Consider the following 54,977-nt stretch of genomic DNA (forward strand, 5'->3'; position numbering starts at 1 on the left):
TGTGGGAGTTCTATCTGGCAGCCTCGGAAGCCGCTTTCCGCTGGCAGGATCTGGTGGTCTTCCAGATCCAGATCGCCAAGAAGAACGACACGCTGCCGATGTCTCGTGACTATATGGCCAAATGCGAGAAGGCGTTGCAGCTGCGCGACATGGGGCATCGTCCAAAAGCCCCTGCCGCCAAGCCCGCCCGGCGCCGCAAGGTGGCGGATATGGAATAGACCGCCGGCGATCACGCCATTGCCGCTTGCCATTGGCGGCCCACACGCTGAAAAAGGTCTCGCCGTCGCCGCGAGACTTTTTTCATGACCTATCTCATCTACATCGTTGCTGCCCTTGCCGAGATCGCCGGCTGCTTTTCGATCTGGGCATGGTGGCGGCTGGAAAAGTCGCCGCTGTGGCTGGCGCCAGGCCTGGTCACGCTCGCTTTGTTCGGCTTCCTGCTCGCGCTGGTAGACATCAGTGCTGCGGGCCGCGCCTATGCCGCCTATGGCGGCATCTACATCGCCGCCTCGCTCGGATGGCTGTGGCTGGTGGAAGGCGTGCGCCCCGACCGCTGGGACCTTGCCGGTTCCGCGCTCTGCATCGTTGGCGCCTCGGTGATCCTGCTCGCACCTCGGGGTGCCTGAGCTATGGAACTGCCTATCCCGCTTCGACAGGGCGTCGAGCGCCTCCTCGAAAAAGTGCCGCTGCCGACGCTGAAGCAAGCGGCAAAAACGCTGTCGGACCGCTATCGCGCCGAACTGCGCGACGGCCGCCTGCATATGGCCGAGGAGATCGCGGTCAAGGCCTATCTGGCGACGCGGCTGCCGGCGACCTATGCCGCTGTCCGTGCCAGTCTCGATGCGGTCAGCGAGGCAAGGCCCGATCATGCACCCAAAACCCTGCTCGACGTCGGCGCCGGCCCCGGCACCGTGCTTTGGGCTGCGCTCGATCTCTGGCCCGACCTCGAGCAGGCGGTGCTGATCGAGGCGAGCGCGGCGGTGCGCCGGGTCGGCGCGGCGCTTGCCGCTGAGGCGATGACGGCCAAGGTCGCCTGGCTGGCCGGCGATGTCAGCCTCGATCTCGCCGATCTCAAGCCGGCCGAGTTGGTCACCTGCGCCTATGTGCTGGACGAGATCGGACCGGTGTCGCTGCCAAAACTGATCGACCGGCTCTGGCAGCTGACCAACGACACGCTGCTCGTCGTCGAGCCGGGCACGCCGGCCGGATGGCAGCGCATTCTTGCCGTGCGCCGGCAGCTGATCGAGGCGGGTGCGCACGTGCTTGCGCCTTGCCCGCATAAGTCACCCTGCCCGCTCGCCCCGCCCGACTGGTGCCATTTTTCGCGCCGTGTCGCGCGTTCGCGCCTGCACCGGCTGGCCAAGGACGCCGACGTGCCATGGGAGGACGAGAAATTCATCTATGTCGCTGCCTCCCGCCACGCTGCTGCCCCGCCGCAGGCGCGTGTGATCGCACCGCCGAAATCGGGCTCGGGCAAGGTCCTGCTGAAACTTTGCGAGAAGGACGGCAGCGCCGACGAGAAACTGTTCACCAAGCGCGACGGCGATGTGTTCAAGGCCGCGCGGCGACTCGACTGGGGCGACGCACTGCCGGAGTGATTGGCAGCTATTTTCCTGTTTTGTTCTCGCCCGAGAACGGCTAGGCTCGCCATCTTGATTCGAGTCAATCAAGATTCTTTCCACCGAAAAAACTTGGCTGTGAATCGCGGGCACCGAAGCTGATTGAATGAAGACTGATGCAGATAAGTCATCACCGACCTATCCCGTTACTGATATCGAGAGACCGGCATCGAAATCGGGGACGTAATGGCAGAGGCAGCACGAAAATTCGGCGTGGCGGAAACACCGCTCTATCGCGAGGCACCGAACAACATCGAAGCCGAGCAGGCGCTGCTCGGCGCCATCCTCGTCAACAACGACGCCTTCTACCGCGTGTCGGATTTCCTGAAATCCGGCCATTTTTACGAGCCGCTGCACAGAAAGATCTTTGAGGTCGCCGCCGAGCTCATTCGTATGGGCAAGATAGCGACGCCGATCACGCTGAAGACCTTTCTGCCGGCCGACGAGAGGGTCGGCGACATGACGGTTGCGCAATATGTGGTACGGCTGGCCGTCGAGGCGGTCACCGTCGTCAATGCCGCCGACTACGGCCGCGCCATCTATGATCTCGCCACGCGACGCGCCCTGATCACCGTCGGCGAAGACATGGTCAACATCGCCTACGACGCGCCGGTCGACATGTCGCCATCCGAGCAGATCGAGGATGCCGAGCGGCGCCTGTTCGAGCTGGCCGAGACCGGCCGCTACGATGGCGGCTTCGAGAGCTTCACCGACGCAGTCAAGACCGCCGTCGACATGGCCAACGCCGCCTATATGCGCGACGGGCACCTGTCGGGCGTCGCCACGGGCCTGCGCGATCTCGACCGCCGCATGGGCGGCCTGCAGCCGTCCGATCTGATCATCATCGCCGGCCGCCCGGGCATGGGCAAGACCTCGCTTGCCACCAACATGGCCTTCAACATCGCCGAAGCCTATGTGCCGGCACAACAGGCCGACGGTTCGTTCAAGGCGGCAAATGGCGGCGTCGTCGGCTTCTTCTCGCTCGAAATGTCGTCGGAACAGCTCGCCACCCGCATCATTTCCGAACAGACCGAAATCCCGTCGTCGAAAATCCGCCGCGGCGAGATCAGCGAGATGGATTTCGAAAAGCTGGTCGCCTGTTCGCAGACCATGCAGAAGATCCCGCTGTTCATCGACCAGACCGGCGGCATCTCGATCGCCCAGCTCTCGGCGCGGGCGCGGCGGCTGAAGCGCCAGCGCGGCCTCGACGTCATCGTCATCGACTATATCCAGCTGATGCAAGGGTCGAGCGCCAAATCCTCGCAGAACCGCGTGCAGGAGATCACCGAGATCACCACCGGCCTGAAGGCGCTGGCCAAGGAGCTTGCCGTGCCGATCATTGCGCTGTCGCAGCTGTCGCGTCAGGTCGAAAGCCGCGACGACAAGCGCCCGCAGCTCTCGGACCTGCGCGAATCGGGTTCGATCGAGCAGGATGCCGACGTGGTGATGTTCGTCTACCGCGAGGAATACTACCTGAAGAACCGCGAGCCGAAGCCGGGCACCGACGAATACATCAAATGGGAACACGAGATGAACGAGATGCGCGGCAAGGCCGAGGTCATCGTCGCCAAGCAGCGCCATGGACCGACCGGCTCGGTCAGCCTCGCCTTCCAGGGCGAGTTCACCCGCTTCTCCGACCTCGCCGAGGAGCATCATATTGCGGAGAGGTTTGAGTAGCTTTTGACTTACCGCCGTGCTCCGTCACACCCCCCTCTGGCCTGCCGGCCATCTCCCCCGCAAGGGGGGAGATCGGCAGCTTCTGCGTTGGCGTCTCTTCTTCGACATTGGAGATTGGCGAAAGCATTCGTGACATCCAATCTCCCCCCTTGCGGGGGAGATGTCCGGCAGGACAGAGGGGGGTGGGCAGGATCGCCCGCCTCCGGCCATTTGCGAGCGACGCAACGCTGATGGCCAAGTCCCGCGTCCAGTTCATCTGCCAGAATTGCGGCTCGGTGCATCAGCGCTGGGCTGGCAAATGTGATGCCTGCGGCGAGTGGAACACGCTGGTCGAGGAGGGAACGTCCGGCGGCATCGGCTCGGGCCCGGCCAATACCCGCAATGCGCGCAAGGGCCGCGCCGTGGTGCTCACGACTTTGTCCGGCGACATCGAGGACGCGCCGCGCATCGTTTCCGGCATCGGCGAGCTCGACCGCGCCACCGGCGGCGGTTTCGTGCGCGGCTCGGCCCTGCTGGTCGGCGGCGATCCCGGTATCGGCAAGTCGACGCTGTTGACCCAGGCCGCCGCAGCACTGGCGTCCAAGGGCCACCGCATCGTCTACGTCTCGGGCGAAGAGGCGGTCGCCCAGATCAGGCTGCGTGCGCAGCGGCTCGGCGTCGCCGATACTCCGGTGGAGCTTGCCGCCGAAACCAATGTCGAGGACATCCTCGCCACCATCGCCGACGGCAAGCGGCCGGACCTGGTGATCCTCGATTCGATCCAGACCTTGTGGACCGACATGGCCGATTCGGCACCCGGCACCGTCACCCAGGTGCGTGCCGCCGCCCAGGCGATGATCCGCTATGCCAAATCCACAGGCGCGGCGATCGTGCTCGTCGGCCACGTTACCAAGGAAGGCCAGATCGCCGGGCCGCGCGTCGTCGAGCATATGGTCGACGCGGTGCTTTATTTCGAGGGCGAAGGTGGCCACCACTACCGCATCCTGCGCACGGTCAAGAACCGCTTCGGACCGACCGACGAGATCGGCGTGTTCGAAATGTCTGATATGGGCCTGCGCGAGGTCGCCAATCCATCCGAGCTTTTTCTCGGCGAACGCCATGCGAAAGCGCCGGGCGCCGCGGTTTTCGCCGGCATGGAAGGTACCAGGCCGGTGCTGGTCGAGATCCAAGCGCTGGTGGCGCCGTCGTCGCTGGGCACGCCGCGTCGCGCCGTCGTCGGCTGGGACGGTGCCCGGCTGTCGATGATCCTCGCCGTTCTCGAAGCCCATTGCGGAGTCCGCTTTGGCACGCATGACGTCTATCTCAACGTCGCCGGCGGCTACCGTATCTCGGAGCCGGCCGCCGATCTGGCGGTGGCGGCCGCACTGGTTTCCTCGCTCACCGGTCTTGCCCTTCCCGCCGATTGCGTCTATTTCGGCGAAATCAGCCTTTCGGGCGCCGTGAGGCCGGTTGCGCACGCGCAGCAGCGCCTGAAGGAAGCCGAAAAGCTGGGTTTTGGAAGCGCGGTTCTGCCCTTGGGCAGCGAGGAACTTGCCGGGGGGATAGGGGCCGGCGCTTTCCAGCCCACCGAGCTTGCCGATCTCGTGGCGCGCATAGCCGGCTCACGGCGCAGCCGCGCCGACGAGCAAGAATGACGCGGCTCATGAAGTGGGGCAAAAGACATGCCGATTACGCTGCTTGACGGAATTCTCGTCGGCTTCACCTTGGTCTCGGCGATGCTCGCCATGGTTCGCGGCTTTTCGCGCGAGGTCCTTTCCGTCATCTCCTGGATAGCGGCGGCCGCGGCAGCGTTCTTTTTCTATCAACCGGTCCTGCCTTACGTTCAGCCCTATGTCGACAATGAGAAGATTGCCATGGTGGTGGCCGCCGGCATCGTCTTCATCGTCGCGCTGATCGTCGTCTCGATCATCACCATGAAGCTCGCCGACTGGATCATCGATTCCAGGGTCGGCGCGCTCGACCGCACGCTTGGTTTCCTCTATGGCGCGGCGCGCGGCATCCTGGTCGTCGCGGTGGCCCTGCTGTTCTTCAACTGGCTGGCCGGCCCCAAGGCTCCGGGCTGGGTCGCCGATGCCAAGTCGCGGCCGCTGCTCGAATCGATCGGCGCCAAGCTCGAAAGCCTGCTGCCCGAGGATCCGGAAAACGCGATCCTCAACAGGCTCAATCCGAATCAGCCGGCACCCGAGACCGGCGCCGAGACACCTCCGGCAGCGGATGCACCCGCGGCGGACGCACCGGCAACTGGCGACGATGCTCCGGCGCCCGACGGCAGCGAAACCGACGCGCCACCGGCCGACAATGCACCAGCCAATCCGGCGCCGGCAAACTGACGATCATGTGAAGGCCGCAAACTCTACGTTGCTCTCGAGCCGTCATCACACTATATAGCGACTTTAGCGGAGCTGAAGATGGCAGACGCAGACGACGTGCTTTCCGCCGAGGCTGACGATCATTTCCATGACGAATGCGGCGTGTTCGGTATTTTTGGCCGGCAGGACGCTGCGGCTATCGTCACGCTTGGCCTGCATGCGTTGCAGCACCGCGGCCAGGAAGCGGCCGGTATCGTTTCCTATGACGGCACCCAGTTCCATGTCGAACATCATGTCGGCCTGATCGGCGATACGTTCACCAAACAGCGCGTCATCGACAGCCTGCAAGGCAACCGCGCCATCGGCCACACGCGCTACGCCACCACCGGCGGCGCCGGCCAGCGCAACATCCAGCCGTTTTTCGCCGAGCTCGCCGATGGCGGCTTCGCCGTCGCCCACAACGGCAACCTCACCAACGCCATGACGGTGCAGCGCGCGCTTCAGAAACAGGGCGCGATCTTCTCGTCGACCTCCGACACCGAGACACTGCTGCATCTGGTCGCCACCAGCAGGGAACGCGATCTCAACTCGCGCTTCATCGATGCGGTGCGCCAGGTCGAAGGTGCCTTCTCGCTGGTGGCGATGACTTCAAAGAAGATGATCGGCTGCCGCGATCCGCTCGGCATCCGGCCGCTGGTGCTCGGCGATCTCGACGGCGCCTGGATCCTGGCTTCCGAAACCTGCGCGCTCGACATCATCGGCGCGCGTTTCGTGCGCGACCTGAAGCCCGGCGAGATGGTCGTCGTCACCGCCAAGGGCATCGAGAGCCTGTTTCCGTTCGAGCCGCAGAAGACCCGCTTCTGCATCTTCGAATATGTTTATTTCGCGCGTCCGGATTCGTCGGTCGAGGGCCGCAACGTCTACGAGGTGCGCAAGCGCATCGGCGCCGAGCTGGCGCTCGAAAGCCCGGTCGAGGCCGACATCGTCGTGCCGGTGCCGGACAGCGGCACTCCGGCGGCGATCGGCTTTTCGCAAGCCGCGGGCATCCCGTTCGAGCTCGGCATTATCCGCAATCACTATGTCGGCCGCACCTTCATCCAGCCCGGCGATTCGATCCGCCACATGGGCGTCAAGCTCAAGCATAACGCCAACCGCCGCATGATCGAAGGCAAGCGCGTGGTGCTGGTCGACGATTCGATCGTGCGCGGCACCACGAGCCAGAAGATCGTGCAGATGGTGCGCGATGCCGGCGCCAAGGAAGTGCACATGCGCATCGCCTCGCCGCCGACGCGCGCTTCCTGTTTCTACGGCGTCGATACGCCGGAGAAGTCGAAGCTGCTGGCGTCGCGCATGTCGGTGGAAGAGATGGCCGAGTTCATCCGCGTCGATTCGCTCGGTTTCCTGTCGATCGACGGGCTCTACCGCGCCGTCGGCGAGGCCGGCCGCGACAATGAGCAGCCGCAATTCTGCGACGCCTGCTTCACCGGGCAATATCCGACCCGGCTTGCCGATTTCGAAAGTTCGGACAATGTGCGCACGCTGTCGCTGCTGGCGGCGGGCGGGGCGTAGGATTGCCGGAACACCAATTGCCTTCCCGAGTTTCACGCCTACTCACGGAGGCCCTCGCATGATCCCCACCCCTGGCCTCGACCTTTCCGGCCGCGTCGCAGTCGTCACCGGCGCCTCGCGCGGCATCGGCTACTTCATCGCCCTGGAACTTGCCGCCGCCGGCGCACACGTCATCGCCGTTGCCCGCACCGTCGGTGGGCTGGAGGAACTCGACGACCAGATCAAGGCGGCGGGCGGACAAGCCACGCTTGTGCCGCTCGACCTCGCCGACATGGCCGGCATCGACCGGCTGGGCGGCGCCATCCATGAGCGATGGGGCAAGCTCGACATCCTGGTCGCCAATGCGGCGGTGCTCGGCGTCATCTCCCCGATCGGCCATGTCGAGGCCAAGACTTTCGAGAAAGTTATGACCATCAACGTTACCTCGACATGGCGGCTGATCCGCTCGGTCGACCCGTTGCTCAGGCTCTCCGATGCAGGCCGTGCCATCGTGCTTTCCTCCAATGCCGCCCATTCGGCGCGGGCCTTCTGGGCGCCCTACGCGGCGTCGAAGGCGGCAGTCGAGACCATGATGCGTTCCTGGGCGCATGAGACGGAAAACCTGGCCCTCAGGGTCAATGCCGCCGATCCCGGCGCCACCCGCACCGCCATGCGTGCGCAGGCGGTGCCCGGTGAGGATCCGGAGACGCTGCCGCATCCCCAGGAGATCGCCAAACGCATCGTGCCGCTGGCCAGCCCGGCGCTTACGGAGACCGGGCTGATCTTCCAGGCCAAGCACAACCGCTTTGTTGCCTACCGGCAGCCGGAGTAGACGCATCGCGCATTTCGACGGACGAATTGCGCCGCTGCCGACGTTATTGGAATGCCAGATTTTCCGAAACGGAGGACCACTATGCGCAGACTGCTTCTCGTCACCGCCGCTGCATCGCTGGCAGCCATCGGCGTCGCATCCTCGCAGGATGCGACGATGAGCTTCTTCGTCACCAGCGTCGGCTCGGGCAAGGGCGCCGATCTCGGCGGCCTCGCAGGCGCCGATGCGCATTGCGCCTCGCTGGCTGAAGCCGCGGGCGTTACGGGCAAGACATGGCACGCCTACCTCTCGACCAGCGACACCGATGCACGCGATCGCATTGGCACGGGACCGTGGTTCAACGCCAAGGGCGTCAAGATCGCCGACGATGTCGCTTCGCTGCATAGCGATGCCAACGCCATCACCAAGCAGACGGCGCTCACCGAAAAGGGCGAAGTGGTCAACGGCCGCGGCGACAAGCCCAACCGCCACGACGTGCTGACCGGGTCCAAGCCCGACGGCACGAAAATTGCCGACCAGACCTGCGGCGACTGGACGCTCAGCGGAGCGGAAGGTGCGGCAATGACGGGCCATCACGACCGCACCGGTCTCGACGATTCGGCCGCCGCCAAATCGTGGAATTCCTCGCACGCTTCACGCGGCGGCTGCAGTCAGGAGGCACTGAGGAGCACCGGCGGCGACGGCCTGTTCTACTGCTTTGCCGTGAACTGAGCCGGCCCAACAAATGCAGAACACGCTGGCGTGGCGACCCACCGCGCCAGGCTGCGCTTTCGCCGATCGCCCAGAATTGATAGGATCACCCGACTCCCACAACAAGCGAGGAAATTTCCATGGCTTCGAGCGTAGCGCTGGTCTGGTATCTGGTGATTGCCGGCCCGCAAGGCGGCATGGTGGTGCTGCCCAGCACGTTCGACACTCGCGAACAGTGCGCCTTCGCCGTCACCGAATATCAGAAGCAGCCAACGCCGGCCGGCTGGTCGGTGCAGTGCGTGCCGAGCGCCTCGCCGTTCACCGACGAGGGCGAAAGCGAGTAGCCGGCGGCGCGCGTTCAGCGCTGAGCGCTGACCGTCAGTTCCGGCCTCGTATTGATGGTCTGAAACACCACGCAATAGCGTTCGGTCAGCTTGAGCAGTGTGTCGACGCGGTCTTGTGGCTCGTCGCTGTCGAGGTTGAAATTCAGCCGGATGGCGCGGAAGCCGACCGGCGCATCTTTTGCCACGCCTAAGGTGCCGCGAAAATCGAGATCGCCTTCGGCCTCCACGGTGGCGGCGCCGAGTTTGAACTCCAGCGCCGTCGCCACTGCCTTCAGCGTTACGCCAGCGCAAGCGACCAGCGCCTCCAGCAGCATGTCGCCCGAGCACAGTTCGAGCCCGGAACCGCCGGTAGCCGGATGCAGACCGGCAACGGCGAGCGCCCTGCCGGTCTCGACCTTGCAGGCGATCGACTGGTCGTCGACCGAGCCCTTGGCCCGAAGCGTGATCAGCGCGCGCGATGCGTCGTCGCGATACGCCTCCTTGAGCGGCGCCTGCATGGCCTTCAGTCCTGTGGTGTCCATGTCCAACCCTTTTCGGCAGTCATTTTCATCGCTCGTCACGATACTCGAAATAGAACCGGTACGGCCTAAACCTTGATTTCACGACATTTGGATCGGAGTGACAAGCTGTCCAGACATTGCTGCGTCGTTAGACTTGATGCCTTTCATGCGGCGTGGGGCCGCCACGCGATGACGCCGTCCGTCCGCGCCCGCACCTCGGGTGAGGCCAGGCAGGTGGCGACGGCCTCGTAGCCGGGAGTGCCGGGGTACCGGGCGACGTACGTTGGCGGGCTGTGGTTGGCGGGGCAGAGGATGATCGCTTCGTCGGTGCCGACAGCCGCCAGGTCGAGTATCGCGCAGGAGCGCGTGAGCAGAAAAAGCGGTCGACCGCCGGGGCCGCGGCGACGCAAATGGGCAATCAGGGCTTCTTGCGAGGCTTGATCCAGCCCCTGTTCGATCATGTCGACGACCAGGATGGCCGGACCTTCGGCTTCCAATCCGACGAGTAGAGCGATCATTGCGTCGGACACCGCGGCACCGTCCTCGACGAGCCAGGCCAGCGTCTGATCGACCCGCGACCTGAGAGCTGGGTCGGCGTCCACACGAGCCAGAGCCGCCGCACAGCCATTCGCCAGTCGATCCAAGCCAAGGAAGGCGGCGTCAGGCAATGTCTCGGCCAGGCGCTGAGCCAGCCGGGTCTTGCCACTGCCCAGCGGGCCGATGATGTAGTTCAGCGGTCGGATCTGTCCCAGTTCGAACCGCTCGCCTCCCCAAGGCCAGGGAAGGTCGAAAGCGACGCTGAGCGTAGCCTCTGGCGCCAGCAGGCGCGCCAGTTCCCCGGCGCTTGGCGCTTCGCCTCGAGCGAGGTCGTCCCGCAGGCTACCGATCTTCTCTATTACGCCGACAAGCTGGCGCAGCCGGCTATCGAGTACTGCCTGGTGTGCGGCCAAGGCCGGCTCCATGCCCCGGGAGTCACCCTCCATCACCCGCGCCACCTGGGCTAGGCTGAAGCCAAGCGCGCGCAGGGCCGCGATCTCGGCGGCGCGGCTCATTTCGACAGGACCGTAGGCGCGCCATCCGGCCGCAGTGCGGATCGGAGCGATCAGGCCGCGCTGCTCATAAAGCCGCAGGGCCTTGGCCGACACCCCGAGCCGGCCGGCGGCTTCGGAAGCGTTCAGGAACTGGGCGGAAGAGTTCATGAATCACCTTGTTGCTGTTGACCGCCTTTCTATCGGGGCTGACCCTGGGGCCGAGTCAACAGGGATGTTCGCGGTCCGCAGGAGCCGTGGGAGAGGCAAGATCACTTCGTGTCGAGCTGACACATCGGCTTTGATGAGATGAATCGACTTGCAAAAGGGCATTTCCGCAGCGGCTGCAGGATACGGCAACCCCTGCTGACAGTACGGTGTCAGGACAAAGCAGCATAGTCTGGTGACATGACCGGATTCCCAACCATGCCTGACACCGCCGCCGAGCGCACCCTTGGCATCATCCTGGTTTCGGCGTCGGCAGCCGTCTTCGGCCTCACCGGCGTGCTAACCAAGTCGATCCATGCCGATCCGCTGACCATCACCTGCTGGCGGGGCTTCGTTGGGTCGATCCTGATCACCCTCTATGTGCTTTGGCGGCGCCGTCAATCCGGCGGGCGTGAAAGCCTGCGCCTCGGCTGGCGCGGCTGGCTGTTGGCGAGCGAGGGCGCGCTAGCCAGCATCGCCTTCATCTCGGCGTTCAAGTTCACCTTCGTCGCCAATGTTGCGATCATCTACGCCACTGCGCCCTTCGTCACCGCGCTGCTTGCCTTCATTCTGGTTCGTGAGCGCTTCCGGCTGCAGACGCTTGCCGCCGCCGCCGTGTCGCTCACCGGCGTGGCGGTCATGGTCTGGTCCGGCTTCGGCACCGGCCATCTGTTCGGCGACGGGCTGGCGCTGCTGATGACAATCGGCAGCGCGCTCTACATGATCATGGTGCGCGCTTTCCGCGACACGCCGGTAGTGTGGGCCGGGGCGGTGTCGGCATTCCTTTTGTTCGTGCTCGGTTGGTTCGTCACCGATCCATTGGCCGTCTCGGCCAGGGACGCAGTGTTGCTCGTCGCCTTCGGCACGTCGTTCGCGCTGGCCTCTATTCTGTGGACGGAGGGCGCGCGGCTCATTCCGGCTGCCGAATCCGGCCTGCTGGGCTCGGCTGAAGTACCGTTCGCGATCCTGTTCGCCTTCCTGTTCCTGGCCGAGGTCCCGCCAGCCGCCAGCATGATCGGCGGCGCCATCGTGCTCTGCGCGGTGTTCGCCCATGGCGGGCGCGACTGGCAAGCGGCCAGGCAGCGCTCTGCCTGAGAAAAAATCTGCCCCCGAAAATAAAACTGCGGGTGCAAATAAATTAGCAAGGTCATGGAACCATCAACAGGTTCAGGCATTGTTGGCTTTGACGGGTCATCCAAGTCCCCCCAAACCCCTCGGCCCGTCTAACCTATAGCCGATCGCAAGGTCGGCTTTTTCTTTTGCGAAATCAGCTCGGTGCGCCTGGCAAGGCAAGGTTGCCGCTGAACAGCGCAGCCAGATCCTGGGCCGGGGGCTCGGCATCCTGGCGCAGCCGGATGGCGAACTCGGCGATGGGAACCTGCGGCAGGCCAAACTCGCGCGGTGCCTCGACGATGCCGGAATGGGCAAACCGCGCCGTCCGCAGCGTCAGAGCAATGCCGGCATGCACCGCTGTGCGCAGCCCGGCCAGGCTGGCACTCCCGGCCGCGATGCGGTAGCGGCGGCCTGCCCTGTCGAGTGCCGCGATCGCCGCTTCGCGAAAGCCGCAATGCGGATCGAGCAGCGCCAGCGGCAGTTCGTCCTGGTGTGTGGCCAAGCCTCTTTGCGAACAGAGCCACATCATCGGCTCGCGGAGCACGCCGATCTCGTCCGGCGCCGGAGCCTGTCGCATGGCGATCATCAGATCGAGGATGCCGGTTTGCAGCGCCTCGGCCAATTCGGCGGAGCGGCCGACGCGCAGTTCGATCCTGACGCGCGGATAGCTCGCGGCAAAGGCCCTGAGCAAATTCGGGAGGCCGCTGTCGGCGAAATCTTGTGTCGTGCCGATGGCCACGCGCCCATCGGCTCGCACGCCCTTGAGGGCCAGCCACGCTTCGCGATGCACAGCAAGGATGCGCCGCGCATGACCGGCCAGATCTTCGCCCGCCGGCGTCAGGACGCGCCCTCTTCCCTGCGGCGCCAGAAGTGGTTCGCCGACAATATCCTCAAGCCGCTGCATCTGCGTGGTCACCGCCGACGCCGAGCGCCCGACAAATGACGCCGCCTGCGCCAGCGAGCCGCGGTCGACGAAGGCGAGAAAGGTTTTGAGGAGGTCGGGGTCGAGCATTGTCATAATTCGACAGTATCAAAGTTTTCCCTGAAAACAATTCGATTTTCATAACGCAGGAGCGATGGCAAAGATTTCTGACGGCGAAGAGACGCCGCGTAAATCCGAGGAGAGAAATTATGCCGATCATCAATGTCAGCGTCACAGGCAAGCCCGATGCCGTTTTGTCCGCCGCTATCGCCAAGCAGGTGACCGAACTGACCGCCACGCATTTGCGCAAGGATGCGACGATCACAGCGGTGGCCATTTCCTACCATGACCCCGAGCACTGGTTCGCCGGCGGCAAGTCGTTGGCCGAGCATGACGCCAACAGTTTCTGGCTCGACATCAAGGTGGTCGACGGCACCAACACCAAGCTTGAGCTGGAGGCCTATCTCAAGGCGCTCTTCCTTGGCTTTGGCAGCCTGCTGGGCAAGGTGCATGAGGAGAGCTATGCCTTCGTGCATGAAGTCCCGGCCGCCGCCTATGGCTATGGCGGCAAGACGCAGGAATTCCGCTTCATCAGCGGGAGATTGAAGGCGGCGTGAGCCGCCCCCATCAATCCAGGCTCATGCCGCAGGCGCTTCCTCTGCCGCAAGGAAACATAGACACCGCACTTTTCATGGCCGGCCAGGCCAGTAATGCGAAGGTACCGCACCTCCGCATTGACGTTGAGCCCACTTCGTCTAGGTTCTCATCGAAGCGGTCACGAAGAGCCGCGAGGTCAAAATCTGTTGGGAGAGACGCGGCATGATCCTGACACTGGCGCTGCTTGCGGGTCTCGTCGCGGCCTGGCTGCTGATCGGGGTGGTGGAAAAATTCCGCCTCGGCCTGCGCTTCACGCAGGCGCTGCTCTATGTGCCGTTCAAGCTCGCCTACCGGATTGCCGATGATCGTATCAAGATCGCCCGCAGAACAGCCGCCCCGGTCATTTACGTCATTTCGCACCAGTCGCGTCTCGAACCGGCGCTGATGCTGTCGCTGCTGCCGGAAGACACGCTGCACATCCTCGACGAGGTCTCAGCGCGATCGCCTTGGCTCGAACCATGGCGCGAGCTTGGCCGCACCATCGCTTTCAACGCCGAGCATGTCTTCGTCAGCCGCCGGCTGGTGCGGGTGCTGAAGGGCAAGGGCCGCCTTGCCGTCTATCTGCCGGATGCGGTCGAGCCTGATATCAAGACATTTCGCCTGTTTCGCGCCGTCACCCGCATCGCCATGCAGGCCGATGCCCGCATCGTACCGATCTTCATCTCCGGCGCGCGCACTCTGCCGGTATCGCTGACGCCGGCGGACAAGGCGCCGCGGCGCTGGTTTCCCCTTCTGTCGATCAGCGTGCTAGAGCCAATGACCATCGCCGAGCTGGTAGCGCGAAACCCTGATCAATCCTCGAACACCAATGCGCTGTTCGACCGTTTCGCCGAAGCCCGGCTTTTCGGCAGCGATCTTGACCGCGGCCTGTTCCTCGCCATACGCGACGCCGCCGACCGAGTCGGCGCCTCGCATCCTATCGTCGAAGACGTGGTCAGCGGCACGCTGAATTACAGAAAGCTGTTCATCGGCGCGCGGGTGCTGGGCCGCCGCTTCGAGGCGGTGACGGCGCCGAATGAAGCGGTTGGAGTGCTGCTGCCCAACGCCAACGGTGTCGTGCTGTCGCTCGTTGGCCTGTTGTCAGCGAGCCGGGTGGCGGCGATGATCAACTACACCGCAGGCCCGGCCAGCGTCACCGCCGCCGTGCGCACGGCGGAGATCCGCACCGTGGTCTCGTCGCGCGCCTTTGTTGACAAGGCCAGCCTCGCTGACATCGTCGCGGCGGTAGAAGAAGGCGGCGCCAGGCTGTTGTGGCTGGAGGATGTGCGGGCCAGCGTAACCGTACTGGACAAGCTCGCCGCCGCCTTGCTGTGGCGCTGGCCGCTGCAGCCGCAGAATGCGGCCAAACCAGCGGTGATCCTGTTCACCTCAGGCTCGGAAGGCACGCCGAAGGCGGTGGTCCTGTCGCACAGAAATCTTCTCGCCAACGCCATGCAGGCTGAGGCCCGCATCACCATCTCGCCGGCCGACATCCTGCTCAACGTGCTGCCGGTGTTCCACTCATTCGGGCTCACCGGCGGCACCATCCTGCCGCTGGTCACCGGCGTGAAACTGTTCCTCTACCCCTCGCCGCTGCACTACAAGCTGATCCCCGAGGTCGCACGCAAGGCAAGGCCGACAGTCATGTTCGGCACCGACACGTTCCTCGCCAACTATGCGCGCACCGCCAAGGACGGCGATTTCTCCAGCCTGCGCTTCATCGTCGCCGGCGCCGAAGCGGTGAAACCGGAGACGCGCCGCGTCTACCGGGAGCGCTTCCAGGCCGAGATCATCGAAGGTTTCGGGCTGACCGAGGCAGCGCCCGTCGTTGCCGTCAACACCGCCATCCACGGCCGCGACGGCACGGTCGGGCGACTGTTGCCGGGCATGCGCATGAAGCTCGAGCCGGTCGAGGGCATCAGCGGCGCCGGACGGTTATTGCTCAAGGGGCCGAATTTGATGATGGGCTACATGACCTCAGATCGGCCCGGGGAATTGCAGCCGCTCGACGGCTGGCACGATACCGGCGACATCGTTTCTGTTGACCGCGAGGGCTTCATTACCATTCGCGGCCGGGCCAAGCGCTTCGCCAAGATCGCCGGCGAGATGGTGTCGCTGGGCGCGGTCGAGATGCTGGTGCAGTCGCTGTGGCCGGAAGAGCACCACGCTGTGGTGGCGGTGCCGGACAAGCGCCGCGGCGAGCGTATCGTGCTGGTCACCACCGCCGATGACGCCGACCCCGATGAATTGCGCAAATTCGGCAGACAAGCCGGCGCCGCCGATCTGATGGTGCCGAACGACATCGTCAAGGTCGAGGAAATCCCGGTGCTGGGCTCTGGCAAGACCGACTACGTCTCGACCCGCAAACTGGCGATTGAGCGACTGGGGCTCAGCGCGGCGGCCTAGCGCCTAAAGCGCGTCGCGTCTGGAGGGATTAATGCGACGCGCTTTAAGTTCTTGCTTGAATGCATCTCGTTGTCCCAAAACCGCTGCGCACCTTCGGGTCAGGCCCGAGGGCATGCTTTTGGGCGACATGCATTAGAGGACCACCACCGACAACAGCAGGATGAACCCGACCGCCATCATCAGCAGGCCCGGCCAGTTCTGCGACAGGCCGAGGAAACCGAGGCCGCGCCGCCGCGGCTCAAGGGTCGGGCCTGGCGTTGCAAGATTTGGCGTCGAGGGGGGGCGCCCGCCCCCCCCCCCCCCCCCCGGCGGGCCCCCCCCCCCCCCCCCGCCGGGGGCCGGCCCAAAAACCAACCCCCCCCCCCACAAGCACACCCCCCCAGCGGCCCCCACCCCCCCCCCCCCCCCCCCCCCCCCCCCCCCCCCGGGGGGGCCGGCCCCCCCGCCCCCCCCCCCCCCCCCCCCCCCCCCCTGAGCCGCCCACGCCAAAGGGCTGCGCCGGCCATATACACAACGCCAGCGACAATGAGCAACGCGCCAATGAGGACGACAGCCAATTTCTCCTCACTCTTCTTTAAGCTCCTGCGCCTGGGACAGCAGCTTTAAGGGTGATAGCGAGGCGTTCGCGACGTCGCTCGCCTCGCCCGCTGAGACAGAACGGTCAAGACGCCGGCAGGTTCCCGCTAGAGCGGGATGCGTGCGACTTGAACTAATTGAACCATCAGCGAATTGGCGACAGATCTGTCAGCCGAAGTCCGAAGGCGGCACCTTCTCGCCTTCGCGCTTGGCGCGCCTGGAATAGGCGCGGATGCTGAGCGGCAGGAAGAGCAGATAGCCGGCAACCGACGCGGTCAGCGTGTACCAGGGATAGGTCATCAACAGCAGGATGTAGAGGACGACTCCGAGGATGATCGGCAGCACCTTGTCGCCCGGGACTTTCAGGCTTTTTCCGGAATAGACCGGCAGCCGGCTGACCAGCAGGAAGGCTATCAGAACGGTGAAACCGGCGGCGATGAAGGCGGCAGGGCGTGACGGCTCCACACCAAGCCGCAGGAAGTACAGGTAAAGCGGCAGCATCACCAGCACGGCGCCTGCCGGCGCCGGCACGCCGACGAAATACTCGGTCTGCCACTGCGGGCGATCAGTATCTTCGTCGAGCACGTTGTAGCGAGCGAGTCTCAGGCCGCAGGCGATGGTGAACAGGAGCGCGGCAATCCAGCCCGGCGAGCCGGCCTGGTCGAGCAGGAAGGCATAGAGCACCAGCGCGGGCGCTACGCCGAAATTGACGATGTCGGCCAGCGAATCCATCTGCGCGCCGAATTTGGACGTCGCCTTCAGCATGCGTGCCAGGCGGCCGTCGATGCCGTCGAGGAAGGCGGCCAGCAGCACCATCACCACTGCCGGCTCGAAACGGCCTTCGAAGCCGAAGCGGATGCCCGAGAGGCCGGCGCAGATGGCGAGCACTGTGACGAGATTGGGCAGCACCATGCGCATCGGAATTTCACGGATGCGCGGGCCGCCGCTGCCATGCGCCTCGAATTTTTTGAACGGCGCGCCCACGGTTCAGGACACCCGCACGAGCGGCGTTGCGGCAACGCCGCCGAATTCGGCCAGTATGGTTTCACCACCGACCGCGGTCTGGCCGACGGCGACACGCGGTGTTGCGGTCGACGGCAGGAACACATCGACGCGCGAGCCGAAGCGGATCAGCCCGAAGCGCTCGCCGATGCCGATCGTGCCGCCGGTCTCGGCCCAGCAGACGATGCGCCGCGCCACCAGACCGGCGATCTGCACCGCGGCCACCGTGCCGTTAGGGCTGTCGATGACCAGGCCGTTGCGCTCGTTGTCGGCACTCGCCTTGTCAAGTGCGGCGTTGAGGAACTGGCCGGGCCGATGCTCTATCCTTGTGATGCGGCCGCGCACCGGAGCCCGGTTCACGTGGCAGGAGAAGACGTCCATGAACACCGAGATGCGGGTCATCTCGCCGCCCCCGAGGCCAAGTTCGCGCGGTGGCACGGCCGGACCGACCGCCGTGATGATGCCGTCGGCCGGGCTCACCACCAGCCGGTCGTCGACCGGCGTGACGCGCTCGGGATCGCGGAAGAAATAGACGCACCATGCCGTCGCGATGAGGCAGACCCAGAACAGGATCGAAGAGAAATAGCCGAGGAAAAGCGTCACCGCTGCGAAGGCGGCGATAAACGGATAGCCTTCGCGATGGATCGGAACCAAGGTTTTCTTGATCGTGTCGACGAGGTCCATGGAATGGAAACAGCCTAGTTTCAGGTCCGGCCTCAATAGCGGAAACACCCTGTGGCCGCAACGCGACAATGAGGGAACGCCGGATCCGGCGTTCTCGTCCGCATTAGCCGATCGCGGGCGTTGCAAGGGGTCCAATGCGCCTGTCCAAAAAAGGCATGACTGGTGTCGGGGCGAACCGGCCTCATGCGTCCTTGGAGATACGGGCCCTGTCAAAGCGCCCGCCGAACGAAAGCTGGAGGCAACAAATGCTGTCACGGAAATCAGCAGCAAAGGAAGCGCGGGTCGTGATGAACGGTCTGGCGTTCGGCGAATCGCCGCGCTGGCATGATGGCAGGCTTTGGTTCTGCAACTGGGGAACCGGCCAGATCATCGCCGTCGATGCCGACGGCAACAGTGAGGTCATGCTCACCGTGCCGGCCACCCTGCCCTATTCGATCGACTGGCTGCCGGACGGTCGCCTGGTCGTCGTCTGCGGGCGTGAGGGGTTGGTGCTGCGGCAGGAAGCAGACGGGACGCTGGTCACCCACGCCGATCTGCGACACCTCTCAGGGAACGCTTGGAACGAGATCGTCGTCGACGGGCGCGGCAACATCTACGTCAATGGCGGTGGGCCAGCGCCGGTTCCGGGCCAGCATTTCGGCCCCGGCACCATCGTGCTGATTGCACCGGACGGGTCGGTGCGGCAGGTGGCGGACAGGATCGCCTTCGCCAATGGGATGGCGGTGTCGCCTGACAACAAGACGTTGATCGTCGCCGAGTCCCACGCCAACAGGCTGACTGCCTTCGACATCGCCGCCGATGGCAGCCTCGACAACCGGCGGCGATGGGCCGACCTCGGCAACGGCTTTCCCGACGGCATCTGCCTCGATGCCGAAGGCGCCATCTGGTATGCCGACGTCCCCAACCGGCACTGCGTGCGGGTGCGCGAGGGCGGGGCGTTGCTCGACAGCGTCGATGCCGATCGCGGCTGCTTTGCCTGCATGCTCGGCGGCGCCAACGGCAAGACGCTGTTCATCGTCGCCGCCGAATGGCGCGGCTTCGAGCACATGATCAGTGATGCGCGCACCGGCCAGGTGCTCAGCATCGAGGCTTCCGCGCCGGGCGCTGGCTGGCCGTAAGGGCTACGACACCTCGGAGGGGCGGCGGCGGACGACAACGCCGAACTCGTCGCGCTCGCGAGCAATGCGCAACCGCTCCTCGGCCTCGGTTGCCTCACGCTGGCGGTCCCACATCGACGCGTACAGGCCGGCCTTGCGCATCAAGGCGGCATGCCTGCCGCGCTCGGCGATCTGGCCGTCCTGCAGCACGATGATCTCGTCGGCCGAAATCACCGTCGACAGCCGGTGGGCGATGACGATAGTGGTGCGACCCTTGCTGACGAGGTCGAGCGCCGCCTGGATCTCCTGTTCGGTATGGCTGTCGAGAGCCGAGGTCGCCTCGTCGAGCATCAGGATCGGCGGCGCCTTCAAAATGGTGCGGGCGATTGCCACGCGCTGCTTCTCACCGCCGGACAGTTTCAGTCCGCGCTCTCCGACCATCGAACGGTAGCCGTCGGGCAGCCGCTCGATGAACGGCCCGATCTGGGCGAGTTCTGCCGCCTTGCGCACATCCTCCTCGCTGGCATCGACGCGGCCGTAGCGGATGTTGTAGGCGATGGTGTCGTTGAACAGCACGGTGTCCTGCGGCACCATACCGATCGCCGCGCGCAAGCTCTGCTGAGTCACGTCGCGAATGTCCTGGCCGTCGATCAGAATCTTGCCGCCCTGGATGTCGTAAAAGCGGAACAGCAGCCGCGAAATGGTCGACTTGCCGGCGCCCGATGGCCCGACAATGGCAACCGTCTTGCCGGCCGGCACTTCGAAGCTGATGCCTTTCAGGATCTTGCGGTTGGGATCGTAGGAAAACTGCACGTCGCGGAACTCGACCTTGCCGGAGCCGACGACCAGCGGCTTGGCCCCCGGCTTGTCGACGATCTCCTGCGGCACATCGAGCAGATCGAACATCTGCTCGATGTCGGTCAGGCCCTGGCGGATTTCGCGATAGATGAAGCCGATGAAGTTTAGTGGCACCGAAAGCTGGATCAGCATGGCGTTGATGAAGACGAAGTCGCCAACCGTCTGCGTGCCGGCCTGCACCTCCAGCGCCGAAAGGCACATGACGATAACCGTGCCGAGACCGAAGATGACGCCCTGGCCGAAGTTCAGCCAGCCGAGCGAGGTCCATATCCGGGTGGCGGCGGTTTCGTAGCGCGCCATCGAACGGTCGAAGCGCTCGGCTTCCATGCCCTCGTTGTTGAAATACTTGACCGTTTCGAAATTGAGCAGCGAGTCGATCGCCTTGGTGCTGGCATCGGTGTCGCTGTCGTTCATGTCGCGGCGAATGACGATGCGCCAGTCGCTCGCCCTGATGGTGAACCAGATATAGAGGCAGACCGTCACCGCCACCACAGCCACGTACTTCCAGCCGTAGGTGACCGCGAAGATGCCGGCTGTCAGCGCGAATTCGAGGATGGTCGGCAAGGTGTTGAGCACGGTGAAGCGGACGATCGTCTCGATGCCCTTGGTGCCGCGCTCGATGATGCGCGACAGGCCGCCGGTGCGGCGCTCGAGATGGAAGCGCAGCGACAATTGATGCATGTGGATGAAAGTGCGGAAGGCGAGCTGGCGCACCGCATATTGTCCGACGCGGGCAAACAGCGCGTCGCGCAGCTGGTTGAAACCGAGCTGCACCAGCCGCACGACATTGTAGGCGATGACCAGCATGACTGGCGCCAGCAGGAAGGCCGGCAGCGGCGGCGCCGACTTGGCGTCACCAGCCAGCGCATCGGTCGCCCATTTGAAGAAGTAGGGACCGGCAACCAGTGTCAGCTTGGCGACGACCAGAAGCACGGTCGCCCACACCACCCGCGCCCGCAGGTCGGCACGGTCGGCCGGCCACATATAGGGCCAAAGATTGCGCAATGTCTTGAAAGTCGAGCCAGAATCGGCGGAGACGGTTTTTTCGGCCATTTTATCGCCTTTTCGTATTTCTTATTAGCTTGACCATGATCTCTTTTCCGAGAACCGGCTTCCGCTTTTCGCTGACGCGGTTCTTCGGTTCGGGATGATGGTCTAGCGGCCGGAGCAGCACGAACTGACCAGCGCGGCCAGCGATGCGCAAACATCTTCGAGCGCATCGCTGTCGACTTCATAGCGCGAGCGTTGCCGATCCGGCTGGTAGCGGACGAGCCCGGCATCGACCAATATCTTCAGGTGCTGCGAAACGGTGGACTGCGCCAGGTCGAGATGGTCGACGACCTCGCGGCAGCAGCAGGAGTGGCTGGCCGAAAGGTGCCGGAGAATTTCGATCCGGGCCGGATGCGAAAGCGCGGCGAGCTTTGCGGCGACGGCCTGGCTGTCGGCGAAGCCGCAGGTCTTCTCGGTCAAGGAAGCGTTCATCGTCTATCGGCGATAGACGATGAATGAACTTTCCGCAAGAGCCCGCTAGAGAAGAAAGGATTTCTAGTTGGCCTTTGTCGGGGCTGTCGTCATCTGGTCGCCCATCGCCTTGAGGTTGGCGGCTTCGCCTTCCTGCGATTTTCCGGGGACCTTGAACACCTGCCCCGGCCAGATACGGTCGGGATTCCTGATCTGATCCTGATTGGCGAGGTAGATGGTCGAGTAGCGAACGCCTTGGCCGTAGACGCGCCGCGAAATCCGCCACAGCGTATCGCGGCGGCGGATGATAACGGCGCTGTCGGCGTGTTCGAGTTTCGGCGCCGCGGTCTCGGGCACTCCAGCCGGAGGCGTCGCAGCCGCCACATCGGCTGGCGCCTCGGTCGCGGGCGCCGCAGGCGTGGTTGCCGGCGCGGCCGGCCTTGCCTCGGCAGGCGCCACGGCGGCGATCGACTCGCCCGGCTCGCGCTCGAACGGCACGGCGGCACGGGCCACCACCTTGACCCCGTCGGCATCGAGCGCATCGACGTGGATCGTATAGGTGCCGACCGGAATGTTGCGCGTCGCCTCGACCAGGAAATGACCGTCGGGCGAAGTCTTCGCGTCGCCGAGCAAGATATCGTTGGCATAGGCGCGCACCTTGCGGCCGGGGTCGGCGAGCCCGGCGACGAAGATCTTGTTGCCGTCGATCTCGATCGCTTCGACGACGACCTTTGGCCCTGCAGCTAGTGTCGCCGGTGCGGCCGGCCCGCCCGGAGCGGGCGCGGGGACGGCGTCGACGGTGGCCGGCGCCGTGGCAGCCGGTGCGGCTGGTGCTGCGGCAGCGGGGTCCCCGGCAGCGGAGTCCTCGGAAGCCGGGGCGGCCGCCTTGTCGCCGGCAGGCAGCGATTCAGGCTTTGTCTCGGGTGAAGGAACGGTGAGCAATTCGGAGGCCTTGCCCGGCTCCTCGATCATCGCCAGCACCTGGCCAGCAGGACTCTTGGGAATCGAGACGATAGCCGTCTGCGCCGAGGGGGTCACGACATTGCCGGTCATCGAGCGCAGCGCGATCGTGTAATCGCCGGGTTTCAGCGCATCGTCGAGAACGATGGCAAAAGCGCCATCGGCACCGGCGACCGTCGAGCCGAGAACCGTCGAACCGTTGAGAATCTCGACCTTGGCGTTGGGTGCGGCTTTGCCGGCGACGACAATAGAGCCCTTGATCTCGACCCGAACGATGTCGAAAGTCGGCGCAATCGCATCGGCCGCCGCCGGCGCTGCCGGTGCCATCGCACCAGCGGCAGGCGCTGGCGGCGGCGGTGCATCGGTCACTGGTTCGGCCGGCGTCTCCACCGGCGGCGTCAGCGATGCCACTTCCGCCGGCGGCGTGCGAGTGAGATACGGATCGAGCGCGCCCGACACATAGGCGGTTCCCGCCGCGGCGACGGAGCCGCCGACGACGAACAAAAACGCCTTCAAAGGATTAATTGCCATATTTCCCTGCCCTTAGCCACCTAATGCGGTCTAGCCTGTTTTGCCCAAGGCGACAAGAACAAGGGGGACCGACAAGAAAAAGGGCCGACAAGAAAAAACCCGCCCGGGCTTGACCGCGAATAAAGACCCAATCACCAATCATCTCATGAACACGATTCGATCCATCTGCGTCTATTGCGGCTCGTCTCCGGGCCGCGATGTAACCTATGCCAAGGCCGGACACCTGCTTGGGCGTTCGATCGCCAAGTCCGGCCTGCGTCTGATCTATGGCGGCGGCACCAGGGGCATCATGGGAGCCGTCGCCGAGGGCGCAATGCGGGCCGGCGGCAAGGTGACGGGGATCATTCCGCGCTTCCTGATCAACAGGGAGGCCACCGAAACCGCGCTTGACCGACTTGACGAGCTCGTCATCACCGAAAACATGCACGAGCGCAAACATACGATGTTCGAGAAATCCGACGCGTTTGTGGCGCTTCCGGGCGGCATCGGCACGGTCGAGGAAATCATCGAGATCATGACCTGGGGCCAGCTCGGCCATCATCGCAAGCCGATCGTCTTCGGCAACGTTGGAGGATTCTGGGACCCGATGCTGGCGCTGCTCGACCATATGATGGCCGAAGGCTTCATCCACACCGCGCAGCGGGTCAGGCCGCTGGTGGTCGACGATCCGGAAGCGATCGTCGCTGCCATCATGGTCGCGGGATCGTCGGTCGACGCACCGACCGAAGGCGTGCAGTCGGTGATCGACAAGCTTTAGGGTATAGGGGAGTATGTAGTGCATGCCGCGCTCATGAGGCGCTGCCCTACTGCCCTACTGCCCTACTGCCCTACTGCCCTACTGCCCTACTGCCCTACTGACCCGCCAGATGACATTGCCGACATCGTCGGCGACGAGCAGTGCGCCGCTCTGATCGATAGCAACGCCGACCGGACGGCCCATCGCCCTGCCGTCACGCCCGACGAAGCCAGCGAGCACATCTTTCGGGGGACCGCTCGGTTTACCACCGCGGAACGGCACGAAGATCACCTTGTAACCGCTGAGCACACTTCTGTTCCACGAGCCGTGCTGACCAACGAACGCGCCGTTGCCGTAGGCTGGGCCGAGCGACGCCCCTTTGGAGAAGGTCAGTCCCAGCGAGGCGGTATGGGAACCCAGCGCGTAGTCGGGCTTGACCGCCCTAGCCACGAGACCGGGGCGCTGCGGCTTGACGCGTTCGTCGACGTTCTGTCCGAAATAGCTGTAGGGCCAGCCGTAAAAAGCGCCGTCACGAACCGAGGTCATATAGTCCGGCACAAGATCATCGCCGATCTCGTCACGCTCGTTCACGGCGACCCAAAGCTTGCCGGTTTCAGGGTTCCAGGAGAGCCCGTTCGGGTTGCGCAGCCCTGACGCGAAGACCCGGGTACGGCGGGTCGACCGGTCCACTTCAAGGACGGCGGCGCGGTTCTTCTCCGCGGCCATGCCGTTTTCTCCAACGTTACTGTTGGAGCCGACGGTGACATAGAGCTTGCGTCCATCCGGACTTGCGATCACATCCTTGGTCCAATGATGGTTGAGATCTCCGGCCGGTAAGTCGACGATCTTTTCCGGCGGCGTTGTGGCTCGGGTCTGGCCATTGGAGTAGGGGAAAGCGACAAGCGCGTCGGTGTTCGCTACATAGAGAATGCCTTTGGACAGCGTCATACCAAAGGGAGAATTGAGGCCTTCTGCGAACGTCCTGCGCACATCCGCAATGCCGTCGCCATTGGTGTCGCGCAGGAGCGTGATGCGGTTGGCGCTTTTGGTCGCGGCCCCGGCGCGCTTCATAGCCAGGTCCATAAAGACCTTTCTAAGGCTGAAGCCTTCGTCATGCTTGGCAGGGGCATTGGTTTCGGCAACCAGCACGTCCCCGTTCGGAAGCACGTGCAGCCAGCGCGGATGGTCGAGGCCGGTGGCGTAGGGGTTCACCGTCAGCCCGTTCGCCGGGGTCGGCATATCACCTTTCTGCCAGCCTTTCGCCTCGGCGATGTTGACGGTCGGGATCAGCGTCGGTCTTGGTTTCGGTAAGGTTGGGTTGGGGCCATAGCCGGTTATTGCCCCCGTTTTCTGCGCCGAAAAGCCAGCGCAGCCCGCAATGACGGCTCCCAATACCGCTATGAGTAGGCTTCGTGGGAAGCCGGCATGCATCGGACGTCCTCCGCATGGATTGCGTCGTGCCCTTTACGCAAACGCGAGTCAACGACGTATTATTCCAAACTGGCTGCAAACAACGGCGTTGGTACGCCGCCTCGGATGACCGTCAAAACAGTCACACGAAAACGGTTCGCCCGTGCTAATAATCACAGTCTAGGTCGCCACCACGCGGCGTATTCGAGAGACTGGCGACGCGATCATGAACATCCCTCTCAATCCAGACGGCAGCGATCTGTCGCCTTACCTGCCGGACGAGCACGGGCTGTTCTTCGTCTATCACTTCACCGCCGAAGGCACGAGAACCAAAGACGCGACCACCACACACTGGATATGGCGCAGCTACCAGGTTTCCGACATGCGCGCCCGCCACGAGATCGCCACCGAGCCGGCTTTGCCGCCGCCGGTGCGCGATGCCTTCCTGTCGGCCGGCCATGGCTGCCATATCGACCTCGAGGGCGACTGGCTCTACGGCGATTTGCCGGACCTGCGCCACGACTATTCGGCGGAGGCGCGCGGGCTTGGCCATTTCCGCTTCGCCTTCAACGACACGATGCTGATCGGCGGCCGCAAGCAACCGCTGCAATCGGTCGACAAGATCCGCAAGGCGATCGACAACGGATCGCGAAAGTTCCGCTCTCCGGCCGAACTGATCGAGGCTGTCATGGGCCAGTCGCTCGACGGCATGACGACGGAACTCGCTGGCCTTGGCGACACGCTCGATGGCATCGAGGACCGCATCGTCTGCGATGCATGGCACAATGAGCGGCAGGCGCTGGTCGATGCGCGCCGGCAACTGGTGGTGATCCATCGGCAGATGGCGACGCTGACCAGCCTGTTCCGCCATCTCGACCATTCGCATCGCAATGACCTGCCGGACGCGATCAACGACATGGCGGCACGGCTTTCGCATCGCGCCCATACCTTGCATCATGACGGCGAGCAATTGCAGGCCCGCGCCCGGCTCTTGCAGGACGAGCTGATGGCCAAGCTGACGACGCAGTCGAACCAGTTGCTTTACATGCTGTCGGTGATGACCGCGGTGCTGTTGCCGATGACGATCGTCTCAGGCCTGTTCGGCATGAATGTCGGCGGGCTGCCGCTGGTCGACACGCCGGTGGGCTTTTGGGTGGCGTCGGCGATATCGCTCGCCGTCGCGGTGGTCGTCTATCTGTTCGTCAGGCGGCTGGGGCGCGGGATGTAGCGGCAACCGTTACAAGGTCGCGCGAAAATCCTCGATGACAGTGCCGGCAGCGCGCGCCTCCGCTTCGTGGTTCGGCTCGCGCCACTCCTCTGCAAGGGCTGCCGTGTACCATTCGCGCATCGCCGGCAGAGCCAGCAATCGCGCCGGATAGGTGGCAGCTGCGCCCTCGAAGGACAGTCCGTAGGACTGAACCCTAAACGCCACCGGGGCAAAGAAGGCGTCAGCGGCAGTGAAGCGATCGCCAGCCAGGAACGGTCCGCCGAAGCGGCGAAGCCCATCGCCCCAGAGATCGCCGAGACGAAAGAGGTCGTGCTTCAGCGCATCCGACATCGGCACCGGCGCGACGCGGACACCGCAGTTCATCGGACAGGAGCCGCGCAAGGCGGTGAAGCTCGAATGCATTTCGGCCGCTGCCGACCGCGCCCAGGCTCGCGCCTTCGCGTCGGCGGGCCAGACGCCAGCGTGGCGCTCGGCCAGATATTCGGTGATGGCGAGCGAATCCCAAACTGCCCAGCCGTCGTCAATCAGGCACGGTACGAGGCCGCTGGGCGAGAACGGCCGGTAGAGGCTCCAGCTCGATCCGGTCGGAAACGGTGTCAGCCGCTCCTCAAAGGAGACGCCCAATGTCCGCATCAGCACCCATGGCCGCAGCGACCACGAGGAATAATTCTTGTTTGCTATGTGCAGCACGTACATCGAAAATCCTCGCTCTAACGCATTGCCGGCCGGATCTCGCGGCCGCGGAACATCGACCAGGAATAGATCGCCAGCGCCGCCCAGATCAGGCCGAAGGCGATGGCCTGGGTGCTGCCGAAGGGTTCGCCGAAAATCAGCACGGCGATCAGGAACACAATGGTCGGCGCGATATACTGCATGATGCCGATGGTGGAGAGACGCAGCAGCTTGGCCCCGAAGCCAAACAGCAGCAGCGGTATGGCGGTGACCGGGCCGCAGCCGATCAGCAGTGCGGTATCGTTCAGGGAACTGGAGACGAAATGGTCCTGCCCGGTGACGATGAGGAAGATGATGTAGCCGAGCGCCGGCACCGACAGCAAAAGCACTTCAAGCAAGAAACCCTGGCTGGGACCGATCGGCAGCGTCTTGCGGAAGAAGGCGTAGGCGGCGAAGGAAAACGCCAGCACCAGCGACACCCAGGGCAGCTTGCCGGCGTCGATCGTCAGCACCGCGACCGCGATGGCCGCCAGCACCACCGCCGCGATTTGCAGCCGGTCGAGCCGCTCGCTGAGCAGCAGCGCGCCGACGACGACGCTGACAAGCGGGTTGATGTAGTAGCCAAGCGCGGTCTCGATGGTACGGTCGACCGCGATGGCCCAGACATAGATGCCCCAGTTGACCGAAATCAGCGCCGCCGTCAGCGCCGCCATGGAAATGATGCGCGGCGAACGCAACGCCGCTTTGAAATCCGCCGTGCGGCCCGCCCAGATCAAAACGGCCGCCGCGATCGGCACCGACCAGACGATGCGGTGCGCGATGACTTCGGCCAGCGGCAGATGTGCGACCGCCTTCATATAGAAGGGCAGCAACCCCCACAGGAGATAGGCGCCCAGCGCCAGCAGGAATCCACGCCGGGCCTTTGAGTCTGCTTCGAGCTGAATTGCGTCCGTGGCCATGGCCCAACGCTATGCGCCAGCCGCCGGGCCAAGACCATCGCAAAGTTCTGATGGATCAATGGACTTTCGCTGATGGTTCAATCCTACTCCGCCGCGACCAGCCCGGCCATCTCGCGGTTCTTCATCAGCTTGTAGACGATCGAATCCATCAGCGCCTGGAATGAAGCGTCGATGATGTTTTCTGAGACGCCGACCGTCCACCAGCGGGCGCCGGTTGCATCGTGCGATTCGATCAGCACGCGAGTGATCGCCTCGGTACCGCCATTGAGGATACGCACCTTGAAGTCGGCGAGCTCGAGGTCGGCGATCTCGTTCTGAAATTTTCCAAGATCCTTGCGCAGCGCGATGTCGAGCGCGTTGACCGGGCCGTGCCCTTCCGCCACCGACATCTTCTCCTCGCCATCGACCAGCACCTTGACGATCGCCTCTGAGACCGTCTTCAGCTGGCCATTGGCGTCGAAGCGGCGCTCGACCATGCAGCGGAACGAGGTGACGCTGAAGAATTCCGGCAGGCCATGCAGCATCTTGCGCGCCAGCAGCTCGAAGCTGGCATCGGCGCCTTCATAGGCATAGCCCTCGGCCTCGCGCTCCTTGACCACTGATATCAGCGCGTCCAGCCGGTGGTCGTCTTTCGGCATTTCGATGCCGCGCCGTTTCAACTCGGCGAGGAAATTGGCCTTGCCGCCTTGGTCCGAGACCATGACCCGGCGGCGGTTGCCGACCGCTTCCGGCGGCACATGCTCGTAAGTGGCCGGCTCCTTGGCCAGCGCCGAGGCATGGATGCCGGCCTTGGTGGCGAAGGCGGAAGCGCCGACATAGGGCGCCTGCGCTTCCGGCGCGCGGTTCAGCAATTCGTCGAAGGCGCGGGACAGGCGCGATATGCCGGCCAACGCTTCGGCCGAGATGCCTGTCTCGAAGCGGCTGGAAAAGGCCGGCTTCAGCGCCAGCGTCGGCACGATCGAGATCAGATTGGCGTTGCCGCAGCGCTCGCCGATGCCGTTCAGCGTGCCCTGGACCTGGCGCGCGCCGGCCTCGACGGCGGCCAGCGAATTTGCCACCGCCTGGCCGGTGTCGTCATGGGCATGGATGCCGAGATGGTCCCCCGGTATGCCTGCCTCGATGATCTTTTCGACGATGGCGCGCACTTCCGACGGCTGCGTGCCGCCATTGGTGTCGCACAGCACCACCCAGCGCGCGCCGGCGTCGTAAGCGGTCCTGGCGCAAGCCAGCGCATAATCGGGATTGGCCTTGAAGCCGTCGAAGAAATGCTCGCAGTCGACCAATGCTTCCTTGGCCGAGCCAATCGCCGCTTCGACTGACGCCTTGATCGCCTCGAGGTTTTCCTCGTGGGTGCAGCCCAGCGCAAGGCGGACATGGTAGTCCCAGCTCTTGGCGACAAAGCAGATGGCGTCCGACTTCGACTGGACCAATGCGGCAAGGCCTGGATCGTTCGAAGCCGACACCCCTGCCCGCTTGGTCATGCCGAAGGCGACGAATTTGGCGGTTGCCGTGCGGTGCTTGGCAAAGAAGGCGGTGTCGGTCGGGTTGGCACCGGGATAGCCGCCTTCGATATAGTCGACGCCGAACGCGTCAAGCAGCCCGGCGATGGCGATCTTGTCCTCGACCGAAAAGTCGATGCCCGGCGTCTGCTGGCCATCGCGCAGTGTGGTGTCGAAGAGATAGAGGCGCTTGCGGCCCATGATCATTTCCCCGCAAACTTATCCGTCGCCCGGATCAGCCGGTCGAGGATGCCCGGCTCCGAATAGGCATGGCCGGCGCCCTCGACCAGATGGAAGTCCGCCTTCGGCCACGCCTTGTGCAGCGCCCAGGCATAGCGCGCCGGGCACGGCATGTCGTAGCGGCCATGGACGATGGTGCCGGGGATGTCCTTCAACTTGAAGGCATCACGCAGCAGCTGCCCTTCCTCAAGCCAGCCAGCATGGACGAAATAATGGTTCTCGATGCGGGCGAAGGCCACGGCGTAATCGTCTTCGCCAAACCGGCTGCTGGTTTCCGGATCGGGCAACAGCGTGATCGTCTCGCCTTCCCACAGGCTCCAGGCGCGGGCGGCCTCGACCTGCGCCTTGCGGTCGCTGCCGACCAGCCGCTTGCGATAGGCGGCCATCATGTCGCCGCGCTCGCCCTCGGGGATCGGCGCCAGGAAGCGCTCCCATTTGTCGGGGAACATTTCCGAGACGCCGAACTGGTAATACCAGTCGAGCTCCGCGCGCGTCAGCGTGTAGATGCCGCGCACGACCAGTTCGCTGACCCGCTCGGGGTGCGTCTCGGCATAGGCCAGCGCCAGCGTCGACCCCCACGAGCCGCCGAACACCAGCCATTTGTCGAAGCCGCACATGTCGCGCAGGCGCTCGATGTCGGCGATCAGATGCCAGGTGGTGTTGGCCTCGAGCGAGGCGTTGGGCGTCGACTTCCCGCAGCCGCGCTGGTCGAACAGGATGACATCGTAAAGCTTCGGATCGAACAGCCGTCGGTGCTTTGGCGAAATGGTGCCGCCCGGTCCGCCATGCAGGAACACGGCCGGCTTGGCGCCCCTGGTGCCGGAACGCTCCCAATAGACCTGATGGCCATCGCCGACATCGAGCATGCCTGAGTCGAAGGCCTCGATCTCCGGATAGAGGGTGTGCAGGTCATTGCTCATAATTTCAGGCCCTGTTGCGGCCAATTGGCCGTCTCGTGATCCGGATGCTGGAAGGAGATGATCGATTCCTGCCTTGTGTAGTAGTCAGGATCGTCATGGACCGGCGCGTCGAAGATCTTCTCCACCCAAGGCAGCCGGGCGGCATAGTTGATCTGGATCTGCGGTGCGAGGTCGGAGCGATCGTCAAAGGCGCCGATGGCGATCTCAAGCCCGCCAGGCTGCCTGTAGGTCAACGGCGTGCCGCAGCGGCTGCAAAAGCCGCGATCGATGTTGACCGACGACTGGAAATAGCTCGGCTCCTCGCGCACCCATTCGACACCGTCCTTCGGCACAGTCACCAGCGCGCCGAAGAAGGAACCGAACTGTTTCTGGCACATGCGGCAATGGCAGATGGAAGGGCGTCCAAGCGCCCCACGAATGCGGAAACGCACGGCGCCGCACTGGCAGCCGCCGGTTCGAACGGTTTCGGTCATGATCTTTCCTCCGGCGGCCATTGTTCGGTGTCGTGGTCGGGGTGCTGGTAAGAAACGAGATCGGCGAGATAGGAGGACGACGAAACATCGGCCATCGTCTCCTCGCCAGGCAATTCGTGGATGTGATCGACATAGGGGAGTTTTGCTTCGGTGCCCCACTGGATGGTCGGCGCGATCTCCTCCGCATGGTCGAAGGCCGCGATGGCGAGTGCGATGCCGTCGGGCGCCTCGAAAGTCAGCGGCGTGCCGCAATCGGCGCAAAAACCGCGCCAGGCGGCGTTGGAGGAACGAAAGCGCTTGGGCGCGCCGCGCGTCCAGTCGAGTTTTGCGCCACGCACCGACACCAGCGGCAGGTAGAAATTGCCGCTTGCTTTCTGGCACATGCGACAATGACAGACGGAGGCGTCGCCCAGCGCGCCTTCGACACGGAAACGCACGGCGCCGCACTGGCAGCCGCCTGTGTAGACCGGTCTGTTATCCAGGCTCATCACTTCACTCCGGGGCATGGCAGACGGCTTCGACATTGTTGCCGTCGGGGTCGAAGACAAAGGCGCCATAGTAGTTCGCGTGATAGTGCGGACGAAGCCCCGGCCCACCATTATCCTTGCCGCCGGCGGCGATGGCGGCGGCGTGGAAGGCATCGACTTCAGCGCGGCTGCGCGCGGTGAAGGCGACATGCTGGCGGTCCTTCGGCTTGTCCTTGCCTTGATGCAGCCAGAACACCGGCCGGTCGCGGCCATAGCCGCCGACCATGGCGCCACCGGTGTATTCCTGCGGCACCATGTAGAGCAGCGAGGCACCGAGCGGCGCCATCGCCCTGTCGTAGAAAGCTTTCGACACGTCGAAATCGGAAACGGTGATGCCAAGATGGTCGATCATGGAACTACCTCCCTCGCTGCTTCGCCGGCCGGCATTTCGGCAGCGGCCAGGCCGGCTTCGATGACAATGTGCTGGCAGACGTTGTCGATGTCGCGAATGACGTCGTCGTTCCAGAAACGCAGGATGGTCCAGCCCAGCGCCTCTAGCTTCGCGCTTCTTGCCAGATCGGATGCCGAAGGTTCAGACCGGGCATGCTGGGAGCCGTCCAGTTCGACAATCAGCTTTTTGGCGGGGCAGGCGAAATCGACGATATAGTGGGCGATAGGCATCTGCCGCCTGAAGGCTAGTCCCATCAGCCTGTGCGCTCTAATCTCATTCCAAAGCTTCAGCTCGGGTTCGGTCATAGCGCTGCGCATCTTGCGCGCATTGCTGCGGTTGTTGGCGGGTACTGGGAAATGCGTCATCGCGGTTCGTCCCCCTCTGTCCTGCCGGACATCTCCCCCTCAAGGGGGGAGATTGGACGGCACTTCGGCTTTCGCCAATCGCCGTCGTTGGTGATTGGGCGCTTCCGGCGAAGCTGCCAATCTCCCCCCTTGAGGGGGAGATGTCCGGCAGGACAGAGGGGGGTGCCTCGCGCCACCTTCACCGCTTTACCTCCCAGTTGGTGATGCGGGTGCCGGTGGCGGGGTCCTTGCCGTCCTTCAGTTGCACGCCTTGCGCCAGAAGCTCGTCGCGAATGCGGTCGGCCTGGGCCCAGTTCTTGGCGGCGATCAGTTCCAGGCGCCTGGCGATGGCCCTGGCGGTGGCATCTTCATCAACCTTGGCCGGCGCAACGTCGAAGCCGAGGAACGACAGTGCCGCCTTCAGCGAAGCGGCAGCATGGTTGCCCGCGGCGGCAGCGTTGCCGCCGCCAGCAGCATTGGAATCCACAGCCTCGCCGGCCAGTTGCGTCAGCACCTGGAACGCAGGATAGGTTGCGAGATCGTCCGACAAGGCTTCCACCACTTCGACCGGCAATTGCTTGGCCGCCGCCGGTGCCAGGTCCGCCGCCCGCTTCCATTTGCGCAGCGTATTTTCCGCCTCTTCCAGCTTGCGCACGGAAAAGTCGATCGGCTCGCGATAATGCGTCATCAGCATCGCCAGCCTGAGCACCTCGCCCGGCCACTTGCGGCCACCAAAGGTCTCCGTCTCCAGCAACTCGTTGATCGAGTGGAAGTTGCCCAGGCTCTTGGACATTTTCTGCCCCTCGACCTGCAGAAAGCCGTTGTGCATCCACACCTTGGCCATCACCTCGGTGCCATGGGCGCAGCGCGACTGTGCAATTTCATTCTCGTGGTGCGGGAAGATCAGGTCGAGCCCGCCGCCATGAATGTCGAAGACCTCGCCGAGATAGGCGGCCGACATCGCCGAGCACTCGATGTGCCAGCCCGGCCGGCCCCTGCCCCACGGGCTGTCCCAGCCCGGCTCTTCCGGCGAGGACAGCTTCCACAGCACGAAATCGCCAGGGTTCTTCTTATGCGGATCGACGGCGACGCGAGCGCCGGCCTGCTGCTCGTCGAGATTGCGTTTCGACAATTGGCCGTAGTCCGGCATCGAGGCCGTGTCGAACAGAACTTCGCCTGCCGCAACATAGGCATGGCCGCGTTCGATCAAGCGTTGAATCAAGGAGATCATGTCGACTTTGCCATCTGCGCGCGGCTCGACGAATTCAGTGGCCCGCGGCTCGACCGTAGGTTGCAGGCAGCCGAGCGTCGCCACATCCTTGTGGAACTGGTCAGCGGTCTTTTCGGTGACCCGCCGGATCGCCTCGTTCAGCGACAGCTTTCCCGAGGCAATCTCGGTGCCGAAATCGCGCAGCGCGCGGTCGTTGATCTTGTCGTCGACATCCGTGATGTTGCGCACATAGGTGACGTGCGCTTGCCCGTAGAGATGGCGCAGCAGACGAAACAGCACGTCGAAGACGATCACCGGTCGCGCATTGCCGATATGGGCAAAGTCGTAGACCGTCGGGCCGCAGACATACATGCGCACATTGCGCGGATCGATCGGGAAGAAATCCTCCTTGGTCCGCGTCAGCGTGTTGTAGAGGCGCAGGCCCTTCGATGTGTCAGACATTCGTGCCTTCCCGGTGCGTTACTTTTTGGTTGGGGCCACTTGCGCCGAGACGCAAATCAGCCACCAGCCTGCTGGCCGGGGCGTTTGTCCACTCTAGAAGGAAGATAGGCGAAAACGTCCGGACCAGCGCGAAGCTAGCCAATAATGCAGATGCCACAAATGGCGAAAGACGTTCTCATGAGCGGCTTTATCGCCTCAGCCAGTGTTGCCGTCAAGTCGCAACTTTCGGCAAAAGAGCCGCTGGATCACAGGTAATGACGCGGTGAAACATTTTATTAAACATCTCGGCACAGTCATGAAACATTCACCGGCTAGATCAGCAGATGTCACGATTTGGTCGGATTCGACCAGCAAACGCGGACACGAAGACGTTACCAGGGAAGAGAAAGATGCCTCGAGCCAAGCAGGACTCCAGCAGCGCCAAGCAACCGGCGCTCGCCAGCCAATACCGGGCGATCGGCCCGGCCGCGATCGTCGCCGCCCTTCTCCACACAGCGAAGAAGAAGAAGCCGGTGCAGAAGATCACCTCGCCCCGCGCTGCCTGATGTGACGTGCGGCCGGCCGTTCGCCAGGAAATGGCAGCGCCGGCAATGAAGGCGCTGAGGCGCCCCAGAAAATAGCAGCTACTGCTGAAACAAGCTCATCTGACTGTCGTCGGCGCCCGGCTTCCGGCGCCTGGCCTTCTCGGGCTCCGGCCCCCTTTCCTGAATCTCCGGCCCGGTGTTGGCGACCTTGTTGACGAGGTCGGAAACCCGGACGGCCTCAAAGAAATCGAGTTGTGCCGGTCTGAGCAGGTCGGCCACGTCGCGCGGCTCGCGCGTGCGGCAATCCAGCCAGCGGGCGAAATCCTGCGGATCTATCACCACCGGCATGCGGTCGTGGATATGGGCAATGTCGGCATTGGCGTTGACGGTCAGGATGGCGCCGGTGTCCATCTCCGAGCCGCCCGGCTCGGCATAGGTCTCGATCAGACCGGCGAAGGCGACAGGCCCGCCATGCTTCGGCCCACCCAATAGGGCTGTCCCCGCTTGCCGCCTGACCGACGCCATTCGTAGAAGCCGGAAGCCGGCACCAAAGCGCGGCGGTGGCGCATGGCGGCGCGAAACGAGGCCTTTTGCGCGGCTCCCTCCGAGCGCGCGTTGAACAGCAAAGGAAACTCACGCGTGTCCTTCACCCACGCTGGGATCAGCCCCCAGCGCACCAGCATCGGCTGCCGGTCTTGCAGGTTCGAGTCTGGCAGGTTCGAGCCTGGCGCTCGCGGCAAGCCTGCAATCGCCATCAGCACCGGCTGCGTCGGTGCGATGTTGTAGCGGGGCGGGAAATCCTCCAGTTCTGGCAGACCGAGAAAAGCGGCGGCCCGGTCCGGCGTGGCGGTCAAGGCGAAGCGTCCGCACATAAGCTGAAACTCGTTGGATTGGTCGGATGTGAAGGTGGCGATGGAACCGGCGTTGCGCAACCGCTAATGCTTGTTCTCGCCGACCGGTCCACAACCGGCTGCGGCAAATGGCGATCGGGGATCATGGACGAGATGCGCAAAATACTCCCGGCTGTATCGGTCGCCATTGTCCGCGGCGACACGGTGCTGCTGGTCAAGCGGGCGCGGCAGCCTTCGCAAGGATTCTACGCGTTTCCAGGCGGCAAGGTGGAGGCCGGCGAAACGCTGGAACAAGCCGCGCAGCGCGAATTGCTGGAGGAAACCGGGTTGCATGCGCACAACTACCGCCGCCTTCGGGAAATCCACATCGACGGCGGCAGCGACGGGCATCCGGTCGACTATCTGCTGACGGTATTCGGCGCCACCTATGCCGGCGGCGAGCCCGTGGCCAGCGACGACGCCGAGACCGCCGCCTTCTATACACTCAGCGAAATGACGGCGCTGCCGCTTGCCGCTTCGGTATTTGCCGTTGCCGACGAATTGCTCAGGAATACAGGCGCGTAACCTCCAAAATCGCCTTGCAGGCGACAAATTGTTTGGCCACATAGATTTATGATCCGCGCATCGGTTTTCCTTGCAGCTTGCCTCGCCGCCAGTACGGCAATCGGGACGCGGCCGGCCATGGCCGCCGAGTCGCCGTTCGAGCCGGGGCTGATGCGGCTGGCCGAGGTGCTTGGCTCGCTGCATTTCCTGCGTAATCTGTGCGGCGAGAAGGGCGACCAATGGCGGGTCGAGATGGAGAAGCTGATTGCTTCGGAAAACCCGAACCCGGAGCGGCGCGCCCGCTTCATCGCCAGCTTCAACCGCGGCTACCGCTCCTTTGACGGCACCTACACACAGTGTACCGCATCGGCGACCGAAGCCATCAGCCGCTACATGAAGGAAGGCGAGACGCTGTCGCGCGACATCGCCTCGCGCTACGGCAACTGAGCCTGGCCTGGCTCCCCCTGCTTGTGTCCCGGCCCGCTTGTGTCTGGTGGCGTCTTGGTGCAATTGTTGTGTTGCACTTCTGCAACGGTGTTAACAAAACGTTATGGCGCGGATGTGGAATTAACTCAAACTGAAGGTTTTCATCCCGCTCGCCGGCCTAATCGGCTAAGTTTTGAATCGGATCGAACGCAGGTTTGCAAAACGTGACGAACCCTTGTCGAAACGACCCCAGAAATGTCGTATTTACAAGTACTTACTTAACCTGCGAGTAAAAGGGACAGCCCAAGCCTGATCCGCATCCGCCGGATCGCCGCTTGAAAAGGGTGGACATCGCAATGGAACATGGCGTCAACGACATCGACGCGCTGGTCAGGGAAGAAAAGCGCCTGACTGCAGTGGAAAGCCACAGCGAGGCCTGGGCGGAAGGGCTTTCGGCCGGAATCGAGACGGAAATCATCGCCGAGGCGGCCCTCGAAACCGCGTTCGGCGAGATGCTGCGCGCCAATGGCGAGACCTCAGCCCTTGCCTTGCTCGACCGCATGCGTGAAAAGGTGATAGCTGGGGCCTTCGAGCCGGGACGGCTGCGGCACTGATTGGCATCAGGCTCTTCGATGACGGCGTGCCGCTTGGGCGTCATGCCCCGGGCACCTGGGCGGGCCTGGGCAGCTGGACGGAATCATGGAGAGGCAGGCGGTGAATTTTTCGACGTCAGGCCAGCCGCGTGGCTTGGCCCTCAGCATCCGGCTTGCCGCTTTTTGCGCCGCGTTTCCGCTGGCGCTTTGCCTCGCAATCAGCCCCGCCTATGCTTTGAGTGAAATCAAGCGCGAGGACCTGCCCTCGCCAGTCACGCCGCCCGCCGACGACGACATGTCGCCGCCCGGAACCGCGGTGCCGACGCCCGGCCCGCTCGGCGCGACGCCGCCTGCGGCGAGCCAACCGACGCCACCCGACGAACGGGAACAGGTCGAACCGGGCGGGCCAACAGACGATGGTGGCATAGCCAATCCGCAAGTCGACCCGGATGAACCCTTGCCCGAGGTCGTCTACCATCTCGGCAAGCTGCCGGAGCCGGTCAGGCGCATGCACAATTTGATTATCGGGGCCTGCAAGAGCGGCGACATCGAAAAACTCCGGCCGCTGATCGGCCAGGGCGATGCGATGACCCAATTGTCGCTGGCCGATATCGAAGGCGATCCGATCACCTTCCTGAAAGGGCTTTCGGGCGACGCGGAAGGCCAGGAAATCCTCGCCATCCTGGAAGAGGTGCTCAGTGCCGGCTATGTCCATGTCGATGTCGGCACGCCGCAGGAGCTCTATGTCTGGCCATATTTCTTCGCGCTGCCGCTGGACAAGCTCAACGCCAGGCAGCGGGTCGAGCTGTTCAAGATCGTCACCGCCGGCGACTATGACAGCATGAAGCAGTTCGGCGCCTACATCTTTTACCGCGTCGGCATCACCCCGGATGGACAGTGGACGTTCTTCGTCGCCGGAGACTGAGCGGCATAGCCTCTCCTATCCTCAAGCCCGCGCAGAGCATCGGAGTGGATACCGGTTTTGGGAAAATCCGATGCTCAAACAGAAGATAAGCGGCGGGACGATGCGATTTGAAAGTCCGCCGCTCTATACCGCCAGCGCCTCGGAAAACTCTACCGCACTGCCCTGTCCGGGTGTGACGATCTCGCCTTCCCACATCACGCGCCGGCCGCGCACGATCGTGCCGACCGGCCAGCCGGTGACTTGCCGGCCGTCGTAGGGCGTCCAGCCGGCCTTCGAGCCTGCCTGCGCATTGGTGATGGTCTCGCGGCGCTTCAGATCGACGATCGTGAAATCGGCGTCGTAGCCGGCGGCGATGCGGCCTTTCCTGGCCATGCCGAAGATACGCTGCGGGCCGTGGCTGGACAGGTCGACGAAACGCTGCAACGTCAGCCGGCCGGCATTGACGTGATCGAGCATGATCGGCACCAGCGTCTGCACGCCGGTCATGCCCGACGGCGAGGCCGGGTAGGGTTTCGCCTTCTCGGCCAGCGTGTGCGGGGCGTGGTCGGAACCCAGCACATCGACAATGCCTTGCGCAATGCCGCGCCAGATGCCGTCGCGGTGGCGCGATGCGCGCACCGGCGGGTTCATCTGGATCAGCGTGCCAAGCTGCGCATAATCGTCCGCGCTCAGCGTCAGATGATGCGGCGTCGCCTCGCAGGTCGCGACGTCCTTGTGCAGTTCGAGGAAAACAATCTCCTCGGCGGTCGAGATGTGCAGCACGTGGATGCGGGCGCGAACCTGGCGCGCAATGCGCACCAGGCGCTCGGTGCAGCGTAAGGCGGCGATCTCGTCGCGCCACACAGGATGCGAGGCCGGGTCGCCCTCGATGCGTTCGCCGAGCCGCTGGCGCAGCCGGAATTCGTCCTCGGAATGGAAGGCCGCACGGCGGCGCGTATTCCTCAGGATCGAGGCAACGCTTTCATCGTCCTCGACCAAAAGGTCACCGGTCGACGAGCCCATGAACACTTTTATGCCGGCAGCACCGGGTAGCCGCTCAAGGTCGCCGGCGTCCTTTGCGTTCTCGCGGGTGCCACCGACCCAGAAGGCAAAGTCGCAATGCATGCGGCCGGTGGCACGCCGAACCTTGTCGGCAAGCGCTGCTTCGCTGGTGGTCAGCGGGTTGGTGTTGGGCATCTCGAAGACGGCGGTGACGCCGCCCAGCGCCGCTGCCCGCGAACCTGTCTCCAGATCTTCCTTGTGCTCCAGCCCCGGCTCGCGGAAATGCACCTGGCTGTCGACGACGCCCGGCAGGATGTGCAGGCCGCGACAGTCGACCGTTTCGCCAGCGGAAGCCTGGCCGAGATCGCCGATAGCGGCGATGCGCCCGCCGTTGATGCCGATGTCGCGCCGGCCTTCGCCGTCGTGGTTGACCACCGTGCCGCCTGTCAGGATGAGGTCGTAGGTCGTGGCCATGCTGATCCGGTCTCTTGCGGGGGGAGTGCCAGCGGCTTACGTAATGGCCGACCGTTTTGCAAGATCAGGTTCTTTTCCGCCCATGCCCTTTGCCCAGTTGAAAGACCGCGCGCTCGTTTCCGTGTCAGGACCGGATGCCGAGAGCTTTTTGCAGAACATTCTGACCACCGACCTCGACGCGCTGGCTGCCGGCGAGGCAAAGCCGGGCGCTTTGCTGACGCCGCAAGGCAAGATTCTGTTCGACTTCCTGATCTCCCGCGCTGGCGAGAATTTGTTCCGCCTCGAATGCCGATCCGATATATCAGACGATTTCATACGCCGGCTGATGCTCTACAAATTGCGCGCCAAGGTCGAGATCGCCAAGGCAGATCAGGGACTTGTCGCTGTTGTTTGGGAGGATGATTCAACAGCTTCGCAGTTTGATTCAACGCCGGTTGCCGATGCACGGTTCCGCGACGCAGTCGTCAATCGCTTTTATGGCGCCGCTGCCGCCGGCGGCGACCCGGCCGCACGCTTTTATGGCGCCGCTGCCGCTGGCGGCGACCCGGCCGCATGGCAAGCTCTGCGCATCGCCCATGGGATTGCCGAAAGTGGCAGCGACTATCAGCTCGGCGACGCCTTCCCGCATGATGTGCTGCTCGACGAGACCGGCGGCGTCGGCTTCAGGAAGGGTTGCTATGTCGGCCAGGAGGTGGTTTCGCGGATGCAGCATCGCGGCACCGCCAGACGGCGGGTGCTGATCGTTTCGGCCGAACGGCCCCTGCCCGCTCCTGGCACAGAGTTGACAGTTGCAGGGCGACCGGTCGGCACGCTTGGCACGGCCGCCGGCACGGCGGGCCTCGCCATAGCCCGCATCGACCGCGTCAAGGCAGCGCTCGACTCCGGCCAGCCGATCATGGCGGATGACGTCCCTGTGTCGCTCACCATCCCGGCCTGGGCGAAATTCATCTTCCCGCAGGAACCCGTCGGCGCGGAGGAGGCCTGATGGCGGCTGACCGTCCCGGCGCGCCGCCGCGCGCCTGGCAGCGCATGCTGTCGGGCCGGCGGCTCGATCTGCTCGACCCCTCGCCGCTCGACATCGAGATTTCGGACATCGCCCATGGGCTTGCCCGCGTCGCCCGCTGGAATGGCCAGACCATCGGCGATCACGCCTTTTCCGTCGCCCAGCATTCGCTGCTGGTCGAGGCGCTTTTCGGCGAGCTGGTGCCGGACGCCCCAGCCGATGCGCGGCTGGCGGCTTTGCTGCACGACGCGCCGGAATATGTCATCGGCGACATGATCTCACCGTTCAAATCGGTCATGGGCGGCAGCTACAAGGAGTGCGAGCTGAGGCTGCAGCGTGCCATCCATCTGCGCTTTTTGCTGCCGGTCGAACCGGTTGCGGGCCTGCGCAAGGAGATCAAGCGCGCCGACCAGATCGCCGCCTATTTCGAGGCGACGCTGCTTGCCGGTTTTTCGACCGCCGAGGCGACCGAATTCTTCGGCCGGCCGCGCGGCTTCAATGCCGACCGCTTCGATTTCACCCCGCGTTCGGTGACCTGGGCGCAAAACGCGTTTCTCAAACGGTATGCGGCAATCGAGAAATCGCGGCGCCAAACAGTGCAGCCGGCCGACTGAAAAACGCTGAGGGGATACAGCGCCGTGTTCGGGCGGGGAGCCGAAGGTGTGAGCCTGCCGCGACGGATAGAAGGCTGGGGCGTCGATCGGATAGAACCCCTGCTACCGTCCCTGTCGGTCGAGCCGCTCCAGGAACCACTGCGTCAGCCGCACCCAGACCTCATCTTTTTCGCCAGAGTCCTCCCAGCCATGGTCGAGGTTGGGATTGTCGTTGACCTCTATGACGAAGACACCGTCCTTGGTCTCTTTGAGGTCGACGCCGTAGAGGCCATCGCCGATGCAGCGCGCCGCCCTCACCGCCGTCTCGACGACATGGGCCGGCGCCTCCTTCAAGGTGAAGGTCTTGATGCCGCCCTGGTCAGGCTTGCCGTTGGCCTTGTGGTTGACGATCTGCCAGTGCTTCTTGGCCATCAGGTAGTGCACGGCAAACAGCGGCTGGCCGCCGAGCACGCCGACGCGCCAGTCATATTGGGTCGGAATGAATTTCTGTGCGATCAGGAGATCGGAATCCTCCAGCCATTCGGTGGCAAGCGTCTTCAACTCCTCAAAGGTAGCGCATTTCTTGACTCCGCGTGAAAACGACGAGTCCGGGATTTTCAGCACCAGCGGAAAGCCCAGCGTCTGCGCCGCCACTTCAAGGTCCGAGATGCCGGCGATCATCACCGTCGGCGGCACCGGCACCTTGTTGTAGGTCATCAGCTCGTTGAGATAGACCTTGTTGGTGCAGCGGATCATCGACAGCGGATCATCGATGACCGGCATGCCTTCCTGCTGGGCGCGGCGCGCGAAGCGGTAGGTGTGATTGGAGATCGAAGTCGTCTCGCGGATGAACAGCGCGTCGTAGTTGGCGAGCTTGGCCAGATCCTTTTTGGTGATCGGCTCGATTTCGACGCCCATCTTCTCGGCGATCTTGGCCCAATAGCGCAGCGACGAGATCTCCGATGGCGGCAACTCCTCATGCGGATCGACCAGCGTGGCGAAGGTGTAGCGCGCCGGCGTGCGGCCCTTGGTGTCACGCCACTCGCGGCTGGTGTAGGTCTCGAGGCACTGAAGAAAGCGCTTTTCTTCGTCCTCGGTCATCCTGGCCAGCGGATGGAAGCCGATCTTGCGGATCGACGCCCATTCGGCGTTGTCCGTGATATGGACTTCCAGCGCCGGCGCCCGGAACCAGTCGAACAAAAGCTTGGCGAAGCGATCCCAAATCTTCGACGAGCCGATGCCGAAAAAGATGCAGACTTTTTGCGGAAAGGCTCCGCCCAGATCCTTGCGGCATTTGTTGAGCGCGAGTTCCAGTTCCGGCAGCGCATGCTCGTAGAGCTTGCGCTCGGACAGGTCGATCATCGTCTCGACCGTCGGAATGACCTTGTGACCGCGCGAACCGGCGAGCAGCGAGGCATAGTAGCCGCGGCTTTGGTAGCCGTAATTGTTCGACAGGTTGATGACTTTCGGCCGTTGGCCGCGAAACAGCGCCGGATGCGCAAGATAGTCGCGATTGGTGATGATCTTGTGCGGTGTCGCCACCTGATCGAGATCGTTCTGCCGGCCGGTAAGGATGACCCAGGTCATTGTCTTCAGCGCTTTCCGAGGATTATGGCGGCACGCAATCCATCGCGGCCGAATTGCGCCATGTTCATGAAGATGCCGTAAGGCACCGGAATGTTGGCGGCATCAAGGATGGTCTCCTGTCTCTCGTCTTCGACCCAGGGATCGTGGATCAGGATATGGTCGCCATCGTCGCCGATGGCCAGCACCCAGTGCGGAACCTTCTTGCCGAACATAAGGAAGCCGCTGATCAGGACCAACACCAGTTTTCCTTCTGCGATTGCGGTGCGGATATCGTCTATGGCGAATGGACGGTAATTCACCGGGATGCCGTAACGTTCCGCGCGCCGGCGAAAGTCGACCTGCGCCAGTTCCATCACCCGGCGCTTGTCTTGGCTGCGCACCGACTGCAGGAACAGCGCACCATGAAAGGAGACATATATCTCGGCAGACAGCCCGCTTTCGTGGCCGGCAACGGCGAGGCCGAACGGCTCGCAGCCGCCCGGCCCCGACATCATGAAAACGGTGGTCGACTCGCGCCACAAACGGATTTCCATCACCGGGTCGGGCACGAAGCCGGCATCGAAATTGGCCATCGCCATCATCAGGCAGCACGGGCCGCAAGTGAAATCGCAGGTCTGCTGGTAGAACGGCACCCTGGTGGCGACCGGAATGTCGCCGCGCAGGGTCTTTTCGTAGCGCAGCGCCGTGGCGCCGTCCTCGTAATAGCCCGGTTCGCGGCCGATCTTGCGGTAGCCGCTCTGCTCGTAAATGCGGATGGCTCGGCTGTTGTCCTCGCGCACCTCGAGACGCAGCATCATGCGGTTGTGCTCGAAGGCGGCTTCCTCGGCCCGTTCCAGCAGCATGCGGCCAATGCCGAGCCCGCCGGAAAACGGACCGGTGGCAATGGAATAGAGCCGCGCGACTCCGCTGCCCTTGCGAAACAGCACGACCGCATAGCCGGCGATGCGGCCGTCGTTTTCGGCAACCAGCATCTCGGCGGTCTCGCGTTCGATCAACTGACGAAAGGAGCGGCGGGAAATGCGGTCGCCAGAGAAAACAGCTTTTTCGATCGCCGCGAGGTCATCGACGTCGGACGCGCGGGCCGTGCGAATCTCGGCAGGCATGCGGGCTTGGAAAACCTCGATTGGATTCTTGGAAAGGCCTGGTCAGAAGTGTCGACAACACAGCCGAAGCGCCAGCATCCGTCAAGCGCTATCGCACCTCGATTCGGGCTGAATTGTGACAGTTTCGGCGGCGCATGACCCCCAAAAAAATCGAAATCGATTTTCGGAAAGTATCATGCGCAAAAATTAAGTGCCGCAGCCTTTGCGTGTCCAAAGACGCGGCGCTGTAGACGCAAGCTTTGAAAAACAGCGCAGCTCAGCTGGCAAGCCCGGCGACAAGCTGGCTGTAGGCGCTCTTCGCCACTGCAGTCAGCTGCGCGCGCGGCAGCGAGCCGACGACGGCGCAGCCATAGCCCTTGTCCAACCAGTAGATCGCCTCGGGGCCGTCTTCTTCCGATCCATAAGTGCCCTTGGTCTTCTCGGCCGATTCCGCTGTGACGAACAGCGAGATGCGCTCGCCCTTGGCGTCCTCATAAAGCAACATCGCGGCCTTGCTCTCGCCAGCGGGCAGCAGCCGACCGCCGATGAGCTGGAATCCTTGCGCCGCCAGATCCGGTGCGACCAGCTTCAGGCCGAGCCTATTGGACAGCCAGGTCTGCAGATGATCCTTGTCGCTGGCCGGCACTTCCACCGCATGCCGCTGCTCGGCGGCATAGAGGACATGGGCTGCGATCGCCTGTTCGGCGAGTTGGTCCTCGGCCGGATCTTCCAGACCGAGATGGTCAATGCCGGCGACATAGCCGCCAACACCGCCGATGGCCAGCATCGCCGCTGCGGCGGCCGCCCGCCACCAGCGCGAGCTCGATGCCGCCGTCTTGACCGGCCCCTCGCCGAACACGATATTTTGCAACCGCGCCGGCACCGGCTCGTCGAGCACGCCGGCGAAGGCGGCACGAAGTGCTGCGCGGTCGGCGACATAGCGGACGCTCCTCGCCTTCATTTCAGGATTGGCCTCGAGCCAGGCGTCATAAGCCACGCGCTCGTCAACCGGCAGCTCGTCATCGAGGGCCATATGGATGTCGCGTTCGGAAAAGTCGCGCCGGGTCATTTCTCGACGATCCTTATCGCCCGGCGACGCGCGGCATCATCCAGCAACCCGCGCAACTCGTCACGCCCGCGCGCGATGCGCGACATCAGCGTGCCGGCCGGGACGCCGAGGATATTGGCGGCCTCGGCATAGGAAAAGCCTTCGATGGCGACCATGACCAGTGCTGCGCGCCGATCGGGGCTGATCGCCTGCAACGCGTCGATGATCTCGCGCGAGGCGATGCTCTCCACCTGCTCAGCGGGCGCTGCCTGCGCCTCGCGCGCTTCCAGCGGCAGGATCGCTGCTTCGCCGCGCCGGTTCACCTTGCGCATCTGGTCGATGAACAAATGATGCATGATCGTAAACAGCCACCTCCTGGGGCTTTCTCCAGTCTGCCAATTGTCGAGCCGCACAAGCGCCCGTTCGAGACAGTCCTGAACGAGATCGTCGGCGGAATCGCGATCGCGCAGCAGCGAGCGCGCGTAACGGCGCAGGCGTGGTATCTCGCCAAGGATTGCTGCCTTCTTTTCGTCCATGACCGCTGGTTCTGAGGTCGCCCTTGTTCATCCGATTGAACGCGCCTTCACGGCGCGGCGCAAGCGGCCAGCGCGAAGCGGTCCGCCGCCCGGCCACCCAAGCAATGCAATAACGCTGGCGCGGACCGGTTTATTCCCGGTGGGATTGAGAGGCAACGCAGAGTCCTCTCATCGCGGGCCCCGATAACCCGCCGTGGCATGTGCGGAAGGCGCAGCGAGCCGCCGAGTTCCTTCGCACCCCTCCAGCGCTGCGAAATATCCCACGCCGTATTGGGACTCACAGTTGAACCGCCCAGACCGGGCTCGCCAGCGTCAGTCTTCCCATGCCTCGTCAGTAAATGCCTTCATGTCGAAGTTGGGATCGGATGGCCCCAACGCGGCACACTTCTCCTGCCACACCGCAATCCTGTCACGTAAAGGCTTGCAGGCGTGGTTACGCTCAAGTTCATGCAAAAGCGCAATCCGCACGGCTTCCGTTTTGCTGGCGGCGTTGATCTCTCGCTGCAGTTTCGTGGCCAACGCATCCACTTCGTCATCGCGAATATAGAGCGGCACTTGAAAGTCTCCTTCGGGATATTCAAATATTTCATTTTGAATATCCAAACAACAGACCTTTAGGTTCCTCTCGCTGCTCTTGTCAGCAGCCGCTGATAGAACAGGCCGATGCCGATCAGCACCGCGCCGAGGCCGATGAAGGACAGCGCCCTCAGAACGCCTTCCAGTTCCGACATGTCGAAGAGGAACACCTTCAACACCGCGACCGAGATCAGGGCGGCCGACGCAACGCGCAGCACCTGCGACTTCAGCCAGACGCCGGCGGTGAGCAGCGCCACGCCGATGATCAGCCACAGCGCGGAATAGGTGTAGGTCTCGAGCTGGCCGAGGCCGCTCCACAGGCCGATGAACTCGCCCTTGAACAGCCGCCGCACCGATAGCGTCGCATAGACGAAGGCGAGCAGCGCCGCCATCAGCGCCAGCATCGCGGCATACCATTTCGGCCGCTTGTCACGGGCGTAGAGCGCGAGCCCGCCGGCAGCGATGGCCGGCAAGAGATAGGCGAGGAACAGCAGGTTGAACACCGGGATCCGGCCGGTTGATTCGTCGGTAAACAGCGGGTTCAGCGCCACAAAATGCTGGATGACGATGAAGGCGACCGAGACGACGCCCGCGGCAAGCGAACCATAGCGCAGCACCAAGCTTGGCGAGCGCATGTCGATGGCGACCAGGATGGCGCCGGCGCCGATGGCGATCAGCGTGTAGATCGCCTGCTCGGCGAGCGTCGCAGCACCCGTGTCGATGACGCCGCCATGCATGGCATGGCGCACCAATATGGCAACCGTGAGCACTGCAAACAGTGCTGCGCCCGCTTCCATGGCGAGGCGTGGCCGGCCATTTGTGGTGCGGGCGAGTTGCCAGGCGGCAAAGCCGAAGGCAAGCGCCGGCACGCCATAGCCCAGCAGCAGCCAGTTGAACACCGGCGTCCTCGACAGGAATTCAGCGCCGACGATTGTCGGATCGAAGGCGATGCGGCCGAGCACCGCGATGACCGCAGCGACCGAAATCCAGCCGAGCACCGGGTAGGCGCGCCAGCGGGTGGCCAGCGCCGGCACGATGGCCGCGGCACCCAGAAGCATGGTCGTCCAGCCGGACCCAAAGGCCATATAGAGCATCAGCAAGGCAGCGACTGCTGCCCCGCCAAGCGCGAACGAGATGGCCGCACCGCCCTGCAGCGGCGGCTGTTCACCGCGCGCAATCCACTCGCCGCCGGTGGCGAAGACCACCACCAGAAGGGCTGCAACCGCCGCGTAGACAAGATCGCGGTCGAGATTGCCGAAGGTGAACCAGAGCGCCAACAGAATGACCAGCGGTGCGACAACGCCCCATGCCGCCCATGAGGCGGCACGGATGTGAGCCGATGAAGCAAATTTGCGCGCTGCCCAGAAGCCGGCTGCGATGAACACAAGTCCGAGAAAGATGCCGATCCTGAGCACCAGCGTATCGGCAACTGCCGCCGGCAGGCCATCGACGCCGAGAGCGCCACCTGAAAAGTCTGAAACGACGGAGGTTGGCGGAATGATGCCGAGATAGACCAGAACCGTCGCCAGCCCTGCGGCGTGCAGAAGCGCCAGCGCGAGCGGTCGGTAGAGCGCTACCGCGACCAGGGCTGCGATAAGGGCTGCTCCCGGCAGAGCATCGCCGGCAGCGTATGCGGGGTCGACGAACAGCGCCATCGCCGAAAGGCCGACGAAGAAGCCAGGCGCGACCGATGGCCAGTCGAAGCCACTGGCGGGTCCTGCTTCGCCACCGCGACGGCCGAGCCAGACGAGGGCGAGCACGGCCAGGGTCACCGCGCTGATAAAGAGGACGACAGGCAGGTTGGTGCCCGACGCGTCGGTCATGTAAAGAATGGTCCACAGGCCGGTGCCGACGAACGCTGCCGCCATCAGCAATTTCCAGTCGCGCAGGCGGGCGATCACGCCGGTAGCGGCGAGCACAATCGCCAAATAGCCGAACAGCGCCCAAGGACTCGGCGCCTGCGAGGCGACCAGCATGGGCGTCACCACTGCGCCGAGCAGGCCGACGCCGGCCAGTGCCTGGCCATGGACGAGGGCTGCTGCGATCGTCGCCACACCGATGGCGCCGAGCAGCGTGAAGGCGAGCGCCGGCCCGATGAAGCCGTAGACGCCATGCGCGGCATAAACCGTGCCGAACAGGATGAAAGCACCGGCCGCCGTCAGGATCGCCGGAATATAGGCGCCGGCCACTCCCTGCACCGGCACCTTGAAGCCGGTACGGCGGATGAACTCGCCGACGGCGACCAGCACCAGCCCGAGCATTGCTGCCATGCTCAGCCGCACGCCGGGACCGAAAATGCCGGCCTCGATGGTGTAGCGGATCAGAAACAGCCCGCCCAGCGCCAGCGCGATGCCGCCGACCCAGACCGCCCAGCGGGTGCCGAGCGCCGTTTCGATATCGGGTTTTTGGGCCGGTTTCGCCGTCGCGGCCACCGGTTGCGCAGGTGCAGGCCCAGCCGGCGCCGCTTCACCCGCAGTCCACGGTCCGGATGCAGCCTCCCCGGCTTCAACCTGCGTGGGCGGCTTTTCCTCAGCAGCAGCTTCGCCCGCCGATGGCGGGGCAATGTCGGTCACGGCCGCAATTGCCGCGTCTGCCGGCATGCTGTCGTTTGCGGCCTGTTCTACCGGCTTGGCCTGCGGCGGGGCCACATGGACGCCCGAAAGCACGAGGCTGCGCAGCGCACCGAGTTCGCGCTCGATCAGGCCGATGCGGCTCTGCTGGCGCGAGATAACGACGAACAGCGCGATGATCGCGACGAGGCCGATCAGGCTTTCGAACATGGCGGTTCCCCCAAACCAAGCCAGTAGTGACCGACAAATACGGCGGCCAGACGGCCAGCCGAGTCAGCCCTCCGCCAGATTGGCGGCCGGAAAGATCGAGCACGTTTCGGTGCCGAAAGCCAGCGGCGGCGCCTTGTATTTGCTGTCGATAATGCGCTGGAGCAATTCCAGGCCGGTATATTCAGCCGATGTCGGCGTGTGGAATGGTGCCGAGGCCGGGCGGCGAAACCCGGCCTGGATAGAGTTCCACGTCGCTCATGTAATGATTTCTCCGGCGGCGGTCTCGGCGCCAATCTCCTTGCCCGCCGCGTGGTGCTTGCGCAAGGCGGCGAGGAAGCCGGCGCGGGCACCGGGCGCCTCGATACCGCGCGGCTCGTAGACATGGCGGGTAAAAAAGAAGCTGGTCAGCCGGAAGGCGTCCTCGATCGCCGCCGGATCGGCGCGCAGCCCGGAGCCGCGCTGCAGGAATGCGGGGAGCACCAGCATCTTGTCGCGCCATGGCGCGCCGGCCTGGCGCGACACGGCGCGCCCGGACTTCGGCGAGACATAGGCAAGGTCCTGCCTGGCGCCGGTCGCGGCACACTGGCTGAGATCGAGGCCAAAGCCGAGTTCGTCGAGAATCAGCAATTCGAAGCGCGCCACCAGCTCGCCGGCGGCGTCCGCATCGTCGAGATGGGCGATCATCACGGCCAGCGTCTCGTAGAGGCCGTCATGCGCGTCGCGCTCGGGCAGCAGGCGCAGATGCGCCGCCATGGTCTGCAGCCCATAGATGGCGACGGCGCTGTCCATCAGCCGGGCGGCGTTCATCTCGATCGCCTCGGCCTGGAAGATGCCAAGATGTTCGTCGAGCCGCGCCCGCCACAACAGGTCGACGCGGTTGCCGGGCTGCAGAACCGGCTGCTGCTTGCGCGAGCGGCCGCCGCGCACAAGGCCGAGGTGGCGGCCATGCGCACGCGTCATGACCTCAAGAATGGCGCTGGTTTCGCCATGCTTGCGGGTGCCGAGAATAATTCCCTCGTCGCGCCATTCCATGAACGTAGCTTGTCATCGCTTCGGTGGCGAAATCAAGTTTTTCAGGCGCTGTGTGGGTGCCCTCCGCGGCGATCCGCGCGGAGGTGATCGGCAAGCACTTCATCGATCACGCGTCGCGACTTTTCAACCTCAATTGGATTGATGTCTATATGGCCGGCGACCGTAATCAGCGCTTTCCATAGCGTCCAGCCACGGCCTCGCGCCCAGGTTGCCTCATCGGCCTGAAGCCCGGCGCGAAACACCTCTCGGCTTTTCCCTTCCAAGAGCGTCCACGCAATCGCCAAGTCGCACGAAGGATCGCCCACGCCTGAAGTTCCGAAGTCGATCACGGCGCTCAAAGCACCTTGCCTGACCAACAGGTTTCCCCAACTGACGTCGCCGTGGAACCAGACGGGCGCGCCGTGCCATGTCGCGGCAAGCGCCGCTTCCCACACCGCGCTCGCGGCGACCGTGTCGATCTTGCCGTCGAGGGTTGCAATTGCTTGCCGGGTCTCACCGTCATAGACGCTCAGTGGTCCGCCGCGAAAAAAATTGTGCTGCCCTGGCGCCGGTCCACCGGCGGGATCGATCCGTTGCAGGGCGACCAGGAACTGGGCCAGGCCGGCCGCGAATTGCGGCAGGCTGGCAATACGCTCCAGCGTCGCCGTCTCGCCTTCGATCCAGCGGTAGACGGACCAATGCCAGGGATAGTCATCGACCGGGGCTCCCATCGCCAGCGGGACAGGGACAGGCAGCGGCAGCAGAGGCGCAAGCCTTGGCAGCCAGCGATGTTCCTTTTCGACCTGCAAGGCATAGGCCGCCGCACTCGGCAGCCTCACCAGCATATGGTCTCCGAGATGAAAGGTCCTGTTGTCGCATCCGCCTGATGCAACCGGCCGGACAGCAAGATCCTTCCATCGGGGAAATTGCGTGGCGACCAACCGGCTCACGAGGGCTGTGTCGATAGTGACTTCTGGTTCGAGCATGATCTTTTCCGAAAACCGGCTCCCATTTTCGGGAACATGCTCTAATGCGGAAACTCCAGCCCCATCTCGCGATAGCGCTCGGGGTCGTCGCCCCAGTTCTCGCGCACCTTGACGAACAGGAAAAGATGCACCTTCTGTTCGAGGATACCGGATATCTCCATGCGCGCCGCCTGGCCGATGGCACGGATCGTCTCGCCCTTGTGGCCGAGCACGATCTTCTTCTGGCTGTCACGCTCGACATAGATGGTCTGGTCGATGCGCACCGAGCCGTCCTTCTTCTCTTCCCATTTCTCGGTCTCGATATGGGAGGAATAGGGCAGTTCCTGATGCAGCCTGAGATAGAGCTTTTCGCGAGTGATCTCGGCCGCCAGCTGACGCATCGGCAGGTCGGAGATCTGGTCTTCCGGGTAATACCAGGGGCCGGCAGGCAGGGTTTCCGAGAGATAGTCGAGCAGGTCCTTGCAGCCCGACCCGGTCAGCGCCGAGACCATGAAGGTGCGCTTGAAGGGCACTCTTTCATTCGCTGCCGCGGACAGGGCCAGCAGCGCCTCGGGCTTGACCCGGTCGACCTTGTTGAGGATCAGCACCATCGGCTGGCGGACATCCTTCAGCCGTTCGAGGATCGCGTCGGCGTCGCCCCTGATGCCGCGCTCGGCGTCGATCAGCAGCAGCACGATGTCGGCGTCCTTGGCGCCACCCCAGGCGGTCGTCACCATCGCCGTGTCCAACCGCCGCTTCGGCTTGAAGATGCCCGGCGTGTCGACGAAGACGATCTGTGCGTTGTTGTGGATGGCGATGCCGCGCACGATGGCGCGCGTCGTCTGCACCTTGTGGGTGACGATCGACACCTTGGCGCCGACCAGTTGGTTGACCAGCGTCGATTTCCCCGCATTGGGCGCGCCGATCAGCGCGACGAAGCCGGAATGCGTGGTGGCGGCTTCTGTTGCCGGCGGGACGTCTTCGGTGGCGGTCATGCCGCGCTCCCCTTATTCAGCCAGACGCCTTCGCGCAACAGCAGTGCAGTCGCGGCGGTTTGCTCGGCCTCGCGCTTGGAGCGCCCGCTGCCGCTCGCCGGCGGATAGGCGCCGACCTTGACGCTGACAGTGAACAGCGGATCGTGGTCCGGTCCCTCGCGGCTGTCAATTATGTAGACCGGCACGGCGCCTGCCGCCTGATGCGCCCATTCCTGCAGTTCGGTCTTGGCATCGCGGCGGGCGGCACCGATGGCCTGCGAGCGCGGCCGCCAGTATTTGTGGATGAAGGCGCGGGCCGCCTCCAGCCCGCCGTCGAGATAGAGCACGGCGATCAGCGATTCCAGCGCATCAGCCCGCAGATTGACGCGTTTGCGCCCGTCCAGGCCGCGTACGTCCGAGCCGGCACGGATCAGCTCCGGCAGGCCGATCTCCTCGGCGATCTCCGCCAGCACCTCGGCATTGACCAGCGCGTTGAGCCGGAGCGACAGCTCACCTTCGGCAGCATCAGGATACGCCGCGAGCAGCATGTCGGCGACGACCAGGCCGAGGACGCGGTCGCCCAGGAATTCGAAACGCTCATAGTCGATGCCGGCATGGCTGCTGCGGGCACTGGCATGGGTCAGCGCGCGCTGCAAGCGCTGTCGATCGGCAAAGGCGTGGCCGGTGCGCTGCATGAGCGCTTCGGCGAGCGCGTCGACGGTCAGCCGTTTTGTCGCCACCATGACCTATTTGACGAAATGGAGCAGGCGCGACGCGCGCATCTGCGACGGCCATTTCCAGATTTCGAGCGGGCTGGCGCTGCCACCGATCGAGAAGAAGATGAGGTTGGCGCGACCGACCAGGTTCTCGTCGGGCACGAAACCGACGGTGAAGCGGCTGTCCGAGGAATTGTCTCTGTTGTCGCCCATCATGAAGTAGTGGCCGGGCGGCACGTCGAATTCCTGGGTGTTGTCACCGATCGAGTTGGGTATCAGGTCGAGCGTGTCATAGCTGACGCCATTCGGCAACGTCTCGCGATAGACGTCGACCGGCCCGCTCTCCTCGGTGATGTCGCGATTGTCGATCTGCCCGACCTTCTGGCGCTGCACGCCGGCGCCATTGATGAAGAGCTGGCCATCCTTGACCTGAATCTTGTCGCCCGGCAGGCCGACGACGCGCTTGATGTAGTCGACGGAGGGGTCCGGCGGGAACTTGAACACCGCCACGTCGCCGCGCTTCGGCTCGGCGCCCCAGATGCGGCCCGAAAACAGATCCGGCCCGAACGGCAGCGAATAGCGCGAGAAGCCATAGGACCATTTGGTGACGAAGAGATAGTCGCCTTCGAGCAAGGTCGGCCGCATCGACCCGGACGGTATAGAAAATGGCTGGAAAAGAAGCGTGCGGATGACCAGAGCGAGCAACAGCGCCTGGACGATGACGCTGACGGTTTCGCCAAGCCCGCCGGATTTCTTCTGGGATTTTTCAGCCACGCTCATGTCGTCCTCGATTATGCGTTGGTTGGTATAGAGTCTCGGCGCGCGCTGGGCAACGTCATGCCGGTGGTCAGATGCGATCAATATGGCGCTTATTCGACGGGCACCGCCTCGATTATCACAAAGGCTTGAGCAAGCGGAAAATCATCGGTGATGGTGAGGTGGATCGCGGCCCTGTGCCCTTCAGGCAGGATCTTGTCCAGTTGCGCCGCCGCCCCGCCGGTCAACGCCATGGTCGGCTTGCCGCTGGCCAGATTGACGACGCCCATGTCGCGCCAGAACACCCCTTGCGCCATACCGGTGCCCAGCGCCTTGGCGCAGGCCTCCTTGGCAGCAAAACGCTTGGCATAAGAGGCGGCGCGGGCGCCGCGGTTTTCGGAGCGGGCCTGTTCGACCTCGGTGTAGATACGCTGGATGAAGCGCTGGCCATGGCGCTCCAACGATTTTTCGATGCGTCTGATATCGATCAGGTCGCTGCCGATGCCAATGATCATTGAGCGGGAACTTCCCGTCCGGCCGTTCCAGCTCTGTTCGTCAGGCGCATGGAGCGCGAGAAAGAGCGGCGTGGCCATACGTAGGTGCGCACCCGCTCGAGAAGACCATCAGGCTTGCGGCGTCGAAAAAGCACTCTGTCCCCGTCCTGATCCAATACGCCGGCCCCGGCCACCCGGTAGCGGGTCTTCAAGCACGCCGGAAGGCAATCATGGCTTCGATATAGCGACACCCAAGTCCCAAGACAACGAATCGCTGCCGCGATGGTCTGCCACAGGAGGTAACCAAATGCGACGGGTTCGCCTTGCCCCGAAGCAGCAAGTTGCATGGATGTCAGCTTGCGAGCGCCAAGCTTCAGCCGCAATCCTATACTGCGCGGCCGGCGTTGCCGGTCTCGAAAACCCAGCCGTCGGGGTAATCTTGAGCAAAGCCAGCCTCGGGAATGAGCAGCGTAGCACGGTATGGCACTGTGGGAGCCTCGTAGATGTACTCGGTCTCACTCACACGATGGTAGGTTTGCGGCAGAACAACCAAACTCGAGACGCCAGCCACCAGCCAGGCCACCGGAAAATCCGCCTTGTCGCCGACCTTCAGGTTCATTCTGCGAATTTGTTGTAGGTTCGTCGCCGGCGTAAAGCTGTAGTCCAGATCCACCATCGACTGAACCGCCGGCTGCCGCTGCCCATTGACAGTCCAGCCGGTCTCGTTGCGGATTATTGTGAGATCAACTGACTGGGAACCGATGAACCCGCGAACGCTGCCGGATTTGGTCGTCCAATCTTCGGCCAGTTGCACAGCGTAGTCCAAACGTGCCGGGCCCGCATCCGACAGGTATACAGCGGCTCCATTCAAGTGCCAGCCGAGGTCTGTCTGCTTTAGCTGCACGACATCGTGCCCTGGTTCGTCCGTCCTGCGCCAGATAGCGAGTAGAGACATCTCTCACCTCTCGATGCGTTGTTCATCACCACGATCAATTTTTCGGCCGAGGTCGGATACGAGTTGCTGAAGGCTGCTCCCCAATATGACCAGGCTCACTCCGAGCAAGGCGACATCCTTGATCAGAAAGGCACCTAACCCGTTGAGGAAGGGAAACCCTCCGGAGCCCGTTTCCCAGATCGGCAGGGTGAGCATTGTCGAGGATGTCAGCGCGAAGATGACTGAGCCGATGGCACCCCCCACGAGGCCGGCCCAAACGCTGCGGACAGATGCTATCAGCAGAAGCGCTGTGACCAGTTCGACCACGCCCAGGAAGTAGGAGGCTCCCGCAAATCCGAATGCGGGATAGAGCCATGCCAGCCAAGGCGTATTCTCGACGAATGGCCTAAGCGCCTCGATCTCGATTGCAGTAAATTTCAAAATGCCGATCAACAGCAGAGGAAGCACCACCCCCAAAAGGGTTACCGCGCGACCGACGGCAGCAAGGTGGTAGCCAGCTTGATTGATGCGCGC

Annotated in this window: 57 protein-coding genes and 1 pseudogene (2 of these 58 running past the window's edge); 24 read left to right on the forward strand and 34 right to left on the reverse strand. The window is 63.9% G+C overall.

Features of this window, described 5'->3' with window-relative positions; translation table 11 throughout:
- From AC0L3D_RS14225 to AC0L3D_RS14270, 10 genes are all read left to right on the forward strand, one after another.
- Positions 1-218, forward strand: partial view of a class I SAM-dependent methyltransferase gene (locus tag AC0L3D_RS14225; protein WP_473627693.1) — the 3' portion only. The gene continues 1,072 nt to the left of window position 1, outside the view; only the last 218 of its 1,290 coding nucleotides appear in the window; its start codon lies off the left edge, out of view; its stop codon occupies positions 216-218.
- 84 nt (positions 219-302) lie between these two features.
- On the forward strand, positions 303-626 hold the full coding sequence (locus AC0L3D_RS14230; RefSeq protein ID WP_473627694.1) for a YnfA family protein: 324 nt from the start codon (positions 303-305) through the stop codon (positions 624-626).
- 3 nt (positions 627-629) lie between these two features.
- Positions 630-1,598: a small ribosomal subunit Rsm22 family protein gene (locus tag AC0L3D_RS14235; RefSeq protein ID WP_473627696.1), complete on the forward strand. Its 969-nt coding sequence runs from the start codon at positions 630-632 to the stop codon at positions 1,596-1,598.
- A 207-nt stretch (positions 1,599-1,805) separates the two neighbouring features.
- Positions 1,806-3,296, forward strand: a complete 1,491-nt coding sequence (locus AC0L3D_RS14240) for a replicative DNA helicase (RefSeq protein WP_023800713.1) — start codon at positions 1,806-1,808, stop codon at positions 3,294-3,296.
- A gap of 230 nt (positions 3,297-3,526) precedes the next feature.
- Positions 3,527-4,930, forward strand: a complete 1,404-nt coding sequence (radA, locus tag AC0L3D_RS14245; RefSeq protein WP_023800715.1) for a DNA repair protein RadA — start codon at positions 3,527-3,529, stop codon at positions 4,928-4,930.
- Positions 4,931-4,957: 27 nt separating this feature from the next.
- Entirely contained in the window at positions 4,958-5,626 is a 669-nt protein-coding gene (locus AC0L3D_RS14250; RefSeq protein WP_023800716.1) for a CvpA family protein, read from the forward strand.
- A gap of 78 nt (positions 5,627-5,704) precedes the next feature.
- Positions 5,705-7,174, forward strand: coding sequence for an amidophosphoribosyltransferase (purF, locus tag AC0L3D_RS14255; RefSeq protein WP_473644710.1), 1,470 nt, complete (start codon positions 5,705-5,707; stop codon positions 7,172-7,174).
- Positions 7,175-7,232: 58 nt separating this feature from the next.
- Positions 7,233-7,985 (forward strand): SDR family NAD(P)-dependent oxidoreductase, encoded by a 753-nt coding sequence (locus AC0L3D_RS14260; RefSeq protein WP_287216715.1) that lies wholly within the window; start codon positions 7,233-7,235, stop codon positions 7,983-7,985.
- An 81-nt stretch (positions 7,986-8,066) separates the two neighbouring features.
- The gene (locus AC0L3D_RS14265) at positions 8,067-8,696 is read left to right on the forward strand and encodes a hypothetical protein (RefSeq protein ID WP_287216716.1); all 630 of its coding nucleotides are present in this window, start codon (positions 8,067-8,069) and stop codon (positions 8,694-8,696) included.
- A 119-nt stretch (positions 8,697-8,815) separates the two neighbouring features.
- Positions 8,816-9,019, forward strand: a complete 204-nt coding sequence (locus AC0L3D_RS14270; RefSeq protein WP_473627697.1) for a hypothetical protein — start codon at positions 8,816-8,818, stop codon at positions 9,017-9,019.
- Positions 9,020-9,033: 14 nt separating this feature from the next.
- On the opposite strand, the gene AC0L3D_RS14275 is transcribed toward AC0L3D_RS14270, so the two are convergent.
- The gene (locus AC0L3D_RS14275; RefSeq protein WP_023800720.1) at positions 9,034-9,540 is read right to left on the reverse strand and encodes an OsmC family protein; all 507 of its coding nucleotides are present in this window, start codon (positions 9,538-9,540) and stop codon (positions 9,034-9,036) included.
- A 143-nt stretch (positions 9,541-9,683) separates the two neighbouring features.
- The gene (locus tag AC0L3D_RS14280) at positions 9,684-10,718 is read right to left on the reverse strand and encodes a MerR family transcriptional regulator (RefSeq protein ID WP_287216719.1); all 1,035 of its coding nucleotides are present in this window, start codon (positions 10,716-10,718) and stop codon (positions 9,684-9,686) included.
- 255 nt (positions 10,719-10,973) lie between these two features.
- On the opposite strand from AC0L3D_RS14280, the gene AC0L3D_RS14285 reads away from it, so the two are divergent.
- Entirely contained in the window at positions 10,974-11,849 is an 876-nt protein-coding gene (locus AC0L3D_RS14285; RefSeq protein WP_287241060.1) for a DMT family transporter, read from the forward strand.
- 172 nt (positions 11,850-12,021) lie between these two features.
- Here AC0L3D_RS14285 and AC0L3D_RS14290 read toward each other — a convergent pair whose 3' ends face one another.
- A complete protein-coding gene (locus AC0L3D_RS14290; protein WP_287241059.1) occupies positions 12,022-12,885 on the reverse strand; it encodes a LysR substrate-binding domain-containing protein in 864 nt (287 codons plus the stop codon).
- Between the two features lie 113 nt (positions 12,886-12,998).
- Here AC0L3D_RS14290 and AC0L3D_RS14295 point away from each other — a divergent pair, with 113 nt between their 5' ends.
- The 3 genes from AC0L3D_RS14295 to AC0L3D_RS14305 all read left to right on the forward strand — a co-directional run bounded on the left by AC0L3D_RS14295 (position 12,999) and on the right by AC0L3D_RS14305 (position 16,409).
- Positions 12,999-13,406 (forward strand): tautomerase family protein, encoded by a 408-nt coding sequence (locus AC0L3D_RS14295; protein ID WP_473644712.1) that lies wholly within the window; start codon positions 12,999-13,001, stop codon positions 13,404-13,406.
- Positions 13,407-13,608: 202 nt separating this feature from the next.
- Complete coding sequence (locus AC0L3D_RS14300) at positions 13,609-15,831, forward strand: AMP-binding protein (protein WP_473627701.1); 2,223 nt, start codon at positions 13,609-13,611, stop codon at positions 15,829-15,831.
- Positions 15,832-16,088: 257 nt separating this feature from the next.
- The gene (locus tag AC0L3D_RS14305) at positions 16,089-16,409 is read left to right on the forward strand and encodes a hypothetical protein (protein WP_473644714.1); all 321 of its coding nucleotides are present in this window, start codon (positions 16,089-16,091) and stop codon (positions 16,407-16,409) included.
- 166 nt (positions 16,410-16,575) lie between these two features.
- On the opposite strand, the gene AC0L3D_RS14310 is transcribed toward AC0L3D_RS14305, so the two are convergent.
- The gene (locus tag AC0L3D_RS14310; protein WP_128188130.1) at positions 16,576-17,391 is read right to left on the reverse strand and encodes a CDP-alcohol phosphatidyltransferase family protein; all 816 of its coding nucleotides are present in this window, start codon (positions 17,389-17,391) and stop codon (positions 16,576-16,578) included.
- Between the two features lie 3 nt (positions 17,392-17,394).
- On the reverse strand, positions 17,395-18,093 hold the full coding sequence (locus AC0L3D_RS14315) for a phosphatidylserine decarboxylase (RefSeq protein WP_236371635.1): 699 nt from the start codon (positions 18,091-18,093) through the stop codon (positions 17,395-17,397).
- A gap of 245 nt (positions 18,094-18,338) precedes the next feature.
- Here AC0L3D_RS14315 and AC0L3D_RS14320 point away from each other — a divergent pair, with 245 nt between their 5' ends.
- Complete coding sequence (locus AC0L3D_RS14320) at positions 18,339-19,211, forward strand: SMP-30/gluconolactonase/LRE family protein (RefSeq protein ID WP_473627702.1); 873 nt, start codon at positions 18,339-18,341, stop codon at positions 19,209-19,211.
- Positions 19,212-19,214: 3 nt separating this feature from the next.
- On the opposite strand, the gene AC0L3D_RS14325 is transcribed toward AC0L3D_RS14320, so the two are convergent.
- From AC0L3D_RS14325 to AC0L3D_RS14335, 3 genes are all read right to left on the reverse strand, one after another.
- On the reverse strand, positions 19,215-21,101 hold the full coding sequence (locus AC0L3D_RS14325) for an ABCB family ABC transporter ATP-binding protein/permease (RefSeq protein ID WP_473644715.1): 1,887 nt from the start codon (positions 21,099-21,101) through the stop codon (positions 19,215-19,217).
- A 102-nt stretch (positions 21,102-21,203) separates the two neighbouring features.
- Complete coding sequence (locus AC0L3D_RS14330; RefSeq protein ID WP_473627704.1) at positions 21,204-21,530, reverse strand: ArsR/SmtB family transcription factor; 327 nt, start codon at positions 21,528-21,530, stop codon at positions 21,204-21,206.
- A gap of 63 nt (positions 21,531-21,593) precedes the next feature.
- Complete coding sequence (locus tag AC0L3D_RS14335) at positions 21,594-23,000, reverse strand: Ig-like domain-containing protein (protein ID WP_473627705.1); 1,407 nt, start codon at positions 22,998-23,000, stop codon at positions 21,594-21,596.
- Positions 23,001-23,145: 145 nt separating this feature from the next.
- On the opposite strand from AC0L3D_RS14335, the gene AC0L3D_RS14340 reads away from it, so the two are divergent.
- On the forward strand, positions 23,146-23,757 hold the full coding sequence (locus AC0L3D_RS14340; RefSeq protein WP_027152697.1) for an LOG family protein: 612 nt from the start codon (positions 23,146-23,148) through the stop codon (positions 23,755-23,757).
- A gap of 78 nt (positions 23,758-23,835) precedes the next feature.
- On the opposite strand, the gene AC0L3D_RS14345 is transcribed toward AC0L3D_RS14340, so the two are convergent.
- Positions 23,836-25,167, reverse strand: a complete 1,332-nt coding sequence (locus AC0L3D_RS14345; RefSeq protein ID WP_287316982.1) for a PQQ-dependent sugar dehydrogenase — start codon at positions 25,165-25,167, stop codon at positions 23,836-23,838.
- A 205-nt stretch (positions 25,168-25,372) separates the two neighbouring features.
- On the opposite strand from AC0L3D_RS14345, the gene AC0L3D_RS14350 reads away from it, so the two are divergent.
- Positions 25,373-26,374 (forward strand): transporter, encoded by a 1,002-nt coding sequence (locus tag AC0L3D_RS14350; RefSeq protein ID WP_473627707.1) that lies wholly within the window; start codon positions 25,373-25,375, stop codon positions 26,372-26,374.
- A gap of 9 nt (positions 26,375-26,383) precedes the next feature.
- On the opposite strand, the gene AC0L3D_RS14355 is transcribed toward AC0L3D_RS14350, so the two are convergent.
- From AC0L3D_RS14355 to cysS, 9 genes are all read right to left on the reverse strand, one after another.
- Entirely contained in the window at positions 26,384-27,070 is a 687-nt protein-coding gene (locus tag AC0L3D_RS14355; protein ID WP_473627708.1) for a glutathione S-transferase family protein, read from the reverse strand.
- 14 nt (positions 27,071-27,084) lie between these two features.
- On the reverse strand, positions 27,085-28,005 hold the full coding sequence (gene rarD, locus AC0L3D_RS14360; RefSeq protein ID WP_128170805.1) for an EamA family transporter RarD: 921 nt from the start codon (positions 28,003-28,005) through the stop codon (positions 27,085-27,087).
- Positions 28,006-28,088: 83 nt separating this feature from the next.
- The gene (gene cimA, locus AC0L3D_RS14365; RefSeq protein ID WP_473644717.1) at positions 28,089-29,705 is read right to left on the reverse strand and encodes a citramalate synthase; all 1,617 of its coding nucleotides are present in this window, start codon (positions 29,703-29,705) and stop codon (positions 28,089-28,091) included.
- Between the two features lie 2 nt (positions 29,706-29,707).
- Positions 29,708-30,664, reverse strand: a complete 957-nt coding sequence (gene pip / locus AC0L3D_RS14370; RefSeq protein ID WP_473644719.1) for a prolyl aminopeptidase — start codon at positions 30,662-30,664, stop codon at positions 29,708-29,710.
- The gene (locus AC0L3D_RS14375) at positions 30,661-31,137 is read right to left on the reverse strand and encodes a GFA family protein (RefSeq protein ID WP_023800738.1); all 477 of its coding nucleotides are present in this window, start codon (positions 31,135-31,137) and stop codon (positions 30,661-30,663) included. Before AC0L3D_RS14375 ends, pip begins: the two co-directional genes overlap by 4 nt.
- A complete protein-coding gene (locus tag AC0L3D_RS14380) occupies positions 31,134-31,625 on the reverse strand; it encodes a GFA family protein (protein ID WP_128170808.1) in 492 nt (163 codons plus the stop codon). The genes AC0L3D_RS14375 and AC0L3D_RS14380 overlap by 4 nt, the downstream gene beginning before the upstream one ends.
- A gap of 4 nt (positions 31,626-31,629) precedes the next feature.
- Entirely contained in the window at positions 31,630-32,016 is a 387-nt protein-coding gene (locus tag AC0L3D_RS14385) for a VOC family protein (RefSeq protein ID WP_023800740.1), read from the reverse strand.
- Entirely contained in the window at positions 32,013-32,420 is a 408-nt protein-coding gene (locus AC0L3D_RS14390; RefSeq protein ID WP_419696593.1) for an endonuclease domain-containing protein, read from the reverse strand. Before AC0L3D_RS14390 ends, AC0L3D_RS14385 begins: the two co-directional genes overlap by 4 nt.
- A 178-nt stretch (positions 32,421-32,598) precedes the next feature.
- The gene (cysS, locus tag AC0L3D_RS14395) at positions 32,599-34,071 is read right to left on the reverse strand and encodes a cysteine--tRNA ligase (RefSeq protein WP_473644721.1); all 1,473 of its coding nucleotides are present in this window, start codon (positions 34,069-34,071) and stop codon (positions 32,599-32,601) included.
- Between the two features lie 389 nt (positions 34,072-34,460).
- Here cysS and AC0L3D_RS14400 point away from each other — a divergent pair, with 389 nt between their 5' ends.
- The gene (locus AC0L3D_RS14400) at positions 34,461-34,616 is read left to right on the forward strand and encodes a hypothetical protein (RefSeq protein WP_023800743.1); all 156 of its coding nucleotides are present in this window, start codon (positions 34,461-34,463) and stop codon (positions 34,614-34,616) included.
- Positions 34,617-34,694: 78 nt separating this feature from the next.
- On the opposite strand, the pseudogene AC0L3D_RS14405 reads toward AC0L3D_RS14400, so the two are convergent.
- A pseudogene (locus AC0L3D_RS14405) lies at positions 34,695-35,467 on the reverse strand (SOS response-associated peptidase).
- A gap of 123 nt (positions 35,468-35,590) precedes the next feature.
- Between AC0L3D_RS14405 and AC0L3D_RS14410 the strand changes: the two are divergent.
- The 4 genes from AC0L3D_RS14410 to AC0L3D_RS14425 all read left to right on the forward strand — a co-directional run bounded on the left by AC0L3D_RS14410 (position 35,591) and on the right by AC0L3D_RS14425 (position 37,933).
- Positions 35,591-36,010 carry an NUDIX hydrolase gene (locus AC0L3D_RS14410; protein ID WP_128187865.1) on the forward strand — a complete coding sequence of 140 codons (420 nt, stop codon included), beginning with the start codon at positions 35,591-35,593 and terminating at the stop codon, positions 36,008-36,010.
- 48 nt (positions 36,011-36,058) lie between these two features.
- Positions 36,059-36,436, forward strand: coding sequence for a TIGR02301 family protein (locus AC0L3D_RS14415; RefSeq protein ID WP_473644723.1), 378 nt, complete (start codon positions 36,059-36,061; stop codon positions 36,434-36,436).
- A gap of 335 nt (positions 36,437-36,771) precedes the next feature.
- Entirely contained in the window at positions 36,772-37,029 is a 258-nt protein-coding gene (locus AC0L3D_RS14420) for a hypothetical protein (protein WP_023800747.1), read from the forward strand.
- Positions 37,030-37,129: 100 nt separating this feature from the next.
- The gene (locus AC0L3D_RS14425; RefSeq protein ID WP_473644738.1) at positions 37,130-37,933 is read left to right on the forward strand and encodes a hypothetical protein; all 804 of its coding nucleotides are present in this window, start codon (positions 37,130-37,132) and stop codon (positions 37,931-37,933) included.
- 123 nt (positions 37,934-38,056) lie between these two features.
- Here AC0L3D_RS14425 and AC0L3D_RS14430 read toward each other — a convergent pair whose 3' ends face one another.
- Complete coding sequence (locus tag AC0L3D_RS14430; RefSeq protein WP_473644725.1) at positions 38,057-39,388, reverse strand: dihydroorotase; 1,332 nt, start codon at positions 39,386-39,388, stop codon at positions 38,057-38,059.
- An 82-nt stretch (positions 39,389-39,470) separates the two neighbouring features.
- Here AC0L3D_RS14430 and ygfZ point away from each other — a divergent pair, with 82 nt between their 5' ends.
- Together ygfZ and AC0L3D_RS14440 are read left to right on the forward strand one after the other, a co-directional pair.
- Positions 39,471-40,373, forward strand: coding sequence for a CAF17-like 4Fe-4S cluster assembly/insertion protein YgfZ (gene ygfZ, locus AC0L3D_RS14435; RefSeq protein WP_287341821.1), 903 nt, complete (start codon positions 39,471-39,473; stop codon positions 40,371-40,373).
- Positions 40,373-41,005 carry an HD domain-containing protein gene (locus tag AC0L3D_RS14440; protein ID WP_128170814.1) on the forward strand — a complete coding sequence of 211 codons (633 nt, stop codon included), beginning with the start codon at positions 40,373-40,375 and terminating at the stop codon, positions 41,003-41,005. Before ygfZ ends, AC0L3D_RS14440 begins: the two co-directional genes overlap by 1 nt.
- 102 nt (positions 41,006-41,107) lie before the next feature.
- Here the strand turns inward: AC0L3D_RS14440 and AC0L3D_RS14445 are convergent, their stop codons facing one another.
- The 14 genes from AC0L3D_RS14445 to AC0L3D_RS14510 form a co-directional block, all read right to left on the reverse strand.
- Positions 41,108-42,571 carry a RimK family protein gene (locus tag AC0L3D_RS14445; protein ID WP_023800752.1) on the reverse strand — a complete coding sequence of 488 codons (1,464 nt, stop codon included), beginning with the start codon at positions 42,569-42,571 and terminating at the stop codon, positions 41,108-41,110.
- A 5-nt stretch (positions 42,572-42,576) separates the two neighbouring features.
- Positions 42,577-43,674: a peptidase C39 family protein gene (locus AC0L3D_RS14450; protein ID WP_031255527.1), complete on the reverse strand. Its 1,098-nt coding sequence runs from the start codon at positions 43,672-43,674 to the stop codon at positions 42,577-42,579.
- A gap of 256 nt (positions 43,675-43,930) precedes the next feature.
- A complete protein-coding gene (locus AC0L3D_RS14455; protein ID WP_023800755.1) occupies positions 43,931-44,722 on the reverse strand; it encodes an anti-sigma factor family protein in 792 nt (263 codons plus the stop codon).
- Positions 44,719-45,237, reverse strand: coding sequence for a sigma-70 family RNA polymerase sigma factor (locus tag AC0L3D_RS14460; protein WP_023800756.1), 519 nt, complete (start codon positions 45,235-45,237; stop codon positions 44,719-44,721). Before AC0L3D_RS14460 ends, AC0L3D_RS14455 begins: the two co-directional genes overlap by 4 nt.
- 312 nt (positions 45,238-45,549) lie before the next feature.
- Entirely contained in the window at positions 45,550-45,792 is a 243-nt protein-coding gene (locus tag AC0L3D_RS14465) for a type II toxin-antitoxin system VapB family antitoxin (RefSeq protein WP_023800757.1), read from the reverse strand.
- 59 nt (positions 45,793-45,851) lie between these two features.
- Entirely contained in the window at positions 45,852-48,593 is a 2,742-nt protein-coding gene (locus AC0L3D_RS14470; protein ID WP_473644727.1) for a DUF2339 domain-containing protein, read from the reverse strand.
- A 255-nt stretch (positions 48,594-48,848) separates the two neighbouring features.
- Positions 48,849-49,625: a DNA repair protein RecO gene (gene recO / locus AC0L3D_RS14475; protein WP_473644729.1), complete on the reverse strand. Its 777-nt coding sequence runs from the start codon at positions 49,623-49,625 to the stop codon at positions 48,849-48,851.
- A 41-nt stretch (positions 49,626-49,666) separates the two neighbouring features.
- Positions 49,667-50,590, reverse strand: coding sequence for an aminoglycoside phosphotransferase family protein (locus tag AC0L3D_RS14480; RefSeq protein WP_473644730.1), 924 nt, complete (start codon positions 50,588-50,590; stop codon positions 49,667-49,669).
- A gap of 41 nt (positions 50,591-50,631) precedes the next feature.
- Positions 50,632-51,564, reverse strand: a complete 933-nt coding sequence (gene era, locus AC0L3D_RS14485; RefSeq protein ID WP_473477340.1) for a GTPase Era — start codon at positions 51,562-51,564, stop codon at positions 50,632-50,634.
- Positions 51,561-52,286: a ribonuclease III gene (rnc, locus tag AC0L3D_RS14490; RefSeq protein ID WP_473644732.1), complete on the reverse strand. Its 726-nt coding sequence runs from the start codon at positions 52,284-52,286 to the stop codon at positions 51,561-51,563. The genes era and rnc overlap by 4 nt, the downstream gene beginning before the upstream one ends.
- A 3-nt stretch (positions 52,287-52,289) precedes the next feature.
- On the reverse strand, positions 52,290-53,039 hold the full coding sequence (gene lepB, locus AC0L3D_RS14495) for a signal peptidase I (RefSeq protein ID WP_287285314.1): 750 nt from the start codon (positions 53,037-53,039) through the stop codon (positions 52,290-52,292).
- A gap of 89 nt (positions 53,040-53,128) precedes the next feature.
- Entirely contained in the window at positions 53,129-53,530 is a 402-nt protein-coding gene (gene acpS / locus AC0L3D_RS14500; protein ID WP_473644734.1) for a holo-ACP synthase, read from the reverse strand.
- A 364-nt stretch (positions 53,531-53,894) separates the two neighbouring features.
- Positions 53,895-54,464 (reverse strand): putative glycolipid-binding domain-containing protein, encoded by a 570-nt coding sequence (locus AC0L3D_RS14505; RefSeq protein WP_128171000.1) that lies wholly within the window; start codon positions 54,462-54,464, stop codon positions 53,895-53,897.
- 3 nt (positions 54,465-54,467) lie between these two features.
- A protein-coding gene (locus AC0L3D_RS14510; protein ID WP_128171001.1) for a DUF417 family protein crosses the window boundary here: on the reverse strand, positions 54,468-54,977 show its 3' portion. It continues 36 nt past the right edge of the window; only the last 510 of its 546 coding nucleotides appear in the window; the start codon falls outside the window, past its right edge — the gene reads right to left on this strand; its stop codon occupies positions 54,468-54,470.

The organism is Mesorhizobium sp. WSM4837, from assembly GCF_055811435.1.

Coding starts and splice junctions, on each gene's coding strand:
- AC0L3D_RS14400 (WP_023800743.1), top strand. CDS start 34,461: ATGCCTCGAGCCAAGCAGGACTCCAGCAGCGCCAAGCAACCGGCGCTC.
- AC0L3D_RS14250 (WP_023800716.1), top strand. CDS start 4,958: ATGCCGATTACGCTGCTTGACGGAATTCTCGTCGGCTTCACCTTGGTC.
- AC0L3D_RS14300 (WP_473627701.1), top strand. CDS start 13,609: ATGATCCTGACACTGGCGCTGCTTGCGGGTCTCGTCGCGGCCTGGCTG.
- AC0L3D_RS14420 (WP_023800747.1), top strand. CDS start 36,772: ATGGAACATGGCGTCAACGACATCGACGCGCTGGTCAGGGAAGAAAAG.
- AC0L3D_RS14430 (WP_473644725.1), bottom strand. CDS start 39,388: ATGGCCACGACCTACGACCTCATCCTGACAGGCGGCACGGTGGTCAAC.
- radA (WP_023800715.1), top strand. CDS start 3,527: ATGGCCAAGTCCCGCGTCCAGTTCATCTGCCAGAATTGCGGCTCGGTG.
- pip (WP_473644719.1), bottom strand. CDS start 30,664: ATGAGCAATGACCTGCACACCCTCTATCCGGAGATCGAGGCCTTCGAC.
- AC0L3D_RS14450 (WP_031255527.1), bottom strand. CDS start 43,674: ATGCCTGCCGAGATTCGCACGGCCCGCGCGTCCGACGTCGATGACCTC.
- AC0L3D_RS14260 (WP_287216715.1), top strand. CDS start 7,233: ATGATCCCCACCCCTGGCCTCGACCTTTCCGGCCGCGTCGCAGTCGTC.
- cimA (WP_473644717.1), bottom strand. CDS start 29,705: ATGGGCCGCAAGCGCCTCTATCTCTTCGACACCACACTGCGCGATGGC.
- AC0L3D_RS14230 (WP_473627694.1), top strand. CDS start 303: ATGACCTATCTCATCTACATCGTTGCTGCCCTTGCCGAGATCGCCGGC.
- AC0L3D_RS14270 (WP_473627697.1), top strand. CDS start 8,816: ATGGCTTCGAGCGTAGCGCTGGTCTGGTATCTGGTGATTGCCGGCCCG.
- era (WP_473477340.1), bottom strand. CDS start 51,564: ATGACCGCCACCGAAGACGTCCCGCCGGCAACAGAAGCCGCCACCACG.
- AC0L3D_RS14290 (WP_287241059.1), bottom strand. CDS start 12,885: ATGACAATGCTCGACCCCGACCTCCTCAAAACCTTTCTCGCCTTCGTC.
- AC0L3D_RS14380 (WP_128170808.1), bottom strand. CDS start 31,625: ATGAGCCTGGATAACAGACCGGTCTACACAGGCGGCTGCCAGTGCGGC.
- AC0L3D_RS14240 (WP_023800713.1), top strand. CDS start 1,806: ATGGCAGAGGCAGCACGAAAATTCGGCGTGGCGGAAACACCGCTCTAT.
- AC0L3D_RS14440 (WP_128170814.1), top strand. CDS start 40,373: ATGGCGGCTGACCGTCCCGGCGCGCCGCCGCGCGCCTGGCAGCGCATG.
- AC0L3D_RS14470 (WP_473644727.1), bottom strand. CDS start 48,593: ATGTTCGAAAGCCTGATCGGCCTCGTCGCGATCATCGCGCTGTTCGTC.
- AC0L3D_RS14315 (WP_236371635.1), bottom strand. CDS start 18,093: ATGGACCTCGTCGACACGATCAAGAAAACCTTGGTTCCGATCCATCGC.
- AC0L3D_RS14410 (WP_128187865.1), top strand. CDS start 35,591: ATGGACGAGATGCGCAAAATACTCCCGGCTGTATCGGTCGCCATTGTC.
- AC0L3D_RS14385 (WP_023800740.1), bottom strand. CDS start 32,016: ATGATCGACCATCTTGGCATCACCGTTTCCGATTTCGACGTGTCGAAA.
- recO (WP_473644729.1), bottom strand. CDS start 49,625: ATGGAATGGCGCGACGAGGGAATTATTCTCGGCACCCGCAAGCATGGC.
- AC0L3D_RS14325 (WP_473644715.1), bottom strand. CDS start 21,101: ATGGCCGAAAAAACCGTCTCCGCCGATTCTGGCTCGACTTTCAAGACA.
- AC0L3D_RS14480 (WP_473644730.1), bottom strand. CDS start 50,590: ATGCTCGAACCAGAAGTCACTATCGACACAGCCCTCGTGAGCCGGTTG.
- AC0L3D_RS14445 (WP_023800752.1), bottom strand. CDS start 42,571: ATGACCTGGGTCATCCTTACCGGCCGGCAGAACGATCTCGATCAGGTG.
- AC0L3D_RS14335 (WP_473627705.1), bottom strand. CDS start 23,000: ATGGCAATTAATCCTTTGAAGGCGTTTTTGTTCGTCGTCGGCGGCTCC.
- ygfZ (WP_287341821.1), top strand. CDS start 39,471: ATGCCCTTTGCCCAGTTGAAAGACCGCGCGCTCGTTTCCGTGTCAGGA.
- AC0L3D_RS14415 (WP_473644723.1), top strand. CDS start 36,059: ATGATCCGCGCATCGGTTTTCCTTGCAGCTTGCCTCGCCGCCAGTACG.
- AC0L3D_RS14455 (WP_023800755.1), bottom strand. CDS start 44,722: ATGACCCGGCGCGACTTTTCCGAACGCGACATCCATATGGCCCTCGAT.
- AC0L3D_RS14460 (WP_023800756.1), bottom strand. CDS start 45,237: ATGGACGAAAAGAAGGCAGCAATCCTTGGCGAGATACCACGCCTGCGC.
- AC0L3D_RS14345 (WP_287316982.1), bottom strand. CDS start 25,167: ATGCATGCCGGCTTCCCACGAAGCCTACTCATAGCGGTATTGGGAGCC.
- rnc (WP_473644732.1), bottom strand. CDS start 52,286: ATGGTGGCGACAAAACGGCTGACCGTCGACGCGCTCGCCGAAGCGCTC.
- AC0L3D_RS14375 (WP_023800738.1), bottom strand. CDS start 31,137: ATGACCGAAACCGTTCGAACCGGCGGCTGCCAGTGCGGCGCCGTGCGT.
- AC0L3D_RS14295 (WP_473644712.1), top strand. CDS start 12,999: ATGCCGATCATCAATGTCAGCGTCACAGGCAAGCCCGATGCCGTTTTG.
- AC0L3D_RS14330 (WP_473627704.1), bottom strand. CDS start 21,530: ATGAACGCTTCCTTGACCGAGAAGACCTGCGGCTTCGCCGACAGCCAG.
- AC0L3D_RS14265 (WP_287216716.1), top strand. CDS start 8,067: ATGCGCAGACTGCTTCTCGTCACCGCCGCTGCATCGCTGGCAGCCATC.
- AC0L3D_RS14275 (WP_023800720.1), bottom strand. CDS start 9,540: ATGGACACCACAGGACTGAAGGCCATGCAGGCGCCGCTCAAGGAGGCG.
- AC0L3D_RS14350 (WP_473627707.1), top strand. CDS start 25,373: ATGAACATCCCTCTCAATCCAGACGGCAGCGATCTGTCGCCTTACCTG.
- AC0L3D_RS14285 (WP_287241060.1), top strand. CDS start 10,974: ATGCCTGACACCGCCGCCGAGCGCACCCTTGGCATCATCCTGGTTTCG.
- AC0L3D_RS14280 (WP_287216719.1), bottom strand. CDS start 10,718: ATGAACTCTTCCGCCCAGTTCCTGAACGCTTCCGAAGCCGCCGGCCGG.
- rarD (WP_128170805.1), bottom strand. CDS start 28,005: ATGGCCACGGACGCAATTCAGCTCGAAGCAGACTCAAAGGCCCGGCGT.
- AC0L3D_RS14390 (WP_419696593.1), bottom strand. CDS start 32,420: ATGACGCATTTCCCAGTACCCGCCAACAACCGCAGCAATGCGCGCAAG.
- purF (WP_473644710.1), top strand. CDS start 5,705: ATGGCAGACGCAGACGACGTGCTTTCCGCCGAGGCTGACGATCATTTC.
- AC0L3D_RS14235 (WP_473627696.1), top strand. CDS start 630: ATGGAACTGCCTATCCCGCTTCGACAGGGCGTCGAGCGCCTCCTCGAA.
- AC0L3D_RS14355 (WP_473627708.1), bottom strand. CDS start 27,070: ATGTACGTGCTGCACATAGCAAACAAGAATTATTCCTCGTGGTCGCTG.
- AC0L3D_RS14320 (WP_473627702.1), top strand. CDS start 18,339: ATGCTGTCACGGAAATCAGCAGCAAAGGAAGCGCGGGTCGTGATGAAC.
- lepB (WP_287285314.1), bottom strand. CDS start 53,039: ATGAGCGTGGCTGAAAAATCCCAGAAGAAATCCGGCGGGCTTGGCGAA.
- acpS (WP_473644734.1), bottom strand. CDS start 53,530: ATGATCATTGGCATCGGCAGCGACCTGATCGATATCAGACGCATCGAA.
- cysS (WP_473644721.1), bottom strand. CDS start 34,071: ATGTCTGACACATCGAAGGGCCTGCGCCTCTACAACACGCTGACGCGG.
- AC0L3D_RS14340 (WP_027152697.1), top strand. CDS start 23,146: ATGAACACGATTCGATCCATCTGCGTCTATTGCGGCTCGTCTCCGGGC.
- AC0L3D_RS14505 (WP_128171000.1), bottom strand. CDS start 54,464: ATGTCTCTACTCGCTATCTGGCGCAGGACGGACGAACCAGGGCACGAT.